The sequence below is a fragment of the Achromobacter sp. FW305-C-28 genome, assembly GCF_058783235.1.
In genome coordinates, this window is record NZ_JBYSYL010000019.1 from 1 (window position 1) to 55,064 (window position 55,064).

Sequence of the window (55,064 nt, forward strand, 5' to 3'; positions counted from 1 at the left end):
ACCTGCCCCGCCACTTGCGTCTGGCTGGCCGCGCCGCTGTTATTGAGCACCACGCCGGACGGACCGACGTTGAACTGGGTAAACCGGTTGTTGGACACCCCATCGGCCGACGGCGGCGCAATGTTGACCACCGGCACGCCATTGGCGACGCCCACCACAGGCCTTTGCCCACCGACGCTCTGGTCTACCGAAATCGGCAAGGTCTGCGCCAGGACGGGCGTCCAGACCTGCGCGAAGACCAACAACCAGGCAATCGTGCGGCGTAATGTCGACATATCGGGCAAGACTCGGCAAGGGGTGAAACCACAACCGTTGCCAGGACAGCCGACCTTCAGCCCGCCCAAAACCCGCGGACTATCGACAAAGCCAAAAGCACCGATCTGGAAATTGCCCGCTTACGCTACGCAGTCCGAATCGGATGAAACATTGGAATATTCTGATTTTTGGCCCAACCCGACCTAAAACTAAAAAGTTCGGACTAAGTCCTATACGACCAGGCGGCCCAACACCGCATGCCTCATATAAGTACCAGCAACGGAGCGACTCACTATCCCATTGAGCTGCTCGTAGCCTGTCTGGCGGCGGCTCTCGGTGTCAAGCTACCGCCCTACAAATCCTCGTCCTCCTCCACCCGAGGCATCAGATAAGCCGTCAACGCACTGGACGCCCCCGCCATCGCCCACAGCAAAAAGAACGACACCGTATAGAACCCCACCCGCCCCGAAGGCACGTACCCCATCACCGCCACATCCAGCGGATCGATCAAGGCAAACACCACCGCGCTGCCCACCGCCGCCGCCAGGAACGACGGCCACAGTATCCACATCAGTGACTTCAAGCCCATGGCGTGCCTCCCGGATTCATCAACGCGCCACGGGCGCCGCGACCGCGCCGGCTGGATCGGCCGGTTCGATCACCAGCCCGCGCTTGACCACCCCTTCCACGATCGGCTGATTGCCGAACTGCGTGTAGGCGAAATAGATCGTGATCGCGCACCCCACCACCGCCAGGAAAGGCCCCGCCATCAGGAACCAGGGCCAGGGCTCCCGGTACCAGGGCTTGACCGTCAGCGGCGCGGCAACATGGGCAGTATTCATCGTGGGCATCCTTGTCAAAGTCCAATCGGGAACGGGGTTCAGCGGGGTCTGCATTCAATCGGGAACATAGAAACTGGCGGCTTCATCGGTCTCGATCGACCGATTCTCCTGATCGTGCGCGCGGGCCCGCAACGTGATCGCATGCGCGCCCGGCTCGGCGCCCGCCGGCGCGCGGATCACCATCGGCACCAGCTTGTTGGCCGCCGCCTCGACCTCCACCACGTCCGATCCGCTCTGCCCGGCCAGCACCGCCAGCCCCGGCATGCCATCGGCCGACAGACGCAGCCGCAGCGGTGAATCCGATGTATTGATGATCTGCAGCCGGTACACGTTTTCGATCATGCCGCCGGCCACCTCGCGGCCCAGCGCGCCGCGGTCGCGGATCACGTCCACGCGCAGCGGGTTGCGCAGCGCCAGCGACACCACGAACGCCACCGCCAGCCCCAGGATCAGCGTGCCGTAGATCAACACCCGCGGCCGCAGCAGGTGCGAACGCGCGCTTTGCGTCGACAGGCCGTCCAGCATCGCGCGCTCCGACGTATAGCGGATCAGCCCCGATGGGTACTGCATCTTGTCCATCACCTGCTCGCAGGCGTCGATACAGGCGCCGCAGCCGATGCACATGTATTGCAGGCCTTCACGAATGTCGATGCCGGTCGGGCATACCTGCACGCACAGGCTGCAATCGACGCAATCGCCCAGCCCCGCTGCCTTGTGGTCGATCTTGCGCGAGCGGCCGCCGCGCGGATCGCCGCGGCGCTTGTCGTAGGTAACCACGAACGTGTCCGGGTCCACCATCACGCTCTGGAAGCGCGCATAGGGGCACATGTACTTGCACACCGACTCGCGCATGAAGCCCGCGTTGCCCCAGGTGGCAAAACCGTAGAACAGCATCCAGAACCATTGCCATGGGCCCAGTTGCAGCGTGAACAGTTCGTGGCCCAGCTCGCGGATGGGCGCGAAATAGCCGATGAAGGTCGACCCCGTCCACCAGGCCAGCGCGATCCACAGCGCGTGCTTCGTGACCTTGATGCGGGCCTTGCGCCAGGACCAGGGCGATTCATCCAGGCGAATGCGCGCAATGCGGTCGCCTTCGATCTTGCGTTCGATCCACATGAAGATTTCGGTGTAGACCGTCTGCGGACAGGCGTAGCCGCAGAACAGCCGCCCGGCCACGGCGGTGAACAGGAACAGCGCCAGCGCCGAGATGACCAGCAGCACGGCCAGGTACACCACGTCCTGCGGCCACAGCACCAGGCCGAACAGGTAGAACTTGCGCGCGCCCAGGTCGAACAGCACGGCCTGGCGGCCGTTCCATTGCAGCCAGGGCAGGCCGTAGAAAATCAGCTGGGTGAGAAAGACGAATGCAATGCGCCAGCGGGCAAAGATGCCGCTGACCGACCGCGGATAGATCTTGCTGCGCACGCCGGCCAGCGTCTGCTCCAGCGTTTCCTGGCCAGGCCGCGGCGGTCGCGTGTGCGGCCGCCAGGGTGGCGGGTCGCCGCCAGGCGAACTGCTGACGCTTGCGGTTGACCCATCATCCATGTGCTGCTCCGTGCGGTAAGTCCATGTGATATGAGGGCTGCCGGCAGGCAGCGCCCCCACCTATGCGCCGCCTACTTGGCCGCGGCCTGCTGCGCCGGCGCGGCGTCCGGCTTGTTGGACAGCCCCCAGACCCAGGCCGTCAGGATCTTGATCTGCTCGGGGCTGAGGATGTCGCCGTGGGCCGGCATGCGGTTGTCGCGGCCGTCCAGGATCGTCTTGACGATGGTGGCTTCCGAACTGCCGTACAGCCAGACGTCGTCCGTCAGGTTGGGCGCGCCCAGCGCCTGGTTGCCCTTGCCGTCGACGCCGTGACAGGCGACGCAGTAATTGGCGAACTCGCGCTTGCCGCGGAACACGCGCACCGGGTCGGCGGTCAGGCCCGACAGCGAACGCACGTATTGCGCGATGTCGCCGGCGGTCTTGGCGTCGATGGCGGCCTTCCAGGGCGGCATCATGCCGATGCGGCCGTTGGTGATGGTCTGCGTGATGGCTTCGGGCGAGCCGCCGTGCAGCCAGTCGCCGTCGGTCAGGTTGGGAAAGCTGGGGCCGCCCTTGGCGTCCGAGCCGTGGCATTGCGCGCAGGTGTTCAGGAACAGGCGCTGGCCGATTTCACGAGCGCCGGGGTCGGCGGCGATCTGCGGTACCGTCATGGTCTCGAAACGCGCGTAGATGGGGCGCACCGCTTCGGCCATTTTGGCCTGCTGGCGCGCCACTTCGTCGGCGCTGCTGTAGCCCAGCTGGCCCTTGTATTCACCCAGGCCGGGCATGAAGAACAGGTAGCCCAGCGCGAATACGCAGGCCAGCAGGTACATCCAGGTCCACCAGCCGGGCACCGGGTTGTTCAGCTCGGTCAGGTCGCCGTCCCAGACGTGGCCGGTGTCTTCCACCTGGCCATTGGCCGGCTTGGTGCTGAGCCAGCGGCGCTGCGTATACAGCAGCCACACGCACCAGACCACGCCGCCCACCGCGACGATCGAGATGAAATACCCCCAGAAGCCATTGACGAAATCGCTCATGACCGATCCGCTCCATCTTGTTGTGCCGGCCCGAACTCATCGGGCAGCGCGAACGGCAGCAGGGCCGATTCGCTGTTGGCATGCTGGCGGCCGCGCGAGCAGGCCCACCAGACGATGCCGATAAAGGTCGCCATCGAAATGGCGGTGACGATTGCGCTCAGGAATGCCATGGTCAGCCTCCGGTGGCAGCCGCACCCGCGGCAGGAGCGGCCGATTGCGCGGCAGGCGGCACGGCTGCGGGTTGCGCCGCCTTCCTGGCTTCCTCGGCCTTCTTGGCCTCTTCCGCCTTCCTGGCTTGCTGCGCCTTGCGTACGCCCACGCCCAGCCCTTGCAGGTAGGCCACCAGCGCGTCCTCTTCGGTCTTGCCTTCGATGGCCTTGGGCGCGGCGGCGATGTCTTCGTCCGTGTACGGCACGCCCAGGGCGCGCAGCGCGCGCATGCGCTGATCCACGTTCTGGCCGGTGATCACCGTTTTCTGCAGCCACGGGTAGGCTGGCATGTTGGACTCGGGCACCACCTTGCGCGGGTCGCGCAGGTGGATGCGATGCCAATCATCGGAGTACCGCTCGCCCACGCGCGCCAGGTCGGGACCGGTGCGCTTGGAACCCCACAGGAAGGGGTGATCGAACACCGATTCGGATGCCAGCGAATACGAGCCGTAGCGCTGCACTTCGGCCGCCAGGAGGCGCACCTGCTGCGAGTGGCAGCCGACACAGCCTTCGCGGATGTAGACGTCGCGGCCCATCAGGCGCAGCGCGCTGTAGGGTTCGACCCCCGCCACCGGCTGCGTCGTGCTGTGCTGAAAGAACAGCGGTACGATCTGGACCAGGCCCGCGAAGGACACCACCAGGATGCTGGCAATGATCATCCAGCCGATGTTCTTCTCAAGCGTCTGGTGAGAAAAAAAGCCTTGTTGCTTGTTGGCCATGATGTCCTCGTCAAACAGTGGCCGGCGCGGCGGCGGCGATGGCCGGTGCGCGGGTGGCGTGGGGATCGTCTTGCGCAATCGCGGGGTTGACGGCCTGCGCGCCGCGCACCGTCTTCCACACGTTCCAGGCCATGACCAGGACACCCGACAGGAACAGCGCCCCGCCCAGCAAGCGGATCAGGTAATAGGGCACCCGCGTCTTCAGTTCTTCGACGAAGCTGTAGACCAGCGTGCCGTCCGGGGCCGTGTCGCGCCACATCAGGCCCTGCTGCACCCCGGCGATCCACATCGCGGCGATGTACAGCACCACGCCGATGGTGGCGATCCAGAAGTGCAGTTCGATGGCCTTGACGCTGTACATCTTTTCGCGGCCGTACAGGCGCGGGATCAGGTAATACAGCGAGCCGAACGAGATCATCGCGACCCAGCCAAGCGCGCCGGAGTGCACGTGGCCGATGGTCCAGTCGGTGTAGTGCGACAGCGCGTTCACGGTGCGGATCGACATCATCGAGCCTTCGAACGTGGCCATGCCGTAGAACGACAGCGCGGTCACCATGAACTTCAGGATCGGATCGGTGCGCAGCTTGTACCAGGCGCCTTGCAGCGTCATGATGCCGTTGATCATGCCGCCCCACGACGGCGCCAGCAGGATCAGCGAGAACGTCATGCCCAGCGACTGGGTCCAGTCAGGCAGCGAGGTATACAGCAGATGGTGCGGACCGGCCCACATGTACGTGAAGGCCAGCGCCCAGAAGTGGACGATGGACAGGCGGTACGAATAGATCGGGCGGCCGGCCTGCTTGGGCACGAAGTAATACATCATGCCCAGGAAGCTGGTGGTCAGGAAAAAGCCCACGGCGTTGTGGCCGTACCACCATTGCACCATCGCGTCCTGCACGCCCGAATAGGCGGAGTACGACTTCCACAGCGTCACCGGCATCTCGATGTTGTTGAAGATGTGCAGGATGGCGATGGTGAGGATGTACGAGCCGAAGAACCAGTTGGCCACGTAGATGTGCTTGGACCGGCGCTTGATGATGGTGCCGAAGAACACGATGGCGTAGGCCACCCAGACCAGCGTGATCAGGATGTCGATCGGCCATTCCAGTTCGGCGTATTCCTTGCTGCTGGTAAAGCCCATCGGCAGGGTGATGGCGGCGGCCACGATCACGGCCTGCCATCCCCAGAAGGTGAACGCGGCCAGCCGGTCGCAGAACAGGCGGGTCTGACAGGTGCGCTGCACGACGTAGTACGAGGTCGCGAACAGCGCGCTGCCGCCGAAGGCGAAGATCACCGCGTTGGTGTGCAACGGACGCAGGCGGCCGTAGCTCAGCCAGGCGGTATCGAAGTTCAACTGAGGCCAAATCAGCTGCGCGGCGAGAAAAACGCCCACAGCCATGCCGACAATGCCCCAGACCACCGTCATGAGCGCGAATTGCCTCACGATCCTGTAGTTGAAGGTATCGGCCTTGCTTGCGATTGCGGCGCAATCGTTCATCACCCTTCCCCTAAAAGAAACAAATAGCTCCAGGTTTCAATGATGGGGGGACGCTCGCAAACGGGTGTTGATATGCGTCAAACCCGGCAGAGGGCGCCGGGGAACTCGCGGCAAGAACGCGACAGGCGGCTCAGCCGCGGGCCGCGGGTCCGCTGTCGTCGTCGCGCAGGATGGCCGCGCCTGCGCTGTCGGTGTCGTCGTACTGGCCGTTGAACACGGCCCACCACAAGAACACGCCGATGGCGAACACGAACAGCAGCGACAACGGCAAGAGCAGGTAGAGAATGGTCATGGCGCGGCTTCCAGCGCGCCGTCGACGGCTTCGCGCACGCGGCCGTCGTGGCGCGTCAGACGCCACGAGTTATAGGCCACCGCCAGCGACGACACCAGCATGGTGATCGCGGCCAGCCAGGGCGTGACCCAGCCGACCAGCGCCAGCGGCGTCATCAGCAGGTGCCAGGCCAGCGAGCCATGCAGGTTCTGGCGCGCCTTGCGGCGGGCGCGTTCCAGCAGCGCGTCCAGCGCCGCGTCGGGCATGGCCGGGTCGGCCGCCAGCGCGGCATGCGCCGAGGCCATGGCGGTGGGCACCGCCATCGACATGGCACAGGGACAGCTCATCACCAGCAACGCCACCATCACGGGCACGCTGTGCGCCGGATCCATGTAGGCCCAGACCGCGCCCGCCCCCAGCGCCAGCGCCACCTGCGCCAGGACGAAGCGCGAGGCCAGGCGGTCGGCGCCGGCGCCCAGTGCCAGCCGCTGCGTTTCGACCCGCGCATGACGCAGGCCGCCCGCGGCGCCGCCGAACGACTGGCGGGCGCACAGTTCCAGGTAGCGCGCCGTCAAGAGGAACGCGACGAACATGGTGACCGAGTCGAAATAGACTTCGCCACGCCCGGTATAGGTGGCGTGGACGCTGGGAATGAAGGCGGCGACGATACCCAGGGCGACTGGCACGTCCATGCCGGCGCGCCCCTGCCGCAGGTTGGCGCCCGCGTGACGCCAGATCGGCCAGGCGGAATACAGCACCACGGGCACGGTCAGCGCCAGGCTGGCCCAGTTCATCAGCACGATCGCCCAGTCCAGCGTGTCCAGCGCATCCTTGGGGATGCCTTCGTGGCGCAGATAGCCGGGCCAGGCGAACATCATCACCTGCATCATCGCCAGCCAGGCCAGCGACAGGCGCACCAGCGCATGGCGGCGCTGCTGGCGTTCGTCGTCAGACAGGGTCGCCGGCACGGCGAAAATGGATTTTGCTCGCATGCACCGATGGTAGGCCGCGCACGCGCCCTGCACCTTGATGTGGATCAAGCTCCGCGCCGGATCCCGAAGGGATCAGGCCGTCAGGGCCGCCGCGCCCGCAGCACCGCCACCACCGCCCGCATCAGGGTGTCCAGGTCCTGCTCGTCGATGGTCAAGGCCGGCGTCAGGTAGACCACGTTGCCGAACGGGCGCACCCACACGCCCGCCTCGACCAGGCGGCGTTTCAGGGCCTCGCGGTCCTGGATGCCGTCCAGCTCGACCACGCCGATGGCGCCCAGCACCCGCACGTCGCGCACCCAATCCAGCTCGCGGCACCGCGCAAGGCCCGTCGCCAGCGCCGCCGAGATGGCCTGCGCCTGGGCCAGCCGGGGTTCGGTCTCGAACAGGTCCAGCGACGCGTTGGCGGCCGCGCAGGCCAGCGCGTTGCCCATGAAGGTGGGGCCATGCATCAGGGCATGCGAGGGGTCGTCGGACCAGAAACCGTCGAACACCCGCTGGCTGGCCACGGTGGCGGCCAGCGGCAGGGTGCCGCCCGTCAGCGCCTTGGACAGGGTGATGATGTCGGGTTTGATCCCGGCCTGCTCGAAGGCGAACATCGTGCCGGTGCGGCCAAAGCCGGTGAAGATCTCGTCGAAGATCAGCAGCAGGCCGTGGCGGTCGGCCAGGGTGCGCAGGCGCCGCAACACCTCGGGGTCGTGCAGCACCATGCCGCCGGCGCCCTGCACCAGCGGCTCGACCAGCATGCCGGCCAGCTGCGGCCCGCGCGTTTCCAGGAAGGCATCCAGGTCGGCCATGGCCGCGTCGGTGCGCGGCAGGTCGACGATGTCGTGTTCGGCCAGCATGCCGCGAAACAGGCTGTGCATGCCTTCGTCCGGGTCGCACACGGCCATGGTGCCGAACGTGTCGCCGTGGTAGCCGCCGCGGAACGCCAGGAAGCGGCTGCGGCCGCGTTCGCCCTGGTTCAGCCAGAACTGCACGGCCATTTTCATGGCGACTTCCACCGCCACCGAGCCCGAATCCGTATAGAACACGCGGTCCAGCCCCGGGCCAAGCAGGCCGGCCAGACGCCGCGCCAGGGTCAGAGCGGGTTCGTGGGTCAGCCCGCCGAACATGACGTGCGGCATGGCGTCCAGCTGGGCCCGCACCGCCTGGGCGATGTGCGGGTGGTTGTAACCGTGGCAGGCGGTCCACCAGGACGCCACGCCGTCGATCAACTCGCGGCCATCGGCCAGTTCCAGCCGGCTGCCGCGGCTGCGCACCACCGGCAGGGGCGGCGTGGCCGTTTTCATCTGGGCATAGGGCAGCCAGATATGGGGCTGGCCCTGGGCCACCCAATCGGGGGTCTGCATGTTTCACCTCCACTACAATGGCTCGCATTCTACGGCCTGGCCCGGCCTTCCCTCCGGTGCCGGCCGCTGCGGGAAATCGTCATGTCTAAGCTGGATCCTCTGTTTTCTTCCGAATTGGCGCAGGCCGAATCGCGCCACGTGCGCCGCCGGTTGCGCACCGCCACCGCGGCGCCGGCCGGGCGCATCGAGATGGGCGGCGCGCCCGCGCTGAACTTCTCCAGCAACGACTACCTGGGCCTGTCCAAGCACCCCCTGCTGATCGAGCGGTCACGCGAATGGGCGGCCCGCCACGGCGCCAGCGCCCAGGCGTCACGCCTGGTGTGCGGCAATCTGGACCTGCACGAACAGGTCGAGGCCAAGCTGGCACGCTTGAAGGGGACAGAAGCCGCGCTGCTCCTGGCCTCGGGCTGGCAGGCCAACGCCGCCGTGCTGCCCGCCCTGCTGCGCGCGGCGCAAGCCCAGGGCGACGTGCAGGTCTACGCCGACAAGCTCAACCACGCCAGCCTGCACCACGGCTGCCAGGCGGCCGGCGTCAAGCAGATCCGTTTTCGCCACAACGACCTGGACCACCTGGAAACGCTGCTGGCCGCCCGGGCGGGAGCCGATGCGCCGCCCGCCGTCCGCTTCATCGTCACCGAAAGCGTCTTCAGCATGGACGGCGACCGCACCGACGTGGCCCGCCTGGCCGCGCTGGCCGACCGCTACAACGCCTTTGTGTATCTGGACGAGGCCCACGCCACTGGCGTGCTGGGCCCGCGCGGCATGGGCCTGGCGGGGCTGGCGCCCGGCCGCATCGATCTGGCGATGGGCACGTTCAGCAAGGCGCTGGGCGGCTTTGGCGCCTACGTCGCCGGTTCGCGCGCGCTGTGCGACTACCTGGTCAACGCGTGTTCGGGCTTCATCTACACGACGGCACTGCCGCCGGCCGTGCTGGGCGCCATGGACGCCGCACTGGACCTGGTGCCCACGCTGGACGCCGAACGGGCGCGCCTGGTGGCATCGGGCGACCGCCTGCGCGCGGCCTTGCGCGACCAGGGTCTGGACACCGCCGACTCGTCCACCCAGATCGTGCCCGCCATGGTGGGCGAGGCCGCCCGTGCGCTGGCGCTGGCCGCCAACCTGGAACAGCGCGGCCTGCTGGCCGTGGCGATCCGCCCGCCCACGGTGCCTGCCGGCACCAGCCGGCTGCGCATTGCCCTGAGCGCCGCGCACCGCGACGCCGACATCGACTGCCTGATCGCCGGCCTGGCCGCTGCGCTTGCCTGATGCAGAACGTTCCCTTGCAAGCGCCTACCCTGCTGTTCGTGCACGGCTGGGCCTTCGACGCCGAGGTCTGGGCGCCGCTGGCCGCCGCGCTGCATGATTTTCCCCAGGCTACCTTCGACGCCGGTTACTTCGGCCCCGCGCGCGCGCCCTGCCCGGACGGGCCTGTGGTCGCCATCGGCCATTCCCTGGGCGTGCTGCGTCTGCTGCGCGCGACGCCCCCCCATTGCATCGGGCTCGTGTCCATCAACGGCTTCGCACGCTTTGCCGCCGCGCCCGATTTCGCCCAGGGCGTGCCGCCGCGCATGCTCGACCGCATGCAGGTCCGCCTGACAACGCATCCCGATGCGGTGCTGCGTGATTTTCGCCAGCGCTGCGGCGATGGCGGCGCGTTCGGTGCGCCCGACGTCGAAGCGCTGGCGCGTGACCTGCAAGTGCTGCGCGAGGAAGACCAGCGCACGGCATTGGCCGCCCTGCCGGTGCCGCGTCTGGCGCTGGCGGGCGCCGCCGACCCCATCGTGCCCGCCCCGATGACGCAGGCCACCTTTGGCGACGGCGTCCACTGGCGCGAGGGCGGCGGCCACCTGCTGCCCGTCACCGACGCCGACTGGTGCGCCACGCACATCCGCGCCTTCCTGGCCCGCCTGGCGAACGCCGCATGAATCGGGCGTCACGCAACACCCGGATCGGCGACCGCTTCGGCGCCGCCGCCGACCAGTACGACGCCCACGCCCCCGCCCAACGCATCACGGCCGAACGGCTGGCCAACGACATCCTGCGGCTGCCGCTGCCGCCCAATCCGCGCATCCTGGAAATCGGCTGCGGCACGGGCCTCTTGACGCAGGCGCTGGCCACGCGGCTGGGTCCGGCGGACTGGACCATCACCGACATCTCGCCCGCCATGCTGGCCCGCGCGCAGCAAGGCCCGGCGCTGCCCGGACGCGCCCGCTACCAGGTGCTGGATGGCGAGCATCCCGACGGCCTGCCCGGCGGCTACGACCTGATCTGCTCCAGCCTGGCGGTGCAATGGTTCACCGACCTGAACGCGGGGCTGGGCCGGCTGGCCGCCCTGCTGGCGCCGGGCGGCCACCTGGCCGTGGCGACGCTGGCCGCGGACACCTTCGCCGAATGGCGGGCGGCGCACCGCGCCGTCGGCCTGGCGGCGGCAACACCGCACTACCCCGCCGCCCACGCCATCCGTCCGGCCAGCGGCAATCTGGCCGGTGGCGTGCACAGCGAACGACTGATACAACAACATCCTGACGGCCTGCATTTCCTGCAGGCGCTCAAGGGCATCGGCGCCACCACGCCCGCGCCCGGACGGGCGCCGCTGGGCGCCGCCGCGCTGCGGCGGGTGCTGGCGCAGTTCAACCAACAAGGAGCCACGGTGACGTATCACCTGGCCTATGGCATGTGGAAAAACCCAACTGATTCCGGCCTCAAAGGCGTATTCGTGACCGGCACCGACACCGGCATCGGCAAGACCCTGGTGTCGGCCATCCTGGCCCGCGCCTGGAATGCCGACTACTGGAAGCCCGTGCAGACCGGCGTGGCCGAGGAACCCGGCGATACCGACACCGTCGCGCGCCTGGCGCAATTGCCGCCCGAACGCCAGCACCTGCCCGCCTACGTGCTGCAGGCGCCGCTGTCGCCCTGGGCCGCCGCGCCGCTGGAAGATGCGGAGATCGACGCCACCGCCATCGTGCCGCCGCGCACGGATGCCCCGCTCATCATCGAAGGCGCCGGCGGCCTGTACGTGCCGATCGATGACAGTCACATGATGATCGACCTGATCGCGCGGCTGGGCCTGCCGGTGGTGCTGGCCGCGCGCAGCGGCCTGGGCACCATCAATCACACCCTGCTCAGCCTGGAAGCGCTGCGCCGCCGGGCCATTCCGGTGCTGGGCGTGGTGATGAGCGGGCCGCTGTCGGCCGGCAACCGCGAAGCCATCGAACGTTTCGGCAACGTGCGCGTGCTGGCGGAAATTCCGCCGCTGGACCGCGTGGATGCCGCCGCCGTGGAAGCGCTGGCGCGCACGATCGCGCCGCTGGACGCGTGCCTGGCGGCGCTGGACGACCCGGCCTGACCCCGCCCCGCTACCCCAGCGCCCCGGCCGCCCTCAACCGCGCCGCCTGCGCGGCATCGATACCCGCCTCGGCCAGCACGTCGTCGCTATGTTCGCCAAAGGCCGGCGCCGCGCGCGGCAAGGCCGGCTGGCTGCGGCCGTACTTGATGGCCTGCGCAAAGCCCTGGTAGCTGCCCACCACCGGATGCGCAAAGGTCGAGATCATGCCCTCGGCCTGCACCTGCGGAAAATCGAACATGTCTTCGACCCCGCGCGCCGCGGCGCAAGGCACCTCTTCGCCGAACAGCGCCTCCCATTCCAGCGCGCTGCGCGCCTGCAAGGCCTGGTGCAGCTGCGGCACGATCTCATCGCGGTATTGGGCGCGCTTGCGCACCGAGTCGTAGCGGGCATCGGTTGCCAGCGCCTGCAAGCCGGTCTTGGCGCACAGCGCCTGCCAGAAATGCGGCGTGTTGGCCGAGATATACAGATAGCCGTCGCCGGTGGGATGGATGCCCGTGATGCCGCCGGAACGCATGTCGCGCCCCACTTCCCGCGGCTCGCCCTCGGCCCACACCAGGCGGGCCGACTGCAAGGCGAGCGCGCTGCGCAAGAGCGACACGCCCACGAACTGACCGCGGCCGCTGCGCTCGCGTTCAAACAACGCCGACGCCACGCCCGCCGCCACCATCGATGACGCGTAGTAATCCACCACCGACCCGTACAGCACTTCAGGCGGGCCGTCGGCGCGGCCCTGCAAGGCGCACATGCCCGTCATGGTCTGCAGCACCTGGTCGTAGCCCGCCTTGTCCTTGAGCGGCCCGCTTTCGCCATAGCCGGTCACCGCGCAGTAGATCAGCCGCGGATTGATCTCGGCCAGCTGTTCGTAGGCGATGCCCAGGCGCGCCGGCACGCTGGGCCGGAAGTTGTGCACCAGCACGTCGGCGCCCGCCACCAGCGCGCGCAGCACGTCCCGCGCCGCATCCTGCTTCAAGTCCAGCACCAGCCCGCGCTTGCCGCGGTTCACGCCCAGGAAGGCGCGGCTTTCGGCTTCGAGCGTCGACGGATACTTGCGCAGGTTGTCGCCCGTGGGCGGCTCGATCTTGATCACGTCGGCGCCCTGGTCGGCCAGCAGCGCGCAGCCGTAGGGGCCGGCGATATAGGCGCTCAGGTCCAATACCCGCACCCCGGCCAGCGGGCCTGCGGCTGCGTGCGGCGTCACGGCGGCGCTCATCGCGCCTCCAGCGTGTCGGCCAGGCGCACGACGCTTTCGGCGCGGCGCAGGAAGGGGCCATCGATCATGCGGCCGTCCACCACGAAGGCGGCAACGCCTTGCGCCTCGGCCTGCCCGGCCGCCTGCACCACCCGCCGCGCGTGGGCAATCTCGGCGTCCGTCGGCCGGAAGGCAGCGTTGGCCAGCGGCACCTGGCGCGGATGGATGCAGCTCTTGCCCAGGAAGCCGAGCCGGCGCGCCAGCTCGGCTTCGTCCCGAAAGCCCGCTTCGTCCTCGATATTGGCAAACGCCGAGTCGTAGGCGAACACGCCCGCCTCGGCCGCCGCCAGCCGCAGCGCGAACATCGCCTGCTGCACCGCAGCCGGCTCGCGGCGGTCAATGCCGGCCGGTTCGAACAGATCGCCCAACCCCAATTGCAGGCCCGCCACCGCGGGATGCGCCGCCGCCAGCGCGGCGGCATCGCGCAAGGCGCGCGGCGATTCGATGTTCAACAGCAACCCCACCGGCTGCGCCACGCCGTTGGCCAGGCGCGCCCGTTCGATCGCGTCGGCCGCGGTCCGCACCTGGGCCACGGATTCGGCCTTGGGCAGGTTCACCAGGCGCAGCGCCGGACGTACCACGGCCTGCACGTCAGCCTGGAAATGCTCGGAATCCAGCGCATTCACGCGCACGATCAGCGTCTTGGCGCTGGCCACGGCGGCGGGCGATGCCAGCAGCGCGGCCAGATGGCCGCGCGCGTCCGCCTTGCGCTCGGCGGCCACGGCGTCTTCCAGATCGAACGACAGCGCGTCGGCCGGTCCGGCCAGCGCCTTGGCGAACAGCTCGGGACGCGATCCCGGAACAAACAGTTTGCTTCTCATGCGGGCACTCTCAACAGCGGCAGGGGTTGCGGGTCATTGGATGGCAATGTTGCGGTCGGCGGCCACCTGCTTCCAGCGGGCCGCATCGGCCTGCACCAGGTCCGCAAACTGCGTTACGGTCAGTTCGGCGGGCACCGCGCTTTCTTCGGCGAACATGGCGCGCATCTTCGGATCGTTGACGATGCCGCGAATCTCGGCGTTCAGGCGTTCGACCAGCGGCGCGGGCGTGCCCGCGGGCGCCAGCACGCCCCACCACAACTCGACCGAATAGCCGGGCTGGCCTTCGGCGATGGTGGGCAGGTCCGGAAAGAACGGCGAACGCGTCGGCGAGGTCACCGCCAGCACACGCAGCTTGCCGCCCTTGAGCAGCGCCGCGGTCGACGCAAAGCTGCCGATCACGAAGTCCACCCGGCCGCCGGCCAGGTCGTTGAGCGCATGCGACATGCCCTTGTAGGGCACGTGCGTGAAACGCGTCTTTTCGCCACCCGCCAGGATTTCGCTGGCCATCTGGTTGACCGAGCCCAGCCCGGCGCTGCCGTAGGTGAGCTTGCCGGGTTCCTGGCGGCCGGCGGCCAGCAGGTCGGCCACCGACCGGTAGGGTGAATCCTGTCCCACCACCAGCGCCATCGGGCTGCGCGCCAGCATCGCCACCGGCGCGAAGCTGCGCGCCACGTCGTACTTCAGGTTGGTCTGCACGGCCGCGTTGGTCGTCAGCGTCGACGACGACAGCATCAGCACCGAGCCGTCCTTGGCCGCGCGTGCCACGTACTCGGCGCCGATGGCGCCGCCCGCGCCCGGGCGATTCTCGACGATGACCGTGGCGCCCACGCGCCCGCCCAGCTTTTCCGCCAGCACCCGCGCAAACACATCGTTGCTGCCGCCCGGCGGGAAGGGCACCACCATGGTGATGGTGGCCGGCAAGGCCGGCGGCGCGGCCGCGGCGCCCGCGGCCATCAGCCCGGCCAGGCAAGCGGCCGCCAGGCCGCCCAGGATCTTCTTCATGGCATGTCTCCGTGTCCACGGTCCGGCAGTCAGGCGCCAGCCGTGTTGTTATGGTCGATGCCATGCTAGGCCTGGCGCCTGGTGATATAAAGCGAGGATTCTTAACGCACTACGTGAGGATTCCTCATGAAGATCGAATCTTTCCGCACGCTCAATGCCGTGTTGCGCGGCGGCAGCTTCGCGGCCGGCGCGGCCGACATGAACCTGTCCCCCAGCGCGGTCAGCCTGCAGATGAAGCAGATCGAGGAATACTTCGGCCAACCCCTGTTCGACCGGTCGGCGTTGCAGGCCCGCCCCAATGCATTCGCCGCGGAAGTCGACGCGGTGCTGCAGGACGCCCTGTCGCGGCTGGACGAGCTGCGCCGACGCAGCACGCCCCAAGTCGAAGGCCGTGTGCGGCTGGGCACCATCGAGCCCTTGCAGGTGACCTTGCTGCCGCCGCTGCTGCGGGTGCTGCGCGGGCGCTATCCGCAGCTGGACGTGCGGCTGGTGCGCGGCCGCGCGACCGAGCTGGTCGAAAAGCTCAAGACCGGCGAGATCGACGCGGCGATCATCACGCAGCCGGAAACCGGCGGATCCCGCCGGCTGGCGTGGACGCCGCTGTTTCGCGAACGCCTGGTGCTGATTGCCCCGCCCCACTCACGCGAGAAGTCGCTGGCCGACCTGTTCGAACACTATGAATGGATTCGCTTTGACAAGACCACCATCGGCGGCCGGCTGGCGGCGCGCTATGTCGCGCAGCACGCACCGCATGCCCGCTGCCGCATCGACCTGCAATCGCTGGCCGCGCTGACGGCACTGGTGTCCGAAGGCCTGGGCGTGTGCATCCTGCCAGAACCCGGCCCCAACCTGCTGGAGGTGCATCCGGTGCGCGTACTGCCGCTGGGCAAGGACGCGCCGTACCGGCAGATCTCGTTCGTGTGCCGGCAGACGGACCAGGACAACCGGCTGGTGCAGGCGCTGCTGGAAGGCGCGCGCCAGTAGCGCCTGCGCCATCCCTGACGTCTACCGGCCCGCGCGCCTGTCAAACCGCCGCCACCTCATGCAGGAAGCGTTCGATGGCCGCCACCAGGGCCAGCGGCGTTTCATTCATCGGGTAGTGCCCCGCGTTCTGCAGCACCTGGACCACCGCGCGCGGATAGCGCCGTGCATAGGTCGCGGCCATCAGCGCCGCGTTGAACATCGGATCGTGCTCGCCCACCAGCGCCAACACCGGATGTCGCCCGTCGATCGATTCGCTGAAATCGGTATCTGCCCAGGCCGCGAGATAGGCGGCAAACGCCTGGGCTGACGAATGTTCGGCGGAATACGCCGCCTTCCACTGCACCCACGCCGCGGGCAGACGCCCGCCGGTGCTGCGGTCGATGATGGCGCGGCGCTTGGCCAGATCGCCTGCCGCGCCCTCCAGCAACGCGCGCGCGGCCGGCTCCAACGTGACGCCGCCGCAAGGCACTGGCGCCACCGGCACCAACGCGCGCACGCGCTCGGGCGCCAGCGCCGCCACCCGCTCGATTGCCATGCCGCCCATCGAATGCCCCACCAGGCTGAACCGGTCGAACCCCAGCCCGTCCGCCAGCGCCAGCGTATCGGCAGCGATCTCATCGATGCGGTAGCGGCCTGCGGCATTGCGCATGCCTCCGTAGCCGCGGTAGTCCATGAAAACATAGCTGAAGGCGTCGCCCGACAGCCAGGGCTCGATCGGTTCGAATGCGTGCGCGTCGCCAAACCAGCCATGCAGCACGATGACGGGATGGGGGCCTTGCCCCACGCGGTGAAAAGTATTGGGCATTCACACTCCACAAGCAGAGGTCGCGGCCCCTGACGGGCAGCCTTGGGTTTCAAAGACCTGGGCATCGTAGGCCGCCCCCGTTCGGCCCGCCTTCGATGCCAGGCCCATCACTGTAGAATCCGGGCCATGCGCAACACCCTGGTCGATCCCTACGAGGACATCCCCCGCGATGTGGTCGTGACCGCCTGCGATTACCCCGCGGGCCTGACGTTTCCCGTGCACGCCCACCGGCGCGGCCAGTTCGCCTTTGCCGCGCGCGGCGCGATCAGCGTCGCCACGCCTCACGGCCGCTGGCTGGTGCCGCCGCAGCGCGCCTGCTGGGTGCCCGCCGGCATCGCCCACGAAATGACCATGGGCGGCCCGGTAACCATGCTGAACACCTTCCTGGCCGATCCGGCAGCCCAGGCCTTGGGGCTGCCCGTGCATTGCTGCGTACTGGGCGTGTCGCCTCTGCTGCGCCAGTTGCTGGACGCCGCCATCGACCTGCCCGCGCGCTACGACCTGGACGGCCGCGCGGGCAAGCTGATGGCCCTGTTGGCCGAGGAAATCGCCGCCATGGCGCCGCTGCCGCTGAGTGCACCGCTGCCCGCCGATCCGCGCCTGGCGCGCGCCTGCCGTCAACTGTTCGCCGCTCCGACCATCAGCACCAGCCTGGATGCGGTGGCCGGCCAGGCGGGTATGAGCCGGCGCGCGTTCACCCGCCTGTTTCGCGCGCAGACGGGCGCGAGCTTCGCCGCCTGGCGCCAGCAGGCCTGCCTGCTGGCCGCGATCGAACGCCTGACCCAGGGGCAGCCTGTGACCCGCATCGCGCTGGACCTGGGCTACGCCAGCCCCAGCGCCTTCACGTCCGCCTTTCGCCGCGTGCTGGGCCAGCCGCCCGGCGCCTATCTGGCCGAAAAAAAAGGGTGCCCGAAGGCACCCTGAATCCACCCTACAACAGCACTACAACTACAACTGCAAACTTGATCCCGTCAGGCTCAGGCGACCTTCTGCACCTTGCCGTGGTCGAACTGGGCTTCTTCGGTCGAACCGGTCAGCGCGGTGGTCGACGACTGCCCGCCTTCGATCGTCTGCGTGACGGCGTCGAAGTAACCGGTGCCCACTTCGCGCTGGTGCTTCACGGCGGTGAAGCCCAGGTCGGCAGCGGCGAATTCCTTTTGCTGCAATTCGACGAAAGCGCTCATCTGGCGGCGGGCGTAGCCGTGGGCCAGCTCGAACATGCCGTAGTTCAGCGCGTGGAAGCCGGCCAGCGTGATGAACTGGAACTTGTAGCCCATGGCGCCCAGCTCGCGCTGGAACTTGGCAATCGTGGCGTCGTCCAGGTTCTTCTTCCAGTTGAACGACGGCGAGCAGTTGTACGCCAGCAGCTTGCCCGGGAATTGCTTGTGGATGGCGTCCGCGAACTTGCGGGCGTATTCCAGGTTCGGCGTGGACGTTTCGCACCAGATCAGGTCGGCGTAGGGCGCATAGGCCAGGCCCCGCGAAATCGCCTGGTCGATGCCGGCCTTGGTGCGGAAGAAGCCTTCCACGGTGCGCTCGCCAGTGATGAACGGACGATCGTTTTCATCGACGTCGCTGGTCACGAGATCGGCGGCATCGGCGTCAGTGCGGGCCAGCAGCACGGTGGGCGTCCCCATCACGTCGGCCGCCAGGCGAGCCGACACCAGCTTGGCCACGGCCTCGCGGGTGGGCACCAGCACCTTGCCGCCCATGTGGCCGCACTTCTTCACCGAGGCCAGCTGGTCTTCGAAGTGCACGCCCGACGCGCCGGCTTCGATCATGGCCTTCATCAGTTCAAACGCGTTCAGCACGCCGCCGAAACCGGCTTCGGCATCGGCCACGATGGGCGCGAAGAAATCGATGTAGCCCTCGTCGCCCGGGTTCTTGCCTTCCATCCACTGGATCTGGTCGCAGCGGGTCAGCGAGTTGTTGATGCGGCGCACGACCTGGGGCACCGAGTTGGCGGGGTACAGCGACTGGTCGGGGTACATCTCGCCGGCCAGGTTGGCGTCGCCCGCCACTTGCCAGCCCGACAGGTAGATGGCCTTCAGGCCGGCCTTGACCTGCTGCATGGCCTGGTTGCCGGTCAGGGCGCCCAGCGAATTCACGAAAGGCTCGCTATGCAGCTGTTCCCACAGACGGGTCGCGCCGCGGCGGGCCAGGGTGTGCTCGACGCCGATCGAGCCGCGCAGGCGGATGACATCCTCGGCGCTATAGTCGCGCTTGATGCCTTGCCAACGGCTGTTCTCGGCCCAGTCTTTCTGCAGATTGCGGATTTCGGTTTCGCGGTGGCTCATGGTCATGCTCCTTGGTCTATGGCTGAAAAGACAAAAAACTTGGGTTTGCATTGCGTGAATCGTTGGACAAAGTCTATGCCTCTGCTGCGGAGCAATGTGAGCGTGCCTCTTATATAAGATGAAAAATGTTATTGAATAAAATCAATAAGTTATAAACGCCATTTCGTATTGCGGAACGACATTGTCATCTGTGAAATGGCGCTGCGATGCGCCGCAGCACGAACTTTCACATGCCGGGACCAGCGTTTCATGATGTGAAAAATGCGCCGTTCCCGACCGCCTACAATGCGGTCATCCCCAAGCATTTCGACGACCCCTTCCATGACGCTGTCTCACGGCCCGCTGGGCCAGAGCGTGGCCTACGCCTCGCAATACGATCCCTCGCTGCTGTTCCCCATCGCGCGCGCACACAATCGCCAGGCGCTGGACCTGGCCGCCGGTACGCTGCCCTTCCAGGGCGTGGACCTGTGGAACGCCTATGAACTGTCGTGGCTCGACGCCAAGGGCAAGCCGCGCGTCGCCATGGCCACCTTCTCGGTGCCGGCGGACAGCCCCAACATCATTGAATCCAAGTCGTTCAAGCTTTACCTGAACTCGTTCAACCAGACCCGCCTGGTCAATTCCGCCGCATTGCGCGGCCGGCTCGAACGCGACCTGAGCGCCGCCGCCGGCGCCCCGGTGGGGCTGGACTTCATCTTGCCGCAGCGTTTTTCCGAGCTGCGCATGGGCGAGCTGGACGGCATCTATATAGATAAGCTGGATATCGAGATAGACACCTACGAGCCGGCACCCGAACTGCTGCGCACCCGTCCGGGCGATCACGTGGACGAAACCCTGTGCTCGCGCCTGCTCAAGTCCAACTGCCCGGTGACCGGCCAGCCCGACTGGGCCAGCGTGCAGATCCGCTACCGCGGCGCGCCGATCGACCGCGAGGCGCTGCTGCGCTATGTCATCTCGTTCCGCCAGCACGCTGAATTCCACGAGCATTGCGTGGAACGCATCTTCACCGACATCATGCGCGCCTGCGCGCCCGAGCAGCTGACGGTCTACGCCCGCTACACGCGGCGCGGCGGGCTGGACATCAACCCGTGGCGCAGCAACTTCGAAGCGGCGCCGCCGCCGGACGTGCGAACCGTCCGGCAGTAAGCGCCGCCGCCTACTTCACGAACGGCTCGGGTCGGGGCGTGGCATCTTCGGACGGCGGCAGCACCGGGTACTGAATCACCGGCTGGTCGCCCGTCAGCGTCTTCAAGAACGCCACGATCTGCGCGTTCTCGTCCGGGGTGAAGGTGCGGCCCAGTTGCAGCCGGCCCATCACGTCCACCGCCTGCGTCAGCGTGGCGGCCTCGCCGTCATGAAAGTACGGATACGTCAGCGCCACGTTGCGCAGCGTCGGCACCTTGAAGTTGAAGCGGTCGGCATCCTTGCCCGTCACCGCCGCACGGCCCTCGGCCTTGTTGTCGGTCTGGTAAGGCGCCACCAGCCCCATTTTCTGGAAGGAATTGCCGCCCACGGCCACGCCGTTGTGGCAGGCCACGCAGCCGCTGTTCTTGAACAGCGTGTAGCCGGCCAGTTCGCGCACCGTCAGCGCCTTGTCGTCGCCCTTGAGCCATTGATCAAAGCGCGAATTGGGCGTCACCAGCGTTTCCTCGAACGCGGCCAACGCGCCGGTGACCTCGTCGATGGAGATGTCCGCCGTGCCGAACACCTGCTTGAATTCGGCGCGGTAGCCCGGAATGGAATTGAGCACCTGCACCGCCAACTCGTGCGTCGAGGCCATTTCCATCGGGTTGGCGATGGGGCCGCCCGCCTGCTCGCGCAGATCCTTGGCGCGGCCGTCCCAGAACTGGGCGATGCTCAGGCTGGAATTGAGCACCGTGGGCGAATTGATCGAGCCCTGCTGCCACTTGTGGCCGATGGACGCCTTCAGGTTGTCCGACCCGCCCATGCCCAGGTTGTGGCAGGAATTACAGGAAATCGCCCCGGACCGCGACAGGCGCGGATCGAAGAACAGCTTCTTGCCCAGTTCCACCTTGGCGGGGTCCTTGACCACCGCGGCCTCGATCGGCTGGATCGGTTCCTGCCGTGGCGCCCCCGCCGCCTGCCCGGCCCACCATCCGATGACGACGCCCACCGCCAGCATCGCGTGCTTCTTGCTCATGGCTTTTCTCCTGTTGAATAACCCCGTGTTCTTCAAGGTCATTACATCGGAGCAGGCCGGGGACGGGGTTGAGGCGCGTCAAGCGGGCGTGGCGACAGGCGGCCAGGCGTTGATCTGGCGCAAGCAGCGGATCAGTGAGGCGCGCTGGGTCAGCCTGCCGGAGCCGGGCGCCGACGCGACGCGCCGACGCAACGCGCCGACGCAACGCGCCGACGCAACGCGCCGACGCAACGCGCCGACGCAGCGCGCCGACGCAACCCCTGCATCACTGGCTCGCGATCAATCCACTACCGCCTGTTCGCGCAGATGCGCTTCCAGGAAATCCACGCACACCCGCACCTTGGCCGAGGCATTCACGCGCGACGGATACACGGCCCAGATGTTGGCTTCCTGCCGGTACTGCGGCAGCACCGGCACCAGTTTGCCCGCGGCGATCAGCGGGCCCACGTCCCAGGCCGACCGCAGGATGATGCCGCGACCGTCCACGGCCCACTGCACCACCATCTCGCCATTGTTGGCCGACAGCGGGCCGCGCACCTTGACGGTGTGTTCCTGGTCGCCGCGGCGCATGCGCCAGACGCCGAAGGGGTGGTCGCGTTCCTTGATGACCAGGCAATCGTGCCCCGCCAGGTCGGCCAGCTTGCGCGGTTCGCCGCGCTCGGCCAGGTACGACGGCGCGGCGCACAGCAGGCGGTGGTTGGTGGCCAGCTTGCGGGCGATGACGTGCGGCGCGATGTCGTCGCCCACCCGCACGTCCAGGTCGTAGCCTTCGGCGGCCACGTCGACCAGGCGGTCGAACACCTCGAAGCGCACCTGTACCGCGGGGTGGCGCGACACGAACGCCGACAGCGCCGGCGCCACCACCCGCCGCCCGAAGCCGAAACTGCTGCACACCCGCAGCAGCCCGCGCGGCTCGCGCCGTGTGGTGCCGACCTCCTCCACCAGATGGTCGACGTCGTCCAGGATGCGCTGGGCCCAGTGGTAGACGCGCTCGCCCGCCTCGCTCACCACCACCCGCCGCGTGGTGCGGTGAAACAGCGGCGTGCCCAGGCTTGCCTCCAGCAGGCGGATGCGCTTGGTGACGTAGGCGGCCGACATGCCCAGGTCTTCGGCGGCCTTGGAAAAGCTGGAGGCGCGCACCACCGCATTGAAGACCCGCAGATCGGCGGGCAGCAGGTCATTATTCATGATTCGTGTAGAGTCATTTCACGGAACAGCCCATTGTAGATGGACTGTGCAGACGCCTACCATGAGCGGGTTCCCGTTGCGGCGGCCCTGTCGCGGCGCCGGCCGGGCTTGCTTCCCCTACCCTTTCCAGGTTCCCACCCATGTCCCACGTCTACAAAATCGCAGCCATCGCCGGCGACGGCATCGGCAATGAAGTCCTGCCCGAAGGCCTGCGCGCCGTAGAGGCCGCCGCCCGCCGTTTCGGCCTGGCCCTGCAGATCGATACCTTTCCCTGGGCCAACTGCGAGTACTACGCGCAACACGGCGACATGATGCCGCCCGACTGGAAGGCGCAGTTGCAAGGCTACGACGCGATCTTCTTCGGCGCGGTGGGCTGGCCGGCCACCGTGCCTGACCACGTGTCGCTGTGGGGCTCGCTGCTCAAGTTCCGCCGCGAATTCGACCAGTACATCAACCTGCGCCACGTGCGGCTGTTCGACGGCGTGGCCTGCCCGCTGGCCGGCCGGCGCGCCGGAGACATCGACTTCTTCATCGTGCGCGAGAACACCGAAGGCGAATACACCAACCTGGGCGGGCGCCTGTTCGAAGGCACCGATCGCGAAGTCGTCATCCAGGAATCGGTCTTCACGCGCCACGGCACCGACCGCGTGATGCGCTACGCCTTCGAGCTGGCCAACCGCCGCGAACGCAAGCAACTCACGGTGGCCACCAAAAGCAACGGCATCGCCATCAGCATGCCCTGGTGGGACGAGCGCGCCGACGCCATGGGCCAGCACTACCCCGACGTCAAGACCGACAAGCAGCACATCGACATCCTGGCCGCGCGCTTCGTGCTGCAGCCGCAGCGCTTTGACGTGGTGGTGGCGTCCAACCTGTTCGGCGACATCCTGTCGGACCTGGGTCCGGCCTGCACCGGCACCATCGGCATCGCGCCGTCGGCCAACCTGAACCCGGAACGCAAGTTCCCGTCGCTGTTCGAGCCGGTGCACGGGTCCGCGCCCGACATCTACGGCAAGGGCATCGCCAACCCCATCGCCATGATCTGGTCGGGCGCGTTGATGCTGCAGTTCCTGGGCAGCCAGGAAGCCCACGACGCCATCCTGGCCGCCATCGAACACTGCCTGAAAGACGGCCCCCGCACGCCGGACCTGGGTGGCCAGGCGCGCACCGAAGACATCGGCCGCGCCATCGCTGCGCACATCGAAGCCGGTGCCTGACGGTACCGGCCCTGACCGGTACGGCCAGAAAGCACAACGCCGCCCGAGGGCGGCGTTGTGCTTTCTGGCAACGAATGCCCGTGCGCGTCAGGAACGCGCCGCGGCGGGCGCGGCGGCGGGATCCGCCCGGCGCGCCTGCACCGCGATCCACTGCGCCAGCAAGGCGGCCGCCGTGAACGCCACGCCCGCGCCAATCCACGGCCCCTGGCGCAACCCCGCATCCAGCAGCAGGCCGAAGGCCAGCGGCCCCAGCGCCGAGCCCACGTCCATGCCCGAATACACCAGGCCGTAGACCGACCCCGTGGACCCTTTGGGCGTGACCTTGCGGATCAGCATGTCGCGAGACGGCGCGGCCACGCCCGAACAGAAACCGGCCAACGCCACCACCGGGGCGGCCAGCACCGCCGGCACCAGGCCCAGGGCCAGCACCACCAGCGTCAGGCCCGCCAGAATCAATGCCACCATCACGGTGCGCTCGGTGCGCGGGTTGGCCGACACCAGGAAGCCCCCGGCTGCCATGCCCACCGCCGACGCCACCATGTAACCGGACAGCGCCGAGCTGGCCGCGACCTTGGACAGGTCATACAGCTGGCCCAGCAACGGAATGGTGTAGTTCTGCACCGACGACAAGGCGATCGACGTGCAGGCAAAGAACAGGAAGGCGCCCCACAGCGCCGGCTTGGACAGCAGCGTGGCCAACGTGGTCAGCACGCCATCCTGCGGCTTGGGCGCGGCGCGCGCGGCCTTGGCGTCCGGGGTCTCCGCCTGGGCTGCGGGTTCGTCACCGCCCAGCAGGCCGCGCCACACCACCGTCATCAGCAGCACCACCGCCACCAGGCCGGCGGCGCTATAGGCTGCCACGCGCCAGTTGGCCAGCAGCGTGATGGTGGTCATGAACACGGGCGTAAGCGCCCAGCCCAGGTTGCCCGTCAGGCCGTGGGTCGAAAAGGCGTGACCCAGGCGCGGCGCCGTGATGCGATGGTTGATGAGGGAATAGTCGGCCGGGTGGAACACCGAATTGCCGATGCCGCCCACCACCGCCGCCGTCATCAGCATGGGGTAGCCGGTGGCCGACCCGATCAGCAGGCCCGACAGCACGAAGCAGGTCAGCCCGAACCACAGCACCGGACGCGCGCCGATACGGTCCACCACGAAGCCGGACGAGGCCTGGCCAATGCCGGACACCACGTAGAAGGTGGACACCAGCAGCCCCAGGCGGGCGAAGTCCAGGCCGAACTCGTTGCCCAGCGACACATACAGGGACGGCAGGACCAGCTGAAAGAAGTGAGACGAGGCGTGGGCCACGCCGATGAGCAGGATGATCTGCCAGTCGCGCCGGCGGACGGCGGCATCGGAGCCCAGGGGGGTTGCAGCGGTAGTCATGGCACAGGGCCGCGCGGGGCGGCGATAAGCGGCCGCCTCGGGGCGGCTCGCGGGTTGTCTCCTCAACGTCCGGGCGGGCCGGCCGTTGTCCCTTTGGCGAATGCGGCGCGTGGCCGTACCGGCGGCGGCCGGCATCGCTCTATATGTAACGGCGGCCCCGGGCGCGAGCCGGGCCGCCGCGGCGTAAATGGCTTACTGGGCCTTTTCGCGGATGGCGGGCCAGGCGCGCTGCAGGTAATACAGCATCGACCAGACCGTCAGCACCGCGGCCACGATGATCAGCACATCGCCCAGCATCTTGGTGGACACGCCGTGGATGGGCTGGTTGTACAGCAGGCAAGGAATCGCCACCATCTGGGCGGCCGTCTTGAACTTGCCCAGCCGGTGCACCGCCACGCTGGCGCTGGCGCCGATCTTGGCCATCCATTCGCGCAGCGCGGAAATCGTGATTTCACGGCCGATGATGATCAGCGAAATGAACGCATCGACCCGGCTCAGGTCCAGCAGCACGATCAGGGCGGCGCAGACCATCAGCTTGTCGGCCACCGGGTCCAGGAACGCCCCGAACGCGGACGTCTGGTTCCAGCGGCGCGCCAGCCAGCCGTCGAACCAGTCGGTCAGCGCGGCGATGATGAAGGCCCAGGCGGCAAAAGAATCGCGTACGGGCACCGACATCCAGCTTTCGGGCAGGTAAAACAGCCCGACCACCAGCGGAATCATGGCGATCCGCAGCCAGGTCAGGATAATGGGTACGTTAATTGGCATAGTGTTCGTATGCTACATCAGGCAGATGAATCCTAACCGCGCAGGGCTTCATAGATCCGCTCGGCCAGTTCTTCCGAAATGCCATCCACCGACGCCAAGTCTTCGATACTGGCCGAGGCCACCCCCGAAAATCCGCCAAACCGGGCCAAAAGACGCTGCCGGCGGCGCGCGCCGACGCCTTCGATTTCTTCCAGCCTCGACACGTTGCGGGTCTTGGCCCGTCGCGCCCGCATGCCGGTGATGGCAAAGCGGTGGGCCTCGTCGCGCACCTGGGCGATGAGCATCAGCGCGGCGGATTCGCCGCCCAGCGCCACCGGCGGGCGGTCGTCGGCGAACACCAGGGTTTCCAGGCCGACCTTGCGCCCTTCCCCCTTGGCCACGCCCACCAGGGTCTGGATGTCCAGCCCCAGTTCCACGAATACCTTGCGCGCCACCTCGACCTGGCCCTTGCCGCCGTCGATCAGCACCAGGCCCGGCATCGGGGCCTCGCCGTCGGCCACCTTGGCAAAGCGCCGCGTCAGCACCTGGCGCATGGCGGCGTAGTCGTCGCCCGGGGTAATGCCGGCAATGTTGTAACGGCGGTAGAGCGACGGCTGCATGTCGTGGTGCTCGAACACCACGCAGGATGCCTGGGTGGCCTCGCCCGCGGTGTGGCTGATGTCGAAGCACTCGATGCGCAGGGCGTCCAGCGCCGTTTCGTCGGTGTCCAGGTCCAGCGTTTCGGCCAGCGCCAGCGTGCGCGCGGCGCGGGCGCCGGACTCGGTCAGGGCGCGGGCCAGCGCCATGTCGGCGTTTTTCTGCGCCTGTTCCAGCCAGGCCCGGCGGGTGCCTTGCGGTCGGGTCAGCACGCGCGACGGCCGCCCGCCCGCCTGCTCGACCAGCAGGTCGATCAGCCCGGCATCGGGCAAGGCGTGCGAACAGACCAGCACCGGCGGCAGCGCGTTATCGGTGTAGTGCTGCGCCACGAAGGCTTCCAGCACCTGCGGCGCGGCCTCGCCCTCGGCGTGGGTCGGAAAGAACGGCTTGTCGCCCAGGTGGCGGCCGCCCCGCACCATGGCCAGGTTGACGCAGACCTTGCCGCCCGCAATGGCGATGGCGACGATGTCGGTGTCTTCGCCGCTGACGTTTTCCATGGTCTGCTGGTGCAGCACGCGGGCCAGCGAGCCCATCTGGTCGCGTAGCGCGGCCGCTTCCTCGAAGCGCAGCGCTTCGGCGGCTTCCAGCATGCGGGCCTCGATTTCGCCCATCACTTCCTTGGCTTCGCCATTCAGAAAGCGCACCGCCCGCTGCACGTCAGAGGCGTAGTCCTGCGCCTCGATGGCGCCCACACAGGGCGCCGAACAGCGGCCGATCTGGTGCAAGAGACAGGGTCGCGAGCGGTTGGCGAAAACGGTGTCTTCGCAGGTGCGCAGGCGGAACACCTTCTGCAGGATCTGGATGGTTTCGCGCACGGCCCAGGCGTTGGGGAACGGGCCGAAATACTGGCCGCGCTTGTTGGTCGCGCCGCGGTAATAGGCGATGCGGGGCCAGTCGTGGCCCGTGATCAGCAGGTACGGATAGGACTTGTCGTCGCGAAACAGGATGTTGTAACGCGGCTTCAGGCTCTTGATGAGGTTGTTTTCCAGGATCAGCGCTTCGGCTTCCGAGCGCGTCACCGTGACCTCCAGCCGGGCCACCTTCGCCACCATCTGGGCGATGCGCGGGCTGGCCAGGTTCTTCTGGAAATACGACGAGACGCGCTTTTTCAGGTCGCGCGCCTTGCCGACATACATGACCTCACCAGCCGCATCCAGGTGCCGGTACACGCCCGGCAGATGCGGCAGGTCAGCCAGGAACGATTTGAGATTGAAGTCGTCGGGCATTCTGGTAACGGCTTTCCGCCTGCAGGGAGTCCCAGTCCAGCGCGTCGAAACGCGGCATCAGGCGGCGGATACGGGCCACGGACTCGGGGGCGTGGTCGACCTTCAGGCGGGCCAGCAGCTCGTCGGCCAGGTCGGGCCGGTTGCACACCAGCACCATGTCGCAGCCGGCGCCCAGCGCGGCATTGGCACGCGCCAGGATGTCGCCGGCAACCGAGGCGCCTTCCATGGTCAGGTCGTCCGAGAACACCACGCCGTCATAGCCCAGGCGGGTGCGCAGGATGTCCTGCACCCAGCGCCTGGAAAAGCCGGCGGGATGCTTGTCGACCTTGGGGTAGATGACGTGGGCCGGCATCACCGACGGCAGCACGGCATCGCCCAGCCAGGCGTACGGTGCGGCGTCGTCCTTCAGGATGCGCTCGAGCGGACGCGGATCGATGGGGATCTCGTGGTGCGAATCCGCCCCCACGAAACCGTGCCCGGGGAAATGCTTGCCGCAGGCCGACATGCCGGCCAGCGCCAGGCCCTGGATCAGCGCGCGCGACAGCATCGTGACCACGCGCGGGTCATGGTGAAAGGCGCGGTTGCCGATCACCTTGCTGACGCCGTAGTCCAGGTCCAGCACCGGGGTGAAGCTCATGTCCACGCCGCAGGCGCGCAGCTCGGCGGCCAGCACGTAGCCGGCTTCGGTGGCCAGGCGCATGGCGGTCAGGGGATCGCGGTCCCACAGGGCACCCAGGTCGCGCATGGCCGGCAAGGCGGTGAAGCCGTCTTCGCGAAAGCGCTGCACCCGGCCGCCTTCGTGGTCGACCAGGATGAGCAGGCGCTCTTTGCGCGCCTTGTGGATCTGGCGGGTCAGCTCGGTCAGCTGGCGGCGGTTTTCGAAATTGCGCGCGAACAGGATCACGCCGCCCACCAGCGGGTGGCGCAGGCGCTTCTTTTCTTCCTTGGTCAGCACGGTGCCGGCCACATCGACCATCACGGGACCGGGCGGCAGCGCCCGGGATTTCTTCTTGGCCATCGGCTTGTCCTTCTGTATGTGTCTGGCAGACCCGCCGGCGCGGTCAGGGCTTGCGTTCGACCACCACGTAGGCGGCGGCCATGTCGGATTCATCGGTAATGGACACGTGCGCGGCGCCAAAGCGCTGTACGTACCATTCCAGCAGTTCAGGGGCGATCACCAGCACCGGCCGCCCGCCCGGCGCGTTCAGCGTCTGTACCCGGCGCCACGTCATGGGCATGCGCATGCCCAGGCCCACGGCCTTGGAAAAGGCTTCCTTGGCGGCAAAGCGGGTGGCCAGGAATCGCACCCCGCGCACCGGATCGCGGGCCCGCCGCGCGTGGAACTTCAGCAGCTCCTCGGGGCCCAGGATCTTTTCGGCGAAGCGATCGCCATGGCGCGCCAGCGCGCGCTCGATCCGGTCGATGCGCAAGAGGTCCATGCCGATGCCGCCAATGGCGGCGGGCGGCGGGACGACGGGGGCGGATTCAGGTTGGGACATTGCTGCGGCGTCTAAAGGGAATGACAGCGGGGAGTTACAGCCACAGAGTAGCAGTTGGCGGCCGGCCGCTGGCCATTGGCCATTGGCCGCCCGCGGTCAACGGCCGCGCACCGCTTCCAGGCGCGCCTGCACCATCAGGGCCTTCATGTCGCGCACCGCTTTTTCCCAGCCATCGAACACCGCCTGCCCCACGATGGCGTGGCCGATGTTCAATTCGGAGATGCCGTCCAGCGCCGCCACCGGCTTGACGTTGCCGTAATGCAGGCCATGGCCCGCATTGACGCGCAGGCCGTGGCGCAAGCCCTCGGCCACCGCCACGCGGATGCGCTGCAATTCGGCCTGGGCAGCCTCGCCTTCGCTTTCGGCGTAGGCGCCGGTGTGCAGTTCGATGACCGGCGCGCCCGCGCGGGCGGCCGCTTCGATCTGCACGGGGTCCGGATCGATGAACAGCGATACCCGGATGCCCGCTTCGGCCAACAAGCCCACGGCGTCCGATACCGCGGCAAACGCACCCGCCACTTCCAGCCCGCCCTCGGTGGTGAGCTCGGTACGCTTTTCAGGCACCAGGCAGACGTCGCTGGGTTTGACCGCGCACGCGATCTCGAGCATTTCGGCCGTGACCGCGCATTCCAGGTTCATGCGGGTGCGCAAGAGCGGCCGGATGGCGTAGACGTCGGCATCCTGGATGTGGCGGCGGTCTTCGCGCAGATGCAGCGTGATCAGGTCGGCGCCGGCGTCTTCGGCACGCAGCGCCGCCGCTACCGGATCGGGGTAAATCGTGTGGCGCTGCTGTCGCAGGGTTGCGACGTGATCGATGTTTACACCAAGTTCTATCATTGCACTTTCGTCGTTTCTTCCCAGCCGCCGCCCAACGCCTTGTAGAGTTCCACACGGTTGATCAGCGCGGCCAGGCCGGTTTGCACCAGCGCGAGCTGGGCATTGAAAAGGTCCACTTGCGCGGTCTGCACCTGCAGGAAGCTGTCGATGCCATTGGTATAGCGCAGGTTCGACAATTCCAGCGTGCGGGCCGATGAATCCTGCAGCGCCCGCTGGGCGTCCAGCTGCGCGCCATAGGTGGCTTCGCCCGCCAGCGCGTCCGAGACTTCCCGGAACGCCTGCTGGATGGTCTGCTCGTACTGCGCCACCGCGATATTGTCGCGTGCCTTCGCCAGGTTCAGGCCTTCGCGGATGCTGCCGCCGGCAAACAACGGCGTGGTGATCGACGGCGAGAAGCTCCAGTAGCCCTGCCCGCCCTTGAACAGCGTATCCAGCGACGGGCTCGACACGCCCAGCAGACCGGTCAGCGAAATGGTCGGGAAGAACGCCGCGCGCGCCGCGCCGATGTTGGCGTTGGCCGACAGCAGCTGGTTTTCGGCCGCCAGGATGTCGGGCCGGCGTTCCAGCAGGTCGGACGGCAGCCCGGCCGGCACGCTGGCCAGCAGTTGGTCGCGGCCGAACACGGCCGGAGCCGGCAGGTCTTCGGGCAAGGGCGTGCCCAGCACCAGCACCAGCGCATTGATGGCCTGCGCCTTGGCGCGCGCCAGCTGCGCCAAGTCGGCCGAGGCCGTATCCAGCAGCGACTTGGACTGGTTCAGGTCAAGTTCGGACGCCACGCCGCCGTCGAAACGGCGCTTGACCAGGTTGTAGGACTCTTGCCGCGACGCCAGCGTGCGCTGCGTCAGTTCCAGCTGGACCTCGGCGGCGCGCAGGTTGAAGTACGACTCAGCCACCGATCCGATCAGGGTGATGTGGGTCGTCTTCTGCGCCTGTTCGGTCGACAGGTATTGCTGGTACGCCGCTTCGGACAGGTTGCGCAGACGGCCGAACAGGTCGATCTCGAACGTGGTCAGGCCCAGGCCGGCCTGGTACGAACTGCTGATCGACGAGGAATCAGGGCCGCCCGGACGCATGTTGCGGGGCAGATGCTGACGCTGGCCTTGAATGCCGGCGCCGATGCTGGGCCACTGCGCGCCGCGCTGCACGCCGTATTGGGCACGCGCTTCTTCGACGCGCTGCACGGCCACGCGCAGGTCGCGGTTGTTGACCAGCGCCAGTTCGATCAGGCGCTGCAGGCGCGCATCACGGAAGAACTCGCGCCAACCCAGGTCGGCCGCGGGCGTACCCGTTTGCGGCGCCACCGCATCGGCGGGCTGCGTGCCCAGCGTCATCGGGTTGGCGTACGAACCGTACTGCACCTTGGGCTGGTCCGGGAAGGTGCCGGACACCGGCGCGTCGGGACGCTTGTAGTCGGGGGCCAGCGAGCAGCCGGCCAACGCCACCGCCACGAAGGCGGACAAGGCGGTCTGTTTGAACATCAGGGCGCTCATTCCTTGCCCTCCTGGCCACCGTGTGCGGGAGATTGCGGGGATGCGGGCGGCGCGTCCGGCGGGGTCTGCCCCGCCGCCGCCTTCTTGGCCGCCTGCTCTTCTTCGAAGGCGCGCAGTTCGGCGCCCAACAGGCGCGGCTTGGTCTTGAACAGACCCAGCACCACCACGAAGAAGGTCGGCACGAAGATCACCGCGAAAGGCGTGGCGGCCAGCATGCCGCCCAACACGCCCAAGCCCACGGCGCGTTGGCTGGCAGCGCCGGCGCCGGTGGCCATGGCCAGCGGCACCACGCCCAGGATGAACGCCAGGGAGGTCATCAGGATCGGCCGGAACCGCAGGCGCGCGGCTTCCACCGCGGCCTCGTAGAGACCCATGCCGCGCGCGTACTGATCCTTGGCGAATTCCACGATAAGAATGGCGTTCTTGGCCGCCAGCCCGATCACGGTCACCATGCCCACCTGGAAGTACACGTCATTGGACATGCCCAGCGCGCTGACCAGCGCCACCGCACCCAGCATGCCCAGCGGCACCACCAGCATGACCGAGATGGGAATCGCCCAGCTTTCGTACAGCGCGGCCAGCACCAGGAACACGATCAGGAGCGACAGGCCCATCAGGATCGGGGCCTGGTTGCCGGCCTGGCGCTCCTGGTAGGACAAGCCGGTCCATTCGTAGCCGAAGCCCTGCGGCAACTGCGCCACCAGCTTCTGCATTTCTTCCATGGCCTGGCCGGTGGTGTAACCCGCCGCGGCGCTACCGCCGATACGCATGGATTCATAGCTGTTGTAGCGCACCACCTGCACCGGGCCCTGCGACCACTTGGCCGACACGAACGTCGACAGCGGCACCATGCCGCCCTGCACGTTGCGGGCATTCAGCTTGAGCACGTCGGACAGCTGCATGCGGTACGGCGCATCGGCCTGCACCCAGATGTTCTGCATCCGGCCCAGGTTGGGGAACTTGCTGAGATAAGCCGAACCCACTGCCGTGGAAATCAGCGAGGCAGCCTCGTCGAAGTTCACGCCCAGCGCGGCGGCCTTGTCGCGGTCGATGTCCAGCGTCAGCTGGGCGCCGGCCGACAGGCCGGTGATGCGCACCTGCGACAGCACCGGGCTCTTCATGGCCATGCCCATCAGCTGGCCGGTGGCCGCGGCCAGCGCGTCGGTACCCGCCGAGCCGCGGTCCTGCAAACGCAGGTCAAAGCCCGTGGCGTTGCCCAGCGACGAGATCGCGGGCGGCACCAGCGTGAACACCATGGCGTCGTGCACGCCCATGAGCTGCTTCTGGAACGCATTGAATGCGATGGCGCCAGCGGAATCGCCCTTGCCCTTGCGGTCCTTGAAGTCCTTGAGCGTGGTGAACGCGATCGCGGCGTTCAGGCCGTTGCCGTTGAAGCTGAAGCCCTGCACGGTGATGATGTTTTCCACCGCAGGAATGTCGCGGAAGTAGGCTTCGACCTCTTCGATGACCTCGACCGTACGGTTGGCGCTCGCGCCGGTAGGCAGCTCGATGTTGCTGATGACGTAGCCCTGGTCTTCTTCAGGCAGGAACGACGACGGCAGGCGCAGGTACAGCCAGCCCAGCAGCAATACCAGCACCAGGAAGGCCAGCATCATGCGCCCTCCCTTGTGCAGGATGCGGGACACCCAGTTCTGGTAACCGTGCGTGGTCGCGTCGAACTTGCGGTTGAACCAGCCAAAGAAGCCCTTCTTGTCGTTGTGGTGACCCTTGGGCACCGGCTTCAGGATGGTCGCGCACAATGCGGGCGTGAAGGTCAGGGCCAGGAGCGCCGAGAAGAAGATCGACACGGCCATGGCCACCGAAAACTGGCGGTAGATCACGCCCACCGACCCGCTCATGAAGGCCAGCGGCAGGAACACCGTCACCAGCACCAGGGTGATACCGATGATGGCGCCGCTGATCTGCGGCATGGCTTTCTTGGTGGCCTCTTTGGGGGGTAACCCTTCCGTGGCCATGATCCGTTCGACGTTCTCGACCACCACGATGGCGTCGTCGACCAGAATCCCGATGGCCAGCACCATGGCGAACATGGTCAGCACGTTGATCGAGAATCCCAGCCCCAGCATGACCGCGAACGACCCCAGCATGGCCACCGGCACGACCAGCGCCGGGATCAGGGTGTAGCGCACGTTCTGCAGGAACAGGTACATCACCAGGAACACCAGCACCATGGCTTCGGCCAGGGTGTGCAGCACCTGCTCGATCGAGACCTTGACGTAGGGCGCGGTGTCGTAGGGGATGGCGTAGGTGATGTTGCCGGGGAAGTACTTGGACAGCTCGTCCATCTGCTGGCGCACGCCCTGAGCGGTGGCCAGCGCGTTGGCGTCGGGCGACAGCACGATGGCGAAGGCCGCCGTGGGCTTGCCGTTCAGGCGGGCGCCGAACTGGTAGTTGTCGGCGCCGACCTCGATGCGGGCGACGTCGCGCAGCAGCACCTTGGAGCCATCGGTGTTGGCGCGCAGCACGATCTTGCCGAAGCCGTCGACCGTGCTGAGCTGGCCGTTGGCCACCACGGTGGCGGTGATGCGCTGCGATTCGGGGTTGGGCGGCGCGCCGATGCTGCCGCCGGACACCAGCACGTTCTGCGCCGAAATGGCCTGATTGACCTCGGCCATGCTCAGGCTGAAACCCACCAGCTTGGCGGGATCGACCCAGATGCGCATGGCGCGCGGCGCCGCGAACAGCTGGAACTGGCCCACGCCGGCCACGCGCGACACCGGGTTCTGCACGTTGCGGGTGATGTAGTCGGCCAGTGCGGTCTGGTCCAGCGAGCCGTCGGTGGACGACAGCGTGACGATCATCAGGAAGCCGGTACTGGTCTGCTCGTACTTCAGGCCCTGCTGCTGCACGGCGGCGGGCAACTGCGCGATCACGTTGGACACGCGGTTCTGCACGTCGACCTGAGCCAGGTCAGGGTCGCGGCCCGGGGCAAAGGTGGCGGTGATGGTCGAGGTGCCGTACGAATCGCTGACCGACTCGTAGTAGATCAGGCCCTTGGCGCCGTTGAGCTTGTCCTCGATGATACTGGTGACCGACTCGGCCACTTCCTTGGCCGACGCGCCCGGGTAGGTCGCGGTGATGGTGATGGCCGGAGGCGCCACGTCGGGGTACTGGGACACCGGCATGTTCGGGATCGCCAGCACCCCGGCAAGCAGGATGAACAGGGCGACTACCCAGGCGAAAATTGGTCGATCAATAAAAAATTGCGGCATGTGGGCTGACTCTTAAAGCGATGCTCACTAAAGAGGAACGCAGCGCGATGCGCTGCGGGCCGCTTACGATTTCTGCTGGCCTGCGGCCTTGTCCTGGGGGGCCGGCTGGGCTGGCTGGGCGCCCGGCTCAGCGGGCTTGGCCCCAGGCTGCGCGGGCGGCTGTCCCCCCGCGGCGGGCTTGCCGCCATTCTTGCTCCAGGGGCTGGCCTGCACCGGCGCGCCGGGACGGATCTTCTGGAAGCCCTCGACCACGACGACGTCGCCGGCCTTCAGGCCGCTGGTGATGATCCAGTTGTTGTTGATGGCGCCGCCGGTCGTGACGGGCAACTGTTCGATCTTGTTGTCCTTGACCAGCATCAGGCTTTGCGAGCCGTCGGCGGTGCGTTGCAGCGCCTGCTGCGGCACCACCAGGGCCTGGTCGTCCACGCCCTGCTCCAGCCGCACGCGCACGTACATGCCCGGCAGGAGAATGCCGTCGGGGTTGGGCACCTCGGCGCGCAGGTTGACCTGGCCAGTGGACGGGTCGACCGTGATGCCGGTGAACAGCAGCTTGCCGGGCTTGTCGTATTCGGAACCGTCTTCGAGCACCACGGTGGCGCGCGCGGCATCCTTGCCCACCTGCTGCAGCTTGCCGCTGGCGAATGCACGGCGCAGGCTGGCGAGGTCGGCGGTGGACTGGGTGAAGTCGACGTAGATCGGGTCCAGCTGCTGCACGGTGGCCATCTGCGTGGCCTGGGTGGCGTCGACCAGGGCGCCTTCGGTCACCAGCGGCTTGCCGATGCGGCCCGTGATGGGCGAGGTGACGTCGGTATAGCCCAGGTTGATGGACGCGTTGTCCTGGGCGGCCTTGGCGGCGGCCACATTGGCTTCGGCCTGGCGATAGGACGCCACGGCGTTGTCGTATTCCTGCTTGCTGACGGCGTTGGCCTTGACCAGCGGGGCGTAGCGGTCGGCCAGCACCTTGGCGCTGAACAAGGTGGCCTGCGCCTGCTTGAGCTGGGCGGTGGCCTGATCGTAGGTGGCCTTGTAGGGCGCCGGATCGATCTTGAACAGCAGCTGGTTTTCCTTGACGTCGCCGCCTTGCTCGAAGGTGATCTTCTGGACGATGCCGGTGACCCGCGAGCGGATCTGGGCGTCGCGCACCGCGTCGACGCGGCCAGGCAGTTCAGCCACGATGGGCGTGCGTTGCGGCTGCACGGTGATGACGCTGACCTGGGGCATGCCGGGGTTCATTTGCGGCTTTTCGCCGCAACCCACCAACAACAGCGCGAGGACGCCGCCGGAAAAAGCCAGACCTGAGACACGTTTAGGCGAAAACCGCATTGAAACCCCCGCGAAGTTAACCGCGTCAAGCGACCGCAACAATGTGACGGCGATAGCGTATCGCCGCGTCTGGTTGCCGAAGCCGGCCACAGGTTTCGAAGGCCGAATCCGACCGCCGTATTTGACCGCAATACCCGCCTGCGATCAAAACAAAACGCTGCGCGCCGTGCGTGACACGTGAATAGCCCGTTAATGTAACTCAGTTATTGGGGAAATCACTGATTTTCACAGCACGGCAGGAGAGTCGGAGCGCGGATTTACCACGCTTGAATCACAGGTCGGATACCTCTCGCAAATTGCCCAGAAATACATAGCCCGCGCCATGCACCGTATGCAGGGGCAGGCGGGCATCGAGATGTCGCACTTTGCGGCGCAGCCGGCAGATGGCGACGTTGAGCGTGCGCAGGTTGGTGCCCTGGCGCAGCGCCATGAGCTCTTCGCGCAGCAGCTCGCGGCGCGGATTGCGCAGCAGGCACTGGAAGCAGGCGCGCTCGACTTCGGTCAGGTCCAGGCGGGCGCCGCCGGGGGTGAGCAGGGTCCAGCCGCGGTAGGCCAGGCTCCACCAGCCGTCTGACGGGAAGGCGGGCGGGGTGGCGATGGACTCGGAATCAGGCTTGGGTTCGACCGGGCGCTTGCGGGCTGCGGGCGACCGCGGCGCCCCGGCGGTCATGGCCGAGGCAGAGGGAAGAACGGAAGAACGGGGAACGGGAACAGTCATGCCGGAGTCTCCACCGGGCAGGCCACCGCCCGGGGGAGCGGGGCCTCGCTTCCGGAACAAGGTTTTGCTGATCTTGCCGAAAGACTACCGGGCTTGAGGGCACTGTGCCGCTCGGCCAAAGGCGAATCAGACTGATCCTACGAAGATTGCCCCCAATTCGCCCTTTTTTGCGGCAAACCACATTGCGGGTGACCGCAAGACAAGCCCCTACGCGGTGTGCGTACCGTTGCGGTGGATGTCGTGCGCGACGAAGCAGCTGTCCTGCGTGGGCCGCGCCAGGATGCCCGGTTTGGCCAGCGTCTTGCGGATGTCGGCCAGGCCGGACTCCCAGTGTTCGCGCATGGCCTCGGTACCGAATTCGTAGTCCTTGGAAAAGCGTTCGCGGTGCTTGGACTCGTAGATCAGGTTGATGATGTTGGTGGCCGGGGTGTTGGCCAGCTTGCGGATCTCGGCCAGGTCGGCCGCGTTGCGCTCTTTTTCGGGCAGCCGGTCCAGCACCTGCTGCAGGCCATGGCGCAACTTCAGCACCCGCCGCAACTGGTCGGTGACCATGCGGGTACGGCTGGAATACTGGATGTCCTTCTGGCGCTCGGCCACTTCTTCCAGCGTCGTGGGCAGCCCGCCCCGGGCAGGCCAGAGGTCCACCTGGAATGCCAGCGTGTCGCGCATGGTGTCGGTGGTGAGCACCTGTGCCAGCGGCGTGTTGGACACCACGCCGCCGTCCCAGTAGTGCTCGCCGTCGATTTCCACTGACGGAAAGCCCGGCGGCAAAGCGCCCGAGGCCATGATGTGCTCGGGGCCGAGCGTGTGCTTCTGGCTGTCGAAATAGGCAAAGTTGCCGCTGCGCACATTGACCACGCCAAAGCTGGCGCGCACCTTGCCGGTGTTGAGCAGGTCGAAATCCACATACTCGCGCAAGGTGGCGGCCAGGGGCGTGGTGTCATAGAAGCTGGTGGACGCCGCCCCCTTGCCGTGCACCCAGTACGGCGGCGGAAAGCGCGGCTTGAAAAAGCCCGGCTGGCCCGAAAACAGCGCCTGGAACGCCGACAGCTGGCCGTTCATGGCCGGCGAGCCGAAGCCGAACGGAATGCCTTCGAACATGCCGGCCAGCGTGTCGCCCCAGGGCACGGAGGCAAACCCCGTGGGCCGGCAGATGCTTTCCCAGAAGCCGCGCAGCCGCTCGATGCGCTCGTCTTCGGGTGACCCGGCGATGATCGCCGCGTTGATCGACCCGATGGAAATACCGGAAATCCAGTTGGGCCGGATACCCGCCTCGTGCAGCCCCTGGTACACCCCCGCCTGGTAGGACCCCAGGGCGCCCCCGCCCTGCAGGACCAGGGCCACGGTTTCGTAGGGCGGCGTTGCGCCGGTGTCTGGGGTCGAGGCCTTGCGACGTGTACTCATGCTGCGGTCCTTGTCATAGCGGCAAGCCCTAGGGCTTGCTCTTGTCCGGCAACTGCGGGGCGGCGACGCCGGCCCGGAACGGATACTTGGCGAAAATCAGCGCGACGGCCTTGTCGACGCTTTGCGCCGACGTCGCCATCTCGGGGTTCTGGACTTCGCCGACGGCCACGCCTTCCCACACCAGCTGCTTGCGGCGCGGGTCGACCAGGTCGATGTTGAGGGTGCCCTCGGTGTACTGGTAGACGGTGTCGCCCCAGCCATAGCCGGGCCAGCCGCCGTAGAAGCCGCTGCGGTAGCCGTAGTAGGGCATGGGCGGCGGGGCTTCGGTGACCTGGGTCTTTTGCTGCAGCTTGCCGCTGAAATTGATCAGCAGGTCGGGGTTGGACGCGCTGTAGACGTAGCCGCGCATTTCCATCTGGCCGCGGGTGGCGTCTTTCAGCCGCTCGGTCAGCAAGGTGCTGTAGCCGGCCTTGTCGGTGCCCAGGGGCGCCATGTAGCCGAAGGTGCGGTACTGGGCGAAATCGGCCTGGTGATCGTAATCGCCCTTGACGGAGGGGCCCGAGGCGCAAGCCGCCAACAAGCCCGTCAGGGAACCCACGGCCAGCATTTTGAACGCGTTCATGTCGATCTCCGAGAGAGGGGCCGGCGAAGGCAGGCCCAAGTGTCAACAGGCGTCAGGCGCATTCATAGTGCCGCGAAGCGGATAAAGTTTCAACAAGGAAGCATTCTCATTGGATCGAGATCAAACCGCGGCGGGCGCGGGCTCCATTACACTCGGGGTTCATTCCATACCCAGACCAGAAGATACCCCCATGTTGGAACTCGACGGCTCGATTTGGTTTCGTTCCGGCGCCCAGAACTGGGGCGGAAAGAACCGCATAGACCTGCTGGCCCAGATCGACGCCACCGGCTCGATCACGGCCGCCGCCCGCGCGGTGGGCATGAGCTACAAGGGGGCCTGGGACGCCATCGACGCCATGAACAACCTGGCGGGCGAGCCGCTGGTGCTGCGCGCGGCCGGCGGCAAGGGCGGCGGCGGCACGCGCCTGACCGACCGGGCGCGCAGCCTGATCGCCACCTTCCGGGCGCTGGAAACCGAGCACCGCAAATTCATGGACAACCTGGCGCGCGCCGGCCTGACCGCCAGCGGCGACATCGACTTGATGAGGCGATTTATGTTGAAGACCAGCGCACGCAACAAACTCATGGGCACGGTGATGGAAGTGCGCACCGGAGCCGTCAACGACGAGATCCTGCTGCGCATCGCCGGCGGCCAGGTCATCACCGCCACCATCACCCGCGAAAGCACCCAGGAACTGGAACTGGCGCCGGGCAAGGAAGCCCTGGCGCTGGTGAAGGCCTCGTCGGTCATCGTCGGCGCTCCCGGCCCCGGCCTGCGGCTGTCGGCCCGCAACCAGTTGCCCGGCACCATCGCGGCGGTACGCACCGGTGCGGTCAACAGTGAAATCCTGATCGACCTGGAAGGCGGCACCACGCTCGTGGCGATCGTCACCAATGAAAGCGCGCAGGACCTGGGGCTGGGCGAAGGCGCCCCGGCGGTCGCCATCTTCAAGGCGTCCAGCGTGATCCTGGGCGTGCTGGACTGAGCCTGCTTTTCTCTGCCGGGCGATGAACGGCAGCGCGCCGCCGCCCTGCCCGCTCGCGGCTAGACGCCCACGTCCTCGTCGCGCCGGCGCACTTTGCCTTCGCGCACTTCGAACACCTCGTCGGCCAGGGCGTCGACGTCGGCCGGATCGTGGGTGATCAGCAGCATCGGCACGTCCAGCTGACGCTGCAAGGCGTTCAATTCCTGGCGCATCTTGCCGCGCAGCTGCGAATCCAGCGCCGAAAACGGCTCGTCCAGCAGCAGGATATCCGGCTTGAGCATCAGCGCACGCGCCAGCGCAACCCGCTGCTTCTGGCCGCCCGATATCTCGTTGGGATAGCTGCCCACAATGGCGCCCAGTTCAAAGGCGTCGACCCAGCGCCGCGCCTCGGCCGACACCGCGCGCCGGGGCGGGTTGAGCCAGCCGCGGCGCGAGCCGAAGGCGATGTTCTGGGCCACCGTCAGGTGCGGAAACAGCGCGTAGTCCTGGAACAGGTAGGCCACCTTGCGGGCCTGCGGCGCCACATTGATGCGCGCGTCGGTATCGAACAGCACCCGGCCATTGACGACGATGCGGCCGCCATCCGGCCGCAGCAGGCCGGCCACCGCCCGTAGCGTCAGGCTTTTCCCCGCCCCCGACGGCCCGAACAGCGCGATGCGCTTGGAGGCCGACGAAAAAGCCACGTCCAGCGAAAAATGCCGGTCGCCCGAGACCATGTTCTTGCGGATCCGCAGGTCGACGCTCATCATGCGCCTCCGCTGCGGCGGCTGGAACCGATCGGCACCAGTTTGCCTGCTGCCAGCAGCACCACGATGCAGGTGATGGACGTGACCAGCACCAGGAAGTTGGCCGTGGCATCGTCGCCCGCCTGCACGGCTTCGTAGATGGCCACCGACAGCGTCTGGGTACGACCCGGCAGGTTGCCGGCGATCATCAGCGTGGCGCCGAATTCGCCCAGGGCGCGGGCAAACGCCAGCAGCACACCGGCGACGATGCCGCGCGCAGCCAGCGGCAGCGTGACCCGGAAGAACACCCCGGCCTCGCACACGCCCAGCACCCGGGCGGCGCTTTCCAGCTGCGCGTCGACGTTTTCAAACGCGGCGCGGGCCGACTTGAACACCAGCGGAAACGCCACCACCGACGCGGCAATGACGGCGCCCTGCCAGGTGAACACGAGTTCGATCCCCCAGGCCGCCAGCTTTTCGCCCAGCACCCCGCGCCGGCCCAGCAAGACCAGCAGGTAATAGCCCAGCACGGTGGGCGGCAGCACCAGCGGCAGCGTCAGGATGGCGTCCAGCAGGTCCCGCCCCGGCCAGCGCCAGCGGGACAAGCCATAGGCGGCCGCGGTGCCGGCCACGGTTGCCAACAGCGTTGCCCAGCCTGCCACTTTCAGGGTAAGCAGCAGGGGCACCCATACTGGATCGCTCATGACGCCTGCGATTCAAGATTCAACATTCAAGCCCGGCGCGGCCTCAGGGCTTCTGGAAGCCGTAGCGCGACAGGATTTCCTGGCCGGCGGGCGACATCACGTAGGCCACGAAGCTTTGCGCTTCCTTGGCGGCGGTGTCGCGCGCGGTGACGGCAATAGGATAGGTCACCGGCGTTTGCGAGGGCACGCGCACGGCGACCTTGACCTTGTCCGGCATCACGGCCGCGTCGGTGGCGAACACGAAGCCCGCATCCACCTCGCCGCGCGATACGTAGTCCAGGCTCTGGCGCACGTTCTGCGCCAGCACGCTCTTGGCCTGCACCGCATCCCACAGGCCGGCGGCCTGCAAGGCACCCTGCGTGTAGCGGCCCACCGGCACCGACGCCGGGTTGCCGTAGGCGATGCGCTTGACGTCGTCGCGCGTCAGGTCTTTCAGCGCGGTGATGTTGGCTTTGCTGTCGGTCGGCACGATCAGCACGATCTGGTTGGCGGCGAAATCCACCCGCGATTCGGGCTTGACGGCCTTTTCCTCGACGGCCTTGTCCATGGCCTTCTGGTCGGCGGACGCGAACACGTCGGCGGGCGCGCCCTTGACGATCTGCTGCAGCAACACGTCCGAGGCGCCGAAATTCAGGACCACCTTGGTGCCGGCATGTTCCTTTTCGTAGGCCTGCGCCACTTCCTTGAACGCGTTGGTCAGGCTGGCAGCGGCGGACACCACCAGGTCGGCGGCCTGGGCGCTGGGCCCCCAGACGGCGGCCAGGGCCAGCGACACGGCCAGGATCGGGTGTTTGCGGAACATGGCACTCTCCTCGGACAAGATCAATATCGGTAACGAAATATATATAGGTATATAACGCTCGTCAATTTGCGTCCCGCACGGGCTTGCGCCAGGTCAAACGTCCCGGGATGAAGGCGGTGGCGGACGCTCAGCCGCGGTCGACGGTGGTGACACGCGCCGTCAGGGGGGACAGCGCCGTGCGCAGGCGCTCCAGCGCCTGTTCCGGTCGGGCCGCACCGCACATGAAGATGTCCAGCGCCGCGAACTGGTGTTCGGGCCAGGAATGCACGCTGATATGGGATTCGCTCAGCATGACCACGCCGGTCACGCCTGCGCCGGCGCCGAAATGGTGGAAATGGGCGCTGAGCACCTGGGCGCCGGCGGCCTGGGCGGCCGCAACCAGTTCGCGCTCCAGCGCGGCGACGTCTGCCAGCAGGCCGGCGTCCACGCCGCGGAAATCGGCCAGGATGTGGCGGCCCGGCGTGGCGTAGGGGGTGGCGCACGAGGCGGCACCCGGGGTGCCATGCGGATTCACCTGCGAAGTTGCAGACGCGGCGACAGGCTGCACCAGGTCGACCTGCGTGGCATCGCGCGGCGTCACTTGTGCGATCCGCCCGACGACCAGCCCGAGCTGCCGGAAGAACCGCCGCCCCAACTGCTGCTGCTGCCGCTGCTGCTGCCCCCGCCGCCGCTGGTGAATCGGGCGCCTGGCGAGCTGGCGCCGGTGGCGGCCATGACCACGATCACGGCATAGATGGCATAGAGAAACTTGCCCATCGGCTAGTCGTCCTTTGCGGACATCTTGTCCGCGAGGCTGGCCGGCAGCCACAGAAACGCCAGGCCGATCACGATCGGCAGGAGGCGGCCGTTGAAGATATTGCCCAGGTTCAGGAAGCCCATGGCGATGGTCGCGAACCAGGCCCACTTGCGATAGCCGCCCGGCGTGCTCGCCCGCGGCATGGCTTTCTGCTTGGCCAGCTCGGGGTTGCCGAACCATTCAGCCAACTGGGCAGGCGCCACCGGCCCCGACGCGGACCAGCCCAGTTCGGCAGGCCCCAGTTCGCTGGTCAGCTTGAGGTTGCCGGCCTTGTAGTCGGTGATCTGGATGCTGTCGCCCACCCTCACGCGCCAGTTGAAGGCGCCCAGCGCCAGCTCGACCCGCGAGGTGTAGTCGTACAGCTTCTGGTAGAGCTTGTTGCGCCAGCGCACGCTGGTGGCGTTGTTGCGGCTGGGCCAGGTGTCGCAGACCTGCACGCGTTCCCAGCCTTCGTCCGTTTCCACCAGCCAGATGAAGCCCTTGACCGGATTGAACAGCAGGTATTCGATCCAGTCGGACGGCTCTTCGGGGTCCGGGTCGGCGCATTTCATCAGGCCGATCAGGGTGAAGGCGACGCCGTCGATCTTGGCGGTGGCGCCCAGCGCCAGCGTGGTCTTGATGGTCTTGAGCTTCTGCGCCTTGGCGATGACCTGGGCGGTATCGCCCGCGCAGTCGACCGTGGCCGTACACGACGGGCACACCACCTGGGTGGCCATGGCCGCGACAAAGCTGATGGGTGCGCCGCAATTGGGGCAGTCCAGCGCCTTGATCTGGCCGCGGAAGCGCCCCGCGGTTTCTTCGACCTGCTCGTTCGAGCGCAGCGTGGCCGCCTGCATGCCCGCCAGGTCGAAGGCCTTGCCGATGTACAGCTCGGGCTCGGGACCATCGGAGAAATCCAGGGTCAGGAAGGCATCGATGCTGCGGTAGTCGGCCACCTTGGCTTCCCAGCCATCGCCCGGCACGAACGGCAGTTCGCCCTGTGCGCCGCCGGCGCGGCAGGTGCGCACGTCCGACGCCGAAAAACGCTGGCCGTCCAGCTTCAGTTCATCGCCCGGCGAGATGTCGGCGAACGCCGGCATGCCCTGGGTCGACTTGACCTTGCGGCGGCGGGTAATGGCGTACTGCCCCGACGCATCCGACAGCCAGCCGTCGGAACCGTCGTCGAACCACAGGTACCACTCGTTCCAGAAGCCGTCTTCAAAGCGCATCTGGATGCGGCCGATCAGGTCGAAGCGCTTGCCTTCGAACTGGCCGGCGGCGCCCAGGCACAGCGGCGAGTAGTCTTCCAGCACATCCGCGGTTTCACCGATGCGCTTGACCGATTCGGCATCCTTGAGCAGCGTGCTGCGGCACGCGCCACACACCGCCATGACCGACGCCGTGGACGTGAACTTGACGGGCGCTCCGCATTGCGGACACAGGACCTGCTGCATGGGCGTTCGGCGCTCAGCTGGTGAGTTTCTTGAGCACCTCGGCCTTGGCCGAGTCGTAGTCGGCCGGCGTGATCAGGCCCTTGTCCAGCAAATCCTTGAGCTGCTGCAAGCGCTGCACGGGGTCGCCCCCGGCCGTCGCGCCTGCCGCGGCGCCCGCCGCCGCTGCGGCCTGCGCCGGCTGGCCCTGGCCCGCGGCCTGCCCGACGCCCAGCCCGGCCGCCATGGTCTGGCCCAGCGCCGCACCGGCCGCCAGGCCCGCGCCGATGCCGGCAATGCCGCCTTCGTTCTGCGCCGCCAGCGGAATGGAGGTGGCCGTCTGGTACTGGGTGAACTTGCCCAGGTCGCCGGCCATGCCCATCGAGATCCGGGTATCCAGCGCCTTTTGCAATTCTTCGGGCAACGACACGTTTTCAACGGTGAAGTTGTCGAGCTTGACGCCGTAGCGGTCGAACACCGGGGCCAGTTGCTCGCTGATGCTTTGCGACATCAGGCCCTGGTTGCCGGCGATGTCCAGGAACGGCACTTTCGAGCCGCCCAGCGCCGTTGTCATGGCGGCGACCACCATGTTGCGCAGCTGCAGTTCCAGGTCGTCGACGGTATAGACGTCGCGCGTGCCGCTGATTTCGCGGTAGAACTTGGCCGGGTCGGTGATCTGGTACGAATACACCCCGAAGGCGCGCAGGCGCACCATGCCGAATTCGCTGTCGCGCAGCGTCACGGGCTGCGCCGTACCCCAGCGCCGGCCCAGTTGCAGGCGGGTGCTGAAGAAGATGACGTCCGACTTGAAGGGCGACTCGAACAGCTTGTCCCAGTTCTTCAGGTACGTCAGGACCGGCAGCGTCTGCGTCGTCAGCTTGTACATGCCGGGGCCGAACACGTCGGCCACCTTGCCTTCGTTGACGAACACCGCCATCTGCGATTCGCGCACGGTCAGGCTGGCGCCGTACTGGATTTCGAAATCCTGCATCGGATGACGCCAGGCCAGCACGCCGTCGCCGTCCTCGTTCCATTGCAGGATGTCGATAAACTGCTTGCGAATAAATGAACCGAGACTCATGGCAAGTTCTCCTGTGTCAGATCGGAATCAGCGCGCCCGGCCGGATCAGGTCAGGCAGGCGGCGTTGACCACGCCGGCGGCCAGCGAGATCGATCCGATCAGGCCGCCCATGGCGATGTTGTTTTCTTCGATGGCCTCGTTCAGGCCGCGGATGGCCTGCGCCATGACCGCATAGACGACCAGCTGCACCGCCATGGCGGCCACGCCCCAGACCACGAACATGACGAAACTGGCGTGGATGGCGATGCTGGAGCAAAGCGTGAAGGAAAAGCCCACCAGCGCGCCGCTGTAGGACAGCACCGCGGCGATATTGCCTTCGCGGATCAGTTCGAATTCCTTGTAGCGCGTCACGGTGGTGTAGACCGCGGTGAAAACGCCAAGCATGACCAGTGCCGAGACGATATAGATCAGATAGGTCACGGCCGGATGCATCGCTTCTCCCATATTCGCCCCCTTCAGGCCCTAATTGCGCGCAGTATATACGGCGGCTTCGATATACTGCGAACGCATTTTCTGAGTCGGAACCCCCATGCGCGACCGCGTTCTCATCCTGTCGGTATTGATCGTCGCTTCGTGCGGCTTGGGCTACGAGCTCATCAGCAGCGCGCTGGCCAGCTATCTGCTGGGCGATTCCATCCTGCAATTCTCGTCCGTCATCGGCTGCTATCTGTTCGCGATGGGCATCGGATCGTGGTTGTCAAAATATGTAAAAGACGACGACGTTTTGAATCGATTCATCGACGTCGAGCTGGCCGTCGCCTTGCTGGGCGGCGTTTCCGCCGCCGTCCTGTTCCTGGTATTCGCCTGGCTGTCCGCGCCCTTTCGCGCGGCGCTGTATGTCGGCGTCTTCATCATTGGCTTGATGGTGGGCATGGAAATCCCGCTGGTGATGCGGGTCTTCAACCAGCGCAAGACGGAATTTCGCGAAATCGTCAGCCGCGTGCTGACTTTCGATTACCTGGGCGCGCTGGCCGTGTCGCTGGTCTTTCCGCTGCTGCTGGCGCCCAAGCTGGGCTTGCTGCGCACGGGGTTCCTGTTCGGCATCCTGAACGCCAGCGTGGCGCTCTGGACCACCTGGCTGTTTCGCGCCGAAGTGCGCCGCCCGGCCGAGAAAGCCATTCGCGGCAGCGTGGTGCTGGGCCTGTTGGCGCTGGGTTTCGCATTCTCGGGCCAGATGACCGGCTGGGCCGAGAAAGGCCTGTACGGCGACGACGTGGTGCATGCCGAGACCACGCCCTACCAGCGCCTGATCGTGACCCGCTGGCACGACGACCTGCGCCTGTACATCAACGGCAACCTGCAGTTCTCGTCGCGCGACGAACATCGCTATCACGAGTCGCTGGTGATCCCGGGGCTGCAGGCGCTGCCGTGGGCCCGCAACGTGCTGGTGCTGGGTGGCGGCGACGGCCTGGCGGTGCGCGAGATCCTGAAATTCAAGCACGTCGAGCACGTGACGCTGGTGGACCTGGACCCGGCCATGACGGGCCTGTTTTCGCGGTCTGAACCGCTGACGCGGCTGAACCAGAATTCGCTGACGGACCCGCGCGTCACCGTCATCAACGACGACGCGGGCCGCTGGCTGGAAAGCCACGCCGAAGTCTATGACTACATCGTGGTCGACTTTCCCGACCCGTCCAACTTCGGGCTGGGCCGGCTGTATTCGGTGCCCGTCTACCACCTGATGGCGCGCCACCTGGCCGAGAACGGCTACATGGTCATCCAGTCCACCTCGCCCTACTTCGCGCCGCGCTCATTCTGGAGCGTGGACGCCACGCTGAAGGAAGCCGGCCTGAACACCTGGCCGTACCACGCGTACGTGCCGTCGTTCGGCGACTGGGGCTTCATCCTGGCCGGCAAGCGGCGCGACTACACGCCGCCCACGACGATTTCGGTGCCCACCCGCTACCTGGACCCGGCGACGATGCGCGAGCTGTTCCACTTTCCCGCCGACATGCCGGCGCTGGCCATGCCACCGAACCGCCTGAACGAACAATCGCTCGTGCGCTACTTCGACGAGGACTGGCGCAAGGTCATCCGCTGATGCGCCGCCGCACTTTCCTGTTGGGCGCGGCCACCGCGGCGGCGGCGGGCACGGCGGGCTATTACCGGTCACGCATCGTCGAGACCACGCCCGAGGTGCGCTACCCCGGCATGCAGGCGGGCCACGCACTGCGCGACGGCGCCGCGCTGCCGGCGTCATCAAGCACCCGCCAAAGCCAGGTGGCGATCCTGGGGTCCGGCGTGGCCGGGCTGTCCTGCGCCTGGAAACTGGCGCGCGAGGGCTACACCGATTTCGTGGTGGTGCAAGGCCCGGAATACGGCGGCAACGCCTCGGCCGGCGTGCGCGACGGGCTGGACTATCCGCTGGGCGCACACTACCTGCCGCTGCCCTCGATGCAGTCCACCCACGTGCGCGAGATGCTGGCCGACTTCGGCATTGCCGAGCGCGATGCCTACGCCGCGCGGCCCTATTACGACGAAGCCATCCTCGCGCATTCTCCGCAAGAACGCCTGCTGCGCGGCGGCCACTGGGAAGACGGCCTGCTGCCCATGACCGGGCTGCCCGACGGCCACGCCGAGCAGCACCGCAAGTTTTTGGCGCGGGTGGATGCGCTGCACGGGCAGGTCGGCAACGATGGCCGCAAGGTCTTCTGCATTCCCATCGCCCTGTCGTCGCGCGACCCGGCCTGGCGGGCGCTGGACACGCTGACCTTCAAAGCCTGGCTGGAACGCGAAGGCTATACCTCGCCCGCCCTGCACTGGTACCTGAACTACTGCTGCCGCGACGACTACGGCGCCCAGTACGACGTGGTCTCGGCCTGGGCCGGCCTGCATTATTTCGCCAGCCGCGACGGCCATGCGGCCAATGCCGCCGAAGGCGCCGTGCTGACCTGGCCCGGTGGCCTGGCGCCGCTGGTACAGCGCCTGCACGACGCCATCAGCGCCCGCCTGGGCCACGGCAACTGGCTGTTGCCCGGCACCGCCATGCGGCTGCGCGAAACGCCCGCCGGCCCGCAGATCGACTGCCTGGCGTCCGGCCCCGCCCCGGCCGTCTACACGCTGCAAGCGCGACGCGCCGTCTGCGCCATGCCGCTGTTCGTGGCCCAGCACGTGCTGCCGGACATCCGCGCCTATGGCTACGATCCGGCGGTGCATGCCTCGCCGCACGCGCCCTGGCTGGTGTCCAACTTCGTCATGGATGGCTATCCGCGCGAGGCGCCCGGCGAACCGCTGTCGTGGGACAACGTGGTCTACCAGGGCCAGGCGCTAGGCTACGTGGTGTCGACGCACCAGTTGCTGCGGGTGGCGCGGTCGCCGCGCACGGTCTTCACCGCCTACGACGCGCTCAGCGGCAAGACGCCGCAGGCCACGCGCCAATGGCTGGCCAGCGCCCGCCCCGAGGCCCTGCGCGACGAGGTGGCGGCCGACCTGGTGGCCGCCTACGGCGACGACTTCTGGCGCCATGCGCGCCAGCTCGAGATCACGGTGCGCGGCCATGCCATGGCTTCGCCCTATTGCGGCTACCTGTCCAACCCCGGCCTGGCGGCGCTGCGCGACGTGGACGGCCCGGTGCTGTTCGCGCACGCCGACCTGTCCGGCTATTCGGTCTTCGAGGAAGCGGCGTGGTGGGGCGTGACGGCGGCCGGACGGATTCTGGGGCAACGGCCGGCGGCCTGATCGTCGTGCGCCCCGCTAGCGCCGCCAGCGTCCACGCCTCGGCCTGATCTGCTTGCAGGCCGCCCCGGCTGCCCTACAATCGCCAGCGGGTCCCCTTGACCCTAGCCTGAGACCTCATAAAAACGATGGGAAAGCCAGTCATTGTGCTTGGCGCCGGCATGGTCGGCGTTTGCTGTGCGCTGGAACTGCAGCGCCGCGGCATGGATGTCACCCTGGTCGACCGCCAGGCCCCCGGGCTGGAGACCTCGCATGGCAATGCCGGCGTGCTGGCCCGCAGTTCCCTCATGCCGTTCAACCATCCCGGCCTGTGGCGCCAGTTGCCCCGGCTGCTGCGTAACGACACGGTTCAATTCCGCTATCGCCCCGGCTACCTGGCCCGCAACCTGGGCTGGGCCGCCGGTTTCCTGTGGCGCGCCCGGCCTTCGGTGTTCGAGGAAACGGCCACGGCCCTGGACAGCCTGATCCGGCTGTCCGCCCCCGAACACCAGCGCCTGCTGGCCGCAGCGGGCATCAGCCATCGCCTGCGCGATACCGGCTGGATCTTCCTGTTCCGCAGCGAAGCGGCCTGGCAAGGCAGCGCCCTGGCGCGCGCCGCCTATGCCCGCCACCAGGTGCCGACGCAGGCGCTGGACCCAGCCGAGCTGGCCCGGCTGGAACCCGCCCTGGCCCCGATGTTCGCCCGCGCCCTGTGGATACAGGGCTCGTATTCCGTGGACGACCCGCGGGCGGTGGTGCAGGCCTATGCCGACCTGTTCCGCCGGTCGGGCGGCACGTTCAAGCCGCTGCGGGCCACCGCCATCCGTCGCGACGGGCAAAACTGGACGGTGCAGGGCGACCAGGCGTCCGAGGCGCTGACGGCGCCGGCCCTGGTGCTGGCGCTGGGCCCGTGGTCCAAGGCTTTGCTCAAGACCACCGGCATCGACCTGCCGATGGCGTTCGAACGCGGCTATCACATGCATTACGCGCCCGGCAGCGGCCCGGCGCTGGGCCGGCCCGTCTATGACACCGGCGGCGGCTACGTGCTCTCGCCCATGGCCCGCGGCCTGCGGCTGACTACTGGGGTGGAACTGGACGACTGCGACGCCCCCGCTCGACCGGACCAACTGGACCTGGCGGAAGCCCGCGCCCGCGAAGCGCTGGACCTGGGCGCGCGACTCGATCCGCAAGCCTGGCTGGGCCGCCGCCCCACCCTGCCCGACAGCCGCCCGATGATCGGCCAGGCGCCGCGCCACCCCGGCCTGTGGCTGGCGCTGGGCCACCAGCACATCGGTTTCAGCACCGGCCCGGGAACGGCCAAGATGCTGGGCGAACTGATGTCCGGCGAGAACGGCGGTCAGCAGCACGCCGCCTTCCGGCCTGGCCGATTCATCTGAGGCCTTCACAAAACAAGGACACTCACGTGCACAACCCGGGCTTTCTAGGCGTGCTGATGCTGGACACCCGCTTTCCGCGGCCGCCCGGGGACGTCGGCAACGCCCAGACCTACGAACGCGCCGGCGTCCCGGTGCGCTTTGTCACGGTGCGGGACGCCTCGCCGCGCAAGATCGTGCAAGAGGCCGATCCGGCCTTCCTGCAGCCCTTCATCGATGCCGCCGTGAGCCTGGCGCGCGACGGCGCCGCGTTGATCTCCACCAGTTGCGGCTTCCTGGCCAGGTATCAGTCGGCCCTGCAGGCCGCCGTGCCCGTGCCGGTCGTGACGTCCAGCCTCCTGCAGTGCCGCGGCCTCACGCGCGTGGGCATCGTCACCTTCGATGCGCAGTCGCTGTCGCGCGGCATCCTGGACGCGGTTGCCGTGCCCGCCAATGCCATCGTCGAAGGGCTGGCGCCTGGCTGCGAAATGCACGCGCGCATCCTGGAGAACAGCCCCGTGATGAACCTGGCCGAGGTCGAACGCAACGTGGTGGATGCCGCCAGCCGCCTGGCGGCGCGGGCGCCCGGCCTGACCGACATCGTGCTGGAATGCACCAACATGCCGCCCTACCGCGACGCGGTGGCACGCGCCACCGGCCTGCCGGTGCACGACATCGAAACGCTGTTGATCAAGACCTGGCGGGGCCTGGCGGCCTGACCGGCCCGCCATGAAAAACGCCCGCTGCGGGCCTCGGGTCGAGGCTTGCAGCGGGCGTTTTGCCGACCGGATCGGCGCGACACTCAGCCGAGCAGCAAGGCGTCGTCAGACAGCTTTTCGCCGCGCACGCGCTCGAACATGGCCAGCAGGTCGGGCACGTCCATGCCGCGGCGTTCGTCGCCGGACACGTCCAGCACCACCTGGCCCTGGTGCAGCATCACCGTGCGGTCGCCCACGTCCAGCGCCTGGCGCATGCTGTGCGTGACCATCATGGTGGTCAGCTTGTTCTCGGCCACGATGCGGGCCGTCAGTTGCAGCACGAAATCGGCGGTGCGCGGGTCGAGCGCGGCGGTGTGCTCGTCCAGCAACAGGATGCGCGACGGTTGCAGCGCGGCCATCAGCAGGCTCACCGCCTGGCGCTGGCCGCCCGACAGCAGGCCGATGCGGTCGGCCAGGCGGCTTTCCAGGCCCAGGCCCAGCGTGGCCAGGCGTTCGCGGAACCCGTCCTTCATCGAGGCCTTGACCGCCCGGCTGTAGCCGCGGCGCGCGCCGCGCAGCTGCGCCAGCGCCATGTTCTCTTCGATGGTCAGGTCTTCGCAGGTGCCCGCCATGGGGTCCTGGAACACCCGGGCCACGCGGCCGGCGCGAGCCCAGACGGGCTGGCGCGTGACGTCCACGCCATTGATTTCGATCTTGCCGGAATCGATCGGCAGGTCGCCCGACACGGCGTTCAGGAAGGTGGACTTGCCCGCGCCGTTCGAACCGATGACGGTAACGAACTGGCCTTCGGGAATGTCCAGCGACAGGCCGCGCAGCGCGCGCGTTTCGATCGGCGTGCCCGCGTTGAAAGTGATCTTGAGGTCTTTTGCGGACAGCATATCAGCGCCCCTTCTTGCCGAGGAACCGGCGCTTGAGCATGGGGATGACCAGGGCGATGGTGACCAGGACCGCGGTGACGAGGTTCAGGTCTTGCGCCTTCAGGCCGATGAAATCGCTATTGAGGGCCAACGCGATGAAGAAGCGGTAGACGATGGCGCCGATGATGACGGCCAGCGTGGCCAGCACCAGCTTGCGCGACGGCAGGATGCTTTCGCCCACGATCACGGCGGCCAGGCCGATGACGATGGTGCCGATGCCCATGGAAATGTCGGAGCCGCCCTGGGTCTGCGCGAACAGCGCGCCAGCCATGGCGACCAGCGCGTTGGACAGCGCCATGCCGAACAGGATCATGCGGCCGGTGTTCACGCCCTGGGCGCGGGCCATGCGGCCGTTCGAGCCGGTGGCACGTACCGCCAGCCCCGTCTGGGTGGCGAAGAACCAGTCCAGCGCCAGCTTGGCCAGCACCACGATGACCACCAGGATCAGGGGCCGCGCCACGTAGTCCGACAGCCAGCCCGGCTGCAGGATCGTGAAGACGGTGGGTTCGGTGATCAGCGGCACGTTGGGCTTGCCCATGATGCGCAGGTTCACGGAGTACAGCGCGATCATCATCAGGATACTGGCGAGCAGATCCATGATCTTGAGTTTGACGTTGAGCCAGCCGGTGACCAGGCCAGCGGCCGCGCCGGCAAAGGTGGCCGCGATGGTGGCGATGAACGGGTCGGTGCCCGCGGCGATCAGCGTGGCACAGACGGCGCCGCCCAGCGGAAAGCTGCCGTCAACGGTCAGGTCCGGGAAGCGCAGCAGGCGAAAGGAGATAAACACGCCCAAGGCCACCAGGCTGAAGATCAGGCCGATCTCCAGTGCGCCTAACAACGAGAACAATGACATGGGTCAAATCCAATCAGGTGAGGAACGAGCATATTAGAGATTTGAAACGTCCAACTTCTTGCGTTTCGGCATCAGTTTTACCCGAGCTTTTGCAATAAACGTTTCTTGCCGCGTGATTTTCTCTCGATTCCTGCCAAGGCGTCGCCAGGCTTGGCGGCCAGGGCCGCAAGCGGGCTGCTTGATGGACGCTCCGGGGGAGCAAAACGCAGCGTGGCAGCCAGAAGCCGACATGCCGTTCAAGACCAACGCCATCGCGCCGGGCCGCGCGCACCTTGTGGATGCTGCCGCCCTGTGGACCCCGCCTGTCGGCCGGGCAAACAAGAAAACAAGATAAAACAAACCCCGCGCGCGCCGGGTAGGCACGAGCGGGGCGAACCAGCCGATACTTTACTTCACGACCACCGCGGCCGACTTGATGACCGCGTCGGACAGCGTCACGCCTTGCTTGGCGGCCGCGCCCGGGTTCACGTAGAGCTCGAGCTTGTTGATGGTTTCGGACGGGATGGCGCCGGGCTTTTCACCCTTCAGGATGCGCACCACCACCTTGCCCGTCTGCACGCCCAGGTCGCGGTAGTTGATGCCCAGGGCGGCGATGCCGCCGCGCTTGACGCTGTCGGTATCCGAGGCGATCAGGGGGATCTTCGCGTCGTTGCCGACCTTCACCAGCGACTCGTAGGCCGAGACCACGTTGTTGTCGGTGTTGGTATAGATGACGTCGACCTTGCCGATCAGGCTGCGCGCGGCGGACGCCACGTCGACCGAACGCGGGGCGGCGGCTTCGACCAGGCTCATGCCCGACTTGGGCAGGATTTCCTGCAGCTTCTTGACCACCACGACCGAGTTGGCTTCGCCCGGGTTGTAGACGATGCCGACGCGCTTGGCGTTGGGAACGATCTTCTTGATCAGGTCGACCTGCTTGTCCAGCGCCAGCAGATCCGACACGCCCGTCACGTTGGTGCCCGAGGCGTCCATGCTGGACACGAGCTGGGCGGCAACCGGATCGGTCACGGCGGAATACACCACCGGCACGTCCTTGGTGGCGGCCACGACGGCCTGGGCCGACGGGGTGGCGATGGCCACGATGGCGTCGGGCTTGTCGCCGACGAACTTGCGGGCGATCTGGGCGGCGGTGCCGTTGTTGCCCTGCGCGCTCTGGTACTGCCACTTCAGGTTCTTGCCCGGCTCGTAGCCGGCGGCCTTCAGGGCGTCCTGCACCCCGTCACGCACGGCATCCAGCGCCGGATGCTCGACGATGGCGGTAACCGCCACCGACTTCTGCTGCGCCGACACGGGCGCGGCGATCGCCATCGCCAGCGCCATGGCGCCCACCGTCAGAAAATGTTTTTTCCCGATCAGCATAGATAAGCTCCTTGAACCCTTGGTATTTGTTCATTGTTACGGCTGTTCCGCAGGCTTCCCTGCGGTTCCGGTCCAGCCGTAAAGCCGTATAGTCTAACGTGTCGCAACACAAATTAACTTGGGGGGAATCCCTGAAATGGTGCATGCGCAGCACGCCTGCCCCATGCCGGGGCGAGCGGCGCCAATATACTAAAAGCGCCGCCCCCGCGCGACACGACATCCGCGACATCGTCGTCGCGGCACCTGATTGGCGCCACCCAAAGGCCTTACCATGATCAAACGCGCACTGGGCCGTTCCGGCCTGCAGATCCCTCCCCTGACTTTCGGCGGCAACGTCTTCGGCTGGACCGTCGACGAGGCCGGCACGTTCTCGCTGCTGGACGCCCTGGTTGACGCGGGCCTGAACTTCATCGACACGGCCGACGTGTATTCGCGCTGGGTCCCCGGCAACCAGGGCGGCGAATCCGAAGCCCTGATCGGCAAATGGCTCAAGCGCTCGGGCAAGCGCGACCAGGTCCTGATCGCCACCAAGGTCGGCATGGAAATGGGCCCGGACGCCAAGGGCCTGGCGCCGGCCTACATCCGGCGATCGATCGATGCGTCGCTGGCGCGGCTGCAGACCGACCACGTCGATCTGTACCAGTCGCACAAGGACGACCCCGATACCCCGCTGACCGATACGCTGGGTGAATACGCCAAGCTGATCGCGGCCGGCAAGGTGCGCGCCATCGGTGCGTCCAACTACACGCCAGTGCGCCTGTCCGAAGCGCTGATCGCAGCCG

Annotated in this window: 54 protein-coding genes (1 of these 54 running past the window's edge); 14 read left to right on the plus strand and 40 right to left on the minus strand. The window is 67.3% G+C overall.

The window, feature by feature from the left end:
- The 11 genes from AC3WMR_RS29595 to AC3WMR_RS29645 all read right to left on the minus strand — a co-directional run.
- Window positions 1–275, minus strand: a 275-nt coding sequence (locus AC3WMR_RS29595; RefSeq protein ID WP_492266663.1) for a two-partner secretion domain-containing protein, incomplete at its 3' end; no start/stop codon positions are given.
- A gap of 332 nt (window positions 276–607) precedes the next feature.
- A complete protein-coding gene (locus tag AC3WMR_RS29600) occupies window positions 608–844 on the minus strand; it encodes a hypothetical protein (protein ID WP_025137817.1) in 237 nt (78 codons plus the stop codon).
- A 19-nt stretch (window positions 845–863) separates the two neighbouring features.
- The gene (locus AC3WMR_RS29605; RefSeq protein WP_492266664.1) at window positions 864–1,097 is read right to left on the minus strand and encodes a hypothetical protein; all 234 of its coding nucleotides are present in this window, start codon (window positions 1,095–1,097) and stop codon (window positions 864–866) included.
- 54 nt (window positions 1,098–1,151) lie between these two features.
- Window positions 1,152–2,642, minus strand: a complete 1,491-nt coding sequence (gene ccoG, locus AC3WMR_RS29610) for a cytochrome c oxidase accessory protein CcoG (RefSeq protein WP_492266665.1) — start codon at window positions 2,640–2,642, stop codon at window positions 1,152–1,154.
- Between the two features lie 71 nt (window positions 2,643–2,713).
- Window positions 2,714–3,658, minus strand: a complete 945-nt coding sequence (gene ccoP / locus AC3WMR_RS29615; protein ID WP_175192839.1) for a cytochrome-c oxidase, cbb3-type subunit III — start codon at window positions 3,656–3,658, stop codon at window positions 2,714–2,716.
- The gene (locus AC3WMR_RS29620; RefSeq protein ID WP_025137821.1) at window positions 3,655–3,828 is read right to left on the minus strand and encodes a cbb3-type cytochrome oxidase subunit 3; all 174 of its coding nucleotides are present in this window, start codon (window positions 3,826–3,828) and stop codon (window positions 3,655–3,657) included. Before AC3WMR_RS29620 ends, ccoP begins: the two co-directional genes overlap by 4 nt.
- 2 nt (window positions 3,829–3,830) lie before the next feature.
- Complete coding sequence (ccoO, locus tag AC3WMR_RS29625) at window positions 3,831–4,586, minus strand: cytochrome-c oxidase, cbb3-type subunit II (protein WP_492266666.1); 756 nt, start codon at window positions 4,584–4,586, stop codon at window positions 3,831–3,833.
- A gap of 10 nt (window positions 4,587–4,596) precedes the next feature.
- Window positions 4,597–6,084 carry a cytochrome-c oxidase, cbb3-type subunit I gene (gene ccoN / locus AC3WMR_RS29630; protein WP_492266667.1) on the minus strand — a complete coding sequence of 496 codons (1,488 nt, stop codon included), beginning with the start codon at window positions 6,082–6,084 and terminating at the stop codon, window positions 4,597–4,599.
- Between the two features lie 130 nt (window positions 6,085–6,214).
- Window positions 6,215–6,376 (minus strand): cbb3-type cytochrome oxidase assembly protein CcoS, encoded by a 162-nt coding sequence (gene ccoS / locus AC3WMR_RS29635; RefSeq protein WP_025137824.1) that lies wholly within the window; start codon window positions 6,374–6,376, stop codon window positions 6,215–6,217.
- Window positions 6,373–7,347: a hypothetical protein gene (locus AC3WMR_RS29640; protein ID WP_492266668.1), complete on the minus strand. Its 975-nt coding sequence runs from the start codon at window positions 7,345–7,347 to the stop codon at window positions 6,373–6,375. Before AC3WMR_RS29640 ends, ccoS begins: the two co-directional genes overlap by 4 nt.
- Before the next feature lie 80 nt (window positions 7,348–7,427).
- Complete coding sequence (locus tag AC3WMR_RS29645; RefSeq protein WP_492266669.1) at window positions 7,428–8,696, minus strand: adenosylmethionine--8-amino-7-oxononanoate transaminase; 1,269 nt, start codon at window positions 8,694–8,696, stop codon at window positions 7,428–7,430.
- Between the two features lie 81 nt (window positions 8,697–8,777).
- Between AC3WMR_RS29645 and AC3WMR_RS29650 the strand changes: the two genes are divergently transcribed.
- Genes AC3WMR_RS29650 through bioD form a run of 3 tightly spaced genes read left to right on the plus strand, consistent with a single transcriptional unit; the run spans window position 8,778 to window position 12,045 of the window.
- Complete coding sequence (locus AC3WMR_RS29650) at window positions 8,778–9,962, plus strand: aminotransferase class I/II-fold pyridoxal phosphate-dependent enzyme (protein ID WP_492266670.1); 1,185 nt, start codon at window positions 8,778–8,780, stop codon at window positions 9,960–9,962.
- On the plus strand, window positions 9,962–10,621 hold the full coding sequence (locus AC3WMR_RS29655) for an alpha/beta fold hydrolase (RefSeq protein WP_492266671.1): 660 nt from the start codon (window positions 9,962–9,964) through the stop codon (window positions 10,619–10,621). The genes AC3WMR_RS29650 and AC3WMR_RS29655 overlap by 1 nt, the downstream gene beginning before the upstream one ends.
- Window positions 10,618–12,045, plus strand: coding sequence for a dethiobiotin synthase (gene bioD / locus AC3WMR_RS29660; RefSeq protein ID WP_492266672.1), 1,428 nt, complete (start codon window positions 10,618–10,620; stop codon window positions 12,043–12,045). Before AC3WMR_RS29655 ends, bioD begins: the two co-directional genes overlap by 4 nt.
- A 10-nt stretch (window positions 12,046–12,055) precedes the next feature.
- Here bioD and AC3WMR_RS29665 read toward each other — a convergent pair whose 3' ends face one another.
- Genes AC3WMR_RS29665 through AC3WMR_RS29675 form a run of 3 tightly spaced genes read right to left on the minus strand, consistent with a single transcriptional unit; the run spans window position 12,056 to window position 15,117 of the window.
- A complete protein-coding gene (locus tag AC3WMR_RS29665) occupies window positions 12,056–13,255 on the minus strand; it encodes a CaiB/BaiF CoA transferase family protein (protein WP_492266673.1) in 1,200 nt (399 codons plus the stop codon).
- Entirely contained in the window at window positions 13,252–14,115 is an 864-nt protein-coding gene (locus AC3WMR_RS29670; protein ID WP_492266674.1) for an HpcH/HpaI aldolase/citrate lyase family protein, read from the minus strand. The genes AC3WMR_RS29665 and AC3WMR_RS29670 overlap by 4 nt, the downstream gene beginning before the upstream one ends.
- A gap of 33 nt (window positions 14,116–14,148) precedes the next feature.
- A complete protein-coding gene (locus tag AC3WMR_RS29675) occupies window positions 14,149–15,117 on the minus strand; it encodes a tripartite tricarboxylate transporter substrate binding protein (RefSeq protein WP_492266675.1) in 969 nt (322 codons plus the stop codon).
- Between the two features lie 126 nt (window positions 15,118–15,243).
- Between AC3WMR_RS29675 and AC3WMR_RS29680 the strand changes: the two genes are divergently transcribed.
- Window positions 15,244–16,101: a LysR family transcriptional regulator gene (locus tag AC3WMR_RS29680; protein WP_492266676.1), complete on the plus strand. Its 858-nt coding sequence runs from the start codon at window positions 15,244–15,246 to the stop codon at window positions 16,099–16,101.
- 40 nt (window positions 16,102–16,141) lie between these two features.
- On the opposite strand, the gene AC3WMR_RS29685 is transcribed toward AC3WMR_RS29680, so the two are convergent.
- Window positions 16,142–16,906 (minus strand): alpha/beta fold hydrolase, encoded by a 765-nt coding sequence (locus tag AC3WMR_RS29685; RefSeq protein ID WP_492266677.1) that lies wholly within the window; start codon window positions 16,904–16,906, stop codon window positions 16,142–16,144.
- Window positions 16,907–17,032: 126 nt separating this feature from the next.
- On the opposite strand from AC3WMR_RS29685, the gene AC3WMR_RS29690 reads away from it, so the two are divergent.
- Window positions 17,033–17,830 (plus strand): AraC family transcriptional regulator, encoded by a 798-nt coding sequence (locus AC3WMR_RS29690; RefSeq protein ID WP_492266678.1) that lies wholly within the window; start codon window positions 17,033–17,035, stop codon window positions 17,828–17,830.
- 53 nt (window positions 17,831–17,883) lie between these two features.
- On the opposite strand, the gene aceA is transcribed toward AC3WMR_RS29690, so the two are convergent.
- Complete coding sequence (gene aceA / locus AC3WMR_RS29695; RefSeq protein WP_025137836.1) at window positions 17,884–19,203, minus strand: isocitrate lyase; 1,320 nt, start codon at window positions 19,201–19,203, stop codon at window positions 17,884–17,886.
- A gap of 321 nt (window positions 19,204–19,524) precedes the next feature.
- Between aceA and queF the strand changes: the two genes are divergently transcribed.
- Window positions 19,525–20,349, plus strand: a complete 825-nt coding sequence (gene queF / locus AC3WMR_RS29700) for an NADPH-dependent 7-cyano-7-deazaguanine reductase QueF (protein ID WP_492266679.1) — start codon at window positions 19,525–19,527, stop codon at window positions 20,347–20,349.
- Window positions 20,350–20,359: 10 nt separating this feature from the next.
- On the opposite strand, the gene AC3WMR_RS29705 is transcribed toward queF, so the two are convergent.
- Together AC3WMR_RS29705 and AC3WMR_RS29710 are read right to left on the minus strand one after the other, a co-directional pair.
- Window positions 20,360–21,364 carry a cytochrome-c peroxidase gene (locus AC3WMR_RS29705; RefSeq protein WP_492266680.1) on the minus strand — a complete coding sequence of 335 codons (1,005 nt, stop codon included), beginning with the start codon at window positions 21,362–21,364 and terminating at the stop codon, window positions 20,360–20,362.
- Window positions 21,365–21,643: 279 nt separating this feature from the next.
- The gene (locus AC3WMR_RS29710) at window positions 21,644–22,552 is read right to left on the minus strand and encodes a LysR substrate-binding domain-containing protein (protein WP_492266681.1); all 909 of its coding nucleotides are present in this window, start codon (window positions 22,550–22,552) and stop codon (window positions 21,644–21,646) included.
- A 140-nt stretch (window positions 22,553–22,692) separates the two neighbouring features.
- Here AC3WMR_RS29710 and AC3WMR_RS29715 point away from each other — a divergent pair, with 140 nt between their 5' ends.
- Window positions 22,693–23,769: a tartrate dehydrogenase gene (locus tag AC3WMR_RS29715; protein ID WP_492266682.1), complete on the plus strand. Its 1,077-nt coding sequence runs from the start codon at window positions 22,693–22,695 to the stop codon at window positions 23,767–23,769.
- Between the two features lie 87 nt (window positions 23,770–23,856).
- Here AC3WMR_RS29715 and AC3WMR_RS29720 read toward each other — a convergent pair whose 3' ends face one another.
- From AC3WMR_RS29720 to AC3WMR_RS29775, 12 genes are all read right to left on the minus strand, one after another.
- Window positions 23,857–25,152 carry an MFS transporter gene (locus AC3WMR_RS29720; RefSeq protein ID WP_492266683.1) on the minus strand — a complete coding sequence of 432 codons (1,296 nt, stop codon included), beginning with the start codon at window positions 25,150–25,152 and terminating at the stop codon, window positions 23,857–23,859.
- Between the two features lie 192 nt (window positions 25,153–25,344).
- A complete protein-coding gene (pgsA, locus tag AC3WMR_RS29725; RefSeq protein ID WP_492266684.1) occupies window positions 25,345–25,917 on the minus strand; it encodes a CDP-diacylglycerol--glycerol-3-phosphate 3-phosphatidyltransferase in 573 nt (190 codons plus the stop codon).
- A gap of 32 nt (window positions 25,918–25,949) precedes the next feature.
- Complete coding sequence (gene uvrC / locus AC3WMR_RS29730; RefSeq protein ID WP_025137843.1) at window positions 25,950–27,779, minus strand: excinuclease ABC subunit UvrC; 1,830 nt, start codon at window positions 27,777–27,779, stop codon at window positions 25,950–25,952.
- Window positions 27,742–28,797, minus strand: a complete 1,056-nt coding sequence (gene nagZ / locus AC3WMR_RS29735; RefSeq protein ID WP_175218357.1) for a beta-N-acetylhexosaminidase — start codon at window positions 28,795–28,797, stop codon at window positions 27,742–27,744. Before nagZ ends, uvrC begins: the two co-directional genes overlap by 38 nt.
- A 43-nt stretch (window positions 28,798–28,840) precedes the next feature.
- Window positions 28,841–29,278, minus strand: a complete 438-nt coding sequence (acpS, locus tag AC3WMR_RS29740; RefSeq protein WP_492266685.1) for a holo-ACP synthase — start codon at window positions 29,276–29,278, stop codon at window positions 28,841–28,843.
- 96 nt (window positions 29,279–29,374) lie between these two features.
- Window positions 29,375–30,115 (minus strand): pyridoxine 5'-phosphate synthase, encoded by a 741-nt coding sequence (gene pdxJ, locus AC3WMR_RS29745; RefSeq protein WP_492266686.1) that lies wholly within the window; start codon window positions 30,113–30,115, stop codon window positions 29,375–29,377.
- Window positions 30,112–31,605, minus strand: coding sequence for an efflux transporter outer membrane subunit (locus AC3WMR_RS29750; RefSeq protein ID WP_492266687.1), 1,494 nt, complete (start codon window positions 31,603–31,605; stop codon window positions 30,112–30,114). The genes pdxJ and AC3WMR_RS29750 overlap by 4 nt, the downstream gene beginning before the upstream one ends.
- Entirely contained in the window at window positions 31,602–34,838 is a 3,237-nt protein-coding gene (locus AC3WMR_RS29755) for an efflux RND transporter permease subunit (protein ID WP_492266688.1), read from the minus strand. The genes AC3WMR_RS29750 and AC3WMR_RS29755 overlap by 4 nt, the downstream gene beginning before the upstream one ends.
- A 63-nt stretch (window positions 34,839–34,901) precedes the next feature.
- On the minus strand, window positions 34,902–36,161 hold the full coding sequence (locus AC3WMR_RS29760; RefSeq protein ID WP_492266689.1) for an efflux RND transporter periplasmic adaptor subunit: 1,260 nt from the start codon (window positions 36,159–36,161) through the stop codon (window positions 34,902–34,904).
- Between the two features lie 271 nt (window positions 36,162–36,432).
- Entirely contained in the window at window positions 36,433–36,831 is a 399-nt protein-coding gene (locus AC3WMR_RS29765; protein ID WP_492266740.1) for a helix-turn-helix domain-containing protein, read from the minus strand.
- Between the two features lie 255 nt (window positions 36,832–37,086).
- On the minus strand, window positions 37,087–38,283 hold the full coding sequence (locus tag AC3WMR_RS29770) for a DUF3734 domain-containing protein (protein ID WP_492266690.1): 1,197 nt from the start codon (window positions 38,281–38,283) through the stop codon (window positions 37,087–37,089).
- A gap of 28 nt (window positions 38,284–38,311) precedes the next feature.
- Window positions 38,312–38,905: a DUF4136 domain-containing protein gene (locus AC3WMR_RS29775; protein ID WP_492266691.1), complete on the minus strand. Its 594-nt coding sequence runs from the start codon at window positions 38,903–38,905 to the stop codon at window positions 38,312–38,314.
- Window positions 38,906–39,095: 190 nt separating this feature from the next.
- Between AC3WMR_RS29775 and AC3WMR_RS29780 the strand changes: the two genes are divergently transcribed.
- Window positions 39,096–39,890 carry a TOBE domain-containing protein gene (locus AC3WMR_RS29780; RefSeq protein ID WP_492266692.1) on the plus strand — a complete coding sequence of 265 codons (795 nt, stop codon included), beginning with the start codon at window positions 39,096–39,098 and terminating at the stop codon, window positions 39,888–39,890.
- Window positions 39,891–39,949: 59 nt separating this feature from the next.
- On the opposite strand, the gene AC3WMR_RS29785 is transcribed toward AC3WMR_RS29780, so the two are convergent.
- The 4 genes from AC3WMR_RS29785 to speD all read right to left on the minus strand — a co-directional run bounded on the left by AC3WMR_RS29785 (window position 39,950) and on the right by speD (window position 42,635).
- Window positions 39,950–40,636 carry a sulfate/molybdate ABC transporter ATP-binding protein gene (locus tag AC3WMR_RS29785; RefSeq protein WP_492266741.1) on the minus strand — a complete coding sequence of 229 codons (687 nt, stop codon included), beginning with the start codon at window positions 40,634–40,636 and terminating at the stop codon, window positions 39,950–39,952.
- The gene (modB, locus tag AC3WMR_RS29790; RefSeq protein WP_492266693.1) at window positions 40,636–41,319 is read right to left on the minus strand and encodes a molybdate ABC transporter permease subunit; all 684 of its coding nucleotides are present in this window, start codon (window positions 41,317–41,319) and stop codon (window positions 40,636–40,638) included. The genes AC3WMR_RS29785 and modB overlap by 1 nt, the downstream gene beginning before the upstream one ends.
- Window positions 41,320–41,362: 43 nt before the next feature.
- Window positions 41,363–42,121, minus strand: a complete 759-nt coding sequence (gene modA / locus AC3WMR_RS29795; protein ID WP_492266694.1) for a molybdate ABC transporter substrate-binding protein — start codon at window positions 42,119–42,121, stop codon at window positions 41,363–41,365.
- 127 nt (window positions 42,122–42,248) lie between these two features.
- Window positions 42,249–42,635 (minus strand): adenosylmethionine decarboxylase, encoded by a 387-nt coding sequence (gene speD / locus AC3WMR_RS29800; protein ID WP_492266742.1) that lies wholly within the window; start codon window positions 42,633–42,635, stop codon window positions 42,249–42,251.
- A gap of 66 nt (window positions 42,636–42,701) precedes the next feature.
- Here speD and AC3WMR_RS29805 point away from each other — a divergent pair, with 66 nt between their 5' ends.
- Window positions 42,702–42,854, plus strand: coding sequence for a hypothetical protein (locus AC3WMR_RS29805; protein ID WP_492266695.1), 153 nt, complete (start codon window positions 42,702–42,704; stop codon window positions 42,852–42,854).
- A gap of 26 nt (window positions 42,855–42,880) precedes the next feature.
- Here AC3WMR_RS29805 and AC3WMR_RS29810 read toward each other — a convergent pair whose 3' ends face one another.
- From AC3WMR_RS29810 to AC3WMR_RS29820, 3 genes are read right to left on the minus strand one after another with little or no spacing between them, the layout of a single operon-like run.
- Window positions 42,881–44,350: a DUF4178 domain-containing protein gene (locus AC3WMR_RS29810; protein WP_492266696.1), complete on the minus strand. Its 1,470-nt coding sequence runs from the start codon at window positions 44,348–44,350 to the stop codon at window positions 42,881–42,883.
- Between the two features lie 13 nt (window positions 44,351–44,363).
- Window positions 44,364–45,407: an SPFH domain-containing protein gene (locus tag AC3WMR_RS29815; RefSeq protein ID WP_492266697.1), complete on the minus strand. Its 1,044-nt coding sequence runs from the start codon at window positions 45,405–45,407 to the stop codon at window positions 44,364–44,366.
- Between the two features lie 45 nt (window positions 45,408–45,452).
- A complete protein-coding gene (locus AC3WMR_RS29820; RefSeq protein ID WP_492266743.1) occupies window positions 45,453–45,839 on the minus strand; it encodes a DUF350 domain-containing protein in 387 nt (128 codons plus the stop codon).
- A 97-nt stretch (window positions 45,840–45,936) separates the two neighbouring features.
- On the opposite strand from AC3WMR_RS29820, the gene AC3WMR_RS29825 reads away from it, so the two are divergent.
- From AC3WMR_RS29825 to AC3WMR_RS29840, 4 genes are all read left to right on the plus strand, one after another.
- Window positions 45,937–47,448 carry a polyamine aminopropyltransferase gene (locus tag AC3WMR_RS29825; protein ID WP_175196479.1) on the plus strand — a complete coding sequence of 504 codons (1,512 nt, stop codon included), beginning with the start codon at window positions 45,937–45,939 and terminating at the stop codon, window positions 47,446–47,448.
- Window positions 47,448–49,085 (plus strand): NAD(P)-binding protein, encoded by a 1,638-nt coding sequence (locus AC3WMR_RS29830; protein ID WP_492266698.1) that lies wholly within the window; start codon window positions 47,448–47,450, stop codon window positions 49,083–49,085. Before AC3WMR_RS29825 ends, AC3WMR_RS29830 begins: the two co-directional genes overlap by 1 nt.
- A 125-nt stretch (window positions 49,086–49,210) precedes the next feature.
- Window positions 49,211–50,458 carry an NAD(P)/FAD-dependent oxidoreductase gene (locus tag AC3WMR_RS29835; protein WP_492266699.1) on the plus strand — a complete coding sequence of 416 codons (1,248 nt, stop codon included), beginning with the start codon at window positions 49,211–49,213 and terminating at the stop codon, window positions 50,456–50,458.
- 26 nt (window positions 50,459–50,484) lie between these two features.
- Window positions 50,485–51,153, plus strand: a complete 669-nt coding sequence (locus AC3WMR_RS29840) for an aspartate/glutamate racemase family protein (RefSeq protein WP_492266700.1) — start codon at window positions 50,485–50,487, stop codon at window positions 51,151–51,153.
- Window positions 51,154–51,236: 83 nt separating this feature from the next.
- Here AC3WMR_RS29840 and AC3WMR_RS29845 read toward each other — a convergent pair whose 3' ends face one another.
- From AC3WMR_RS29845 to AC3WMR_RS29855, 3 genes are all read right to left on the minus strand, one after another.
- Window positions 51,237–52,031, minus strand: coding sequence for an ABC transporter ATP-binding protein (locus AC3WMR_RS29845; RefSeq protein ID WP_025137868.1), 795 nt, complete (start codon window positions 52,029–52,031; stop codon window positions 51,237–51,239).
- A 1-nt stretch (window position 52,032) separates the two neighbouring features.
- Window positions 52,033–52,923 carry an ABC transporter permease gene (locus AC3WMR_RS29850; RefSeq protein WP_492266701.1) on the minus strand — a complete coding sequence of 297 codons (891 nt, stop codon included), beginning with the start codon at window positions 52,921–52,923 and terminating at the stop codon, window positions 52,033–52,035.
- Between the two features lie 387 nt (window positions 52,924–53,310).
- Entirely contained in the window at window positions 53,311–54,282 is a 972-nt protein-coding gene (locus AC3WMR_RS29855) for an ABC transporter substrate-binding protein (protein WP_025137870.1), read from the minus strand.
- Between the two features lie 271 nt (window positions 54,283–54,553).
- Here AC3WMR_RS29855 and AC3WMR_RS29860 point away from each other — a divergent pair, with 271 nt between their 5' ends.
- A protein-coding gene (locus AC3WMR_RS29860) for an aldo/keto reductase (protein ID WP_025137871.1) crosses the window boundary here: on the plus strand, window positions 54,554–55,064 show its 5' portion. It continues 446 nt past the right edge of the window; 511 of the gene's 957 nt are visible here — the first part of the coding sequence; its start codon is at window positions 54,554–54,556; its stop codon lies off the right edge, out of view.

Excerpts from the sequence above, each read along its gene's own strand:
- AC3WMR_RS29600 (WP_025137817.1), bottom strand. The coding sequence starts at position 844 with ATGGGCTTGAAGTCACTGATGTGGATACTGTGGCCGTCGTTCCTGGCG.
- AC3WMR_RS29605 (WP_492266664.1), bottom strand. The coding sequence starts at position 1,097 with ATGAATACTGCCCATGTTGCCGCGCCGCTGACGGTCAAGCCCTGGTAC.
- ccoG (WP_492266665.1), bottom strand. The coding sequence starts at position 2,642 with ATGGATGATGGGTCAACCGCAAGCGTCAGCAGTTCGCCTGGCGGCGAC.
- ccoP (WP_175192839.1), bottom strand. The coding sequence starts at position 3,658 with ATGAGCGATTTCGTCAATGGCTTCTGGGGGTATTTCATCTCGATCGTC.
- AC3WMR_RS29620 (WP_025137821.1), bottom strand. The coding sequence starts at position 3,828 with ATGGCATTCCTGAGCGCAATCGTCACCGCCATTTCGATGGCGACCTTT.
- ccoO (WP_492266666.1), bottom strand. The coding sequence starts at position 4,586 with ATGGCCAACAAGCAACAAGGCTTTTTTTCTCACCAGACGCTTGAGAAG.
- ccoN (WP_492266667.1), bottom strand. The coding sequence starts at position 6,084 with ATGAACGATTGCGCCGCAATCGCAAGCAAGGCCGATACCTTCAACTAC.
- ccoS (WP_025137824.1), bottom strand. The coding sequence starts at position 6,376 with ATGACCATTCTCTACCTGCTCTTGCCGTTGTCGCTGCTGTTCGTGTTC.
- AC3WMR_RS29640 (WP_492266668.1), bottom strand. The coding sequence starts at position 7,347 with ATGCGAGCAAAATCCATTTTCGCCGTGCCGGCGACCCTGTCTGACGAC.
- AC3WMR_RS29645 (WP_492266669.1), bottom strand. The coding sequence starts at position 8,696 with ATGCAGACCCCCGATTGGGTGGCCCAGGGCCAGCCCCATATCTGGCTG.
- AC3WMR_RS29650 (WP_492266670.1), top strand. The coding sequence starts at position 8,778 with ATGTCTAAGCTGGATCCTCTGTTTTCTTCCGAATTGGCGCAGGCCGAA.
- AC3WMR_RS29655 (WP_492266671.1), top strand. The coding sequence starts at position 9,962 with ATGCAGAACGTTCCCTTGCAAGCGCCTACCCTGCTGTTCGTGCACGGC.
- bioD (WP_492266672.1), top strand. The coding sequence starts at position 10,618 with ATGAATCGGGCGTCACGCAACACCCGGATCGGCGACCGCTTCGGCGCC.
- AC3WMR_RS29665 (WP_492266673.1), bottom strand. The coding sequence starts at position 13,255 with ATGAGCGCCGCCGTGACGCCGCACGCAGCCGCAGGCCCGCTGGCCGGG.
- AC3WMR_RS29670 (WP_492266674.1), bottom strand. The coding sequence starts at position 14,115 with ATGAGAAGCAAACTGTTTGTTCCGGGATCGCGTCCCGAGCTGTTCGCC.
- AC3WMR_RS29675 (WP_492266675.1), bottom strand. The coding sequence starts at position 15,117 with ATGAAGAAGATCCTGGGCGGCCTGGCGGCCGCTTGCCTGGCCGGGCTG.
- AC3WMR_RS29680 (WP_492266676.1), top strand. The coding sequence starts at position 15,244 with ATGAAGATCGAATCTTTCCGCACGCTCAATGCCGTGTTGCGCGGCGGC.
- AC3WMR_RS29685 (WP_492266677.1), bottom strand. The coding sequence starts at position 16,906 with ATGCCCAATACTTTTCACCGCGTGGGGCAAGGCCCCCATCCCGTCATC.
- AC3WMR_RS29690 (WP_492266678.1), top strand. The coding sequence starts at position 17,033 with ATGCGCAACACCCTGGTCGATCCCTACGAGGACATCCCCCGCGATGTG.
- aceA (WP_025137836.1), bottom strand. The coding sequence starts at position 19,203 with ATGAGCCACCGCGAAACCGAAATCCGCAATCTGCAGAAAGACTGGGCC.
- queF (WP_492266679.1), top strand. The coding sequence starts at position 19,525 with ATGACGCTGTCTCACGGCCCGCTGGGCCAGAGCGTGGCCTACGCCTCG.
- AC3WMR_RS29705 (WP_492266680.1), bottom strand. The coding sequence starts at position 21,364 with ATGAGCAAGAAGCACGCGATGCTGGCGGTGGGCGTCGTCATCGGATGG.
- AC3WMR_RS29710 (WP_492266681.1), bottom strand. The coding sequence starts at position 22,552 with ATGAATAATGACCTGCTGCCCGCCGATCTGCGGGTCTTCAATGCGGTG.
- AC3WMR_RS29715 (WP_492266682.1), top strand. The coding sequence starts at position 22,693 with ATGTCCCACGTCTACAAAATCGCAGCCATCGCCGGCGACGGCATCGGC.
- AC3WMR_RS29720 (WP_492266683.1), bottom strand. The coding sequence starts at position 25,152 with ATGACTACCGCTGCAACCCCCCTGGGCTCCGATGCCGCCGTCCGCCGG.
- pgsA (WP_492266684.1), bottom strand. The coding sequence starts at position 25,917 with ATGCCAATTAACGTACCCATTATCCTGACCTGGCTGCGGATCGCCATG.
- uvrC (WP_025137843.1), bottom strand. The coding sequence starts at position 27,779 with ATGCCCGACGACTTCAATCTCAAATCGTTCCTGGCTGACCTGCCGCAT.
- nagZ (WP_175218357.1), bottom strand. The coding sequence starts at position 28,797 with ATGGCCAAGAAGAAATCCCGGGCGCTGCCGCCCGGTCCCGTGATGGTC.
- acpS (WP_492266685.1), bottom strand. The coding sequence starts at position 29,278 with ATGTCCCAACCTGAATCCGCCCCCGTCGTCCCGCCGCCCGCCGCCATT.
- pdxJ (WP_492266686.1), bottom strand. The coding sequence starts at position 30,115 with ATGATAGAACTTGGTGTAAACATCGATCACGTCGCAACCCTGCGACAG.
- AC3WMR_RS29750 (WP_492266687.1), bottom strand. The coding sequence starts at position 31,605 with ATGAGCGCCCTGATGTTCAAACAGACCGCCTTGTCCGCCTTCGTGGCG.
- AC3WMR_RS29755 (WP_492266688.1), bottom strand. The coding sequence starts at position 34,838 with ATGCCGCAATTTTTTATTGATCGACCAATTTTCGCCTGGGTAGTCGCC.
- AC3WMR_RS29760 (WP_492266689.1), bottom strand. The coding sequence starts at position 36,161 with ATGCGGTTTTCGCCTAAACGTGTCTCAGGTCTGGCTTTTTCCGGCGGC.
- AC3WMR_RS29765 (WP_492266740.1), bottom strand. The coding sequence starts at position 36,831 with ATGACCGCCGGGGCGCCGCGGTCGCCCGCAGCCCGCAAGCGCCCGGTC.
- AC3WMR_RS29770 (WP_492266690.1), bottom strand. The coding sequence starts at position 38,283 with ATGAGTACACGTCGCAAGGCCTCGACCCCAGACACCGGCGCAACGCCG.
- AC3WMR_RS29775 (WP_492266691.1), bottom strand. The coding sequence starts at position 38,905 with ATGAACGCGTTCAAAATGCTGGCCGTGGGTTCCCTGACGGGCTTGTTG.
- AC3WMR_RS29780 (WP_492266692.1), top strand. The coding sequence starts at position 39,096 with ATGTTGGAACTCGACGGCTCGATTTGGTTTCGTTCCGGCGCCCAGAAC.
- AC3WMR_RS29785 (WP_492266741.1), bottom strand. The coding sequence starts at position 40,636 with ATGAGCGTCGACCTGCGGATCCGCAAGAACATGGTCTCGGGCGACCGG.
- modB (WP_492266693.1), bottom strand. The coding sequence starts at position 41,319 with ATGAGCGATCCAGTATGGGTGCCCCTGCTGCTTACCCTGAAAGTGGCA.
- modA (WP_492266694.1), bottom strand. The coding sequence starts at position 42,121 with ATGTTCCGCAAACACCCGATCCTGGCCGTGTCGCTGGCCCTGGCCGCC.
- AC3WMR_RS29810 (WP_492266696.1), bottom strand. The coding sequence starts at position 44,350 with ATGCAGCAGGTCCTGTGTCCGCAATGCGGAGCGCCCGTCAAGTTCACG.
- AC3WMR_RS29815 (WP_492266697.1), bottom strand. The coding sequence starts at position 45,407 with ATGAGTCTCGGTTCATTTATTCGCAAGCAGTTTATCGACATCCTGCAA.
- AC3WMR_RS29820 (WP_492266743.1), bottom strand. The coding sequence starts at position 45,839 with ATGCATCCGGCCGTGACCTATCTGATCTATATCGTCTCGGCACTGGTC.
- AC3WMR_RS29825 (WP_175196479.1), top strand. The coding sequence starts at position 45,937 with ATGCGCGACCGCGTTCTCATCCTGTCGGTATTGATCGTCGCTTCGTGC.
- AC3WMR_RS29830 (WP_492266698.1), top strand. The coding sequence starts at position 47,448 with ATGCGCCGCCGCACTTTCCTGTTGGGCGCGGCCACCGCGGCGGCGGCG.
- AC3WMR_RS29835 (WP_492266699.1), top strand. The coding sequence starts at position 49,211 with ATGGGAAAGCCAGTCATTGTGCTTGGCGCCGGCATGGTCGGCGTTTGC.
- AC3WMR_RS29845 (WP_025137868.1), bottom strand. The coding sequence starts at position 52,031 with ATGCTGTCCGCAAAAGACCTCAAGATCACTTTCAACGCGGGCACGCCG.
- AC3WMR_RS29850 (WP_492266701.1), bottom strand. The coding sequence starts at position 52,923 with ATGTCATTGTTCTCGTTGTTAGGCGCACTGGAGATCGGCCTGATCTTC.
- AC3WMR_RS29855 (WP_025137870.1), bottom strand. The coding sequence starts at position 54,282 with ATGCTGATCGGGAAAAAACATTTTCTGACGGTGGGCGCCATGGCGCTG.